At 66.5% G+C, this 57,307-nt stretch carries 49 protein-coding genes, 1 pseudogene and 1 CRISPR repeat array (1 of these 51 cut by a window edge); of the genes and pseudogenes, 24 read left to right on the top strand and 26 right to left on the bottom strand.

Annotation, left to right across the window (positions count from 1 at the left end):
* Positions 1-5,400: direct repeats of the CRISPR family, unit length 28 nt; unit sequence GTTCGCTGCCGCACAGGCAGCTCAGAAA; it reaches 4,476 nt to the left of the window's first position.
* A 118-nt stretch (positions 5,401-5,518) separates the two neighbouring features.
* The 5 genes from QZH66_RS07615 (at position 5,519) to QZH66_RS07595 (ending at position 8,693) form a co-directional block, all read left to right on the top strand.
* Entirely contained in the window at positions 5,519-6,058 is a 540-nt protein-coding gene (locus QZH66_RS07615; RefSeq protein ID WP_305805351.1) for a gamma carbonic anhydrase family protein, read from the top strand.
* Positions 6,059-6,068: 10 nt separating this feature from the next.
* Positions 6,069-6,914: a MoxR family ATPase gene (locus QZH66_RS07610; RefSeq protein WP_305805350.1), complete on the top strand. Its 846-nt coding sequence runs from the start codon at positions 6,069-6,071 to the stop codon at positions 6,912-6,914.
* Position 6,915: 1 nt separating this feature from the next.
* On the top strand, positions 6,916-7,185 hold the full coding sequence (locus QZH66_RS07605; protein WP_305805349.1) for a DUF2164 domain-containing protein: 270 nt from the start codon (positions 6,916-6,918) through the stop codon (positions 7,183-7,185).
* Between the two features lie 55 nt (positions 7,186-7,240).
* Complete coding sequence (locus QZH66_RS07600; protein WP_305805348.1) at positions 7,241-8,419, top strand: VWA domain-containing protein; 1,179 nt, start codon at positions 7,241-7,243, stop codon at positions 8,417-8,419.
* A 160-nt stretch (positions 8,420-8,579) separates the two neighbouring features.
* Complete coding sequence (locus tag QZH66_RS07595) at positions 8,580-8,693, top strand: DUF58 domain-containing protein (RefSeq protein ID WP_305805347.1); 114 nt, start codon at positions 8,580-8,582, stop codon at positions 8,691-8,693.
* Positions 8,694-8,825: 132 nt separating this feature from the next.
* On the opposite strand, the gene QZH66_RS07590 is transcribed toward QZH66_RS07595, so the two are convergent.
* Together QZH66_RS07590 and QZH66_RS07585 are read right to left on the bottom strand one after the other, a co-directional pair.
* Positions 8,826-10,013, bottom strand: a complete 1,188-nt coding sequence (locus QZH66_RS07590; protein WP_305805346.1) for a glutathionylspermidine synthase family protein — start codon at positions 10,011-10,013, stop codon at positions 8,826-8,828.
* A 4-nt stretch (positions 10,014-10,017) separates the two neighbouring features.
* Positions 10,018-10,587 carry a DUF1190 domain-containing protein gene (locus QZH66_RS07585; protein ID WP_305805345.1) on the bottom strand — a complete coding sequence of 190 codons (570 nt, stop codon included), beginning with the start codon at positions 10,585-10,587 and terminating at the stop codon, positions 10,018-10,020.
* Between the two features lie 211 nt (positions 10,588-10,798).
* On the opposite strand from QZH66_RS07585, the gene ilvD reads away from it, so the two are divergent.
* Positions 10,799-12,637, top strand: coding sequence for a dihydroxy-acid dehydratase (gene ilvD, locus QZH66_RS07580; protein WP_305805344.1), 1,839 nt, complete (start codon positions 10,799-10,801; stop codon positions 12,635-12,637).
* Here ilvD and QZH66_RS07575 read toward each other — a convergent pair whose 3' ends face one another.
* Positions 12,638-13,651, bottom strand: a complete 1,014-nt coding sequence (locus tag QZH66_RS07575) for an integron integrase (RefSeq protein ID WP_305805343.1) — start codon at positions 13,649-13,651, stop codon at positions 12,638-12,640. It abuts the gene before it with no gap.
* A gap of 185 nt (positions 13,652-13,836) precedes the next feature.
* Between QZH66_RS07575 and QZH66_RS07570 the strand changes: the two genes are divergently transcribed.
* Together QZH66_RS07570 and QZH66_RS07565 are read left to right on the top strand one after the other, a co-directional pair.
* The gene (locus QZH66_RS07570; protein WP_305805342.1) at positions 13,837-14,277 is read left to right on the top strand and encodes a hypothetical protein; all 441 of its coding nucleotides are present in this window, start codon (positions 13,837-13,839) and stop codon (positions 14,275-14,277) included.
* A 491-nt stretch (positions 14,278-14,768) separates the two neighbouring features.
* Positions 14,769-15,332 carry a DUF4339 domain-containing protein gene (locus QZH66_RS07565; RefSeq protein WP_305805341.1) on the top strand — a complete coding sequence of 188 codons (564 nt, stop codon included), beginning with the start codon at positions 14,769-14,771 and terminating at the stop codon, positions 15,330-15,332.
* 65 nt (positions 15,333-15,397) lie between these two features.
* Here QZH66_RS07565 and QZH66_RS07560 read toward each other — a convergent pair whose 3' ends face one another.
* Positions 15,398-16,381 (bottom strand): IS30 family transposase, encoded by a 984-nt coding sequence (locus QZH66_RS07560; protein WP_305805340.1) that lies wholly within the window; start codon positions 16,379-16,381, stop codon positions 15,398-15,400.
* Between the two features lie 392 nt (positions 16,382-16,773).
* Between QZH66_RS07560 and QZH66_RS07555 the strand changes: the two genes are divergently transcribed.
* The 5 genes from QZH66_RS07555 (at position 16,774) to QZH66_RS07535 (ending at position 20,130) form a co-directional block, all read left to right on the top strand.
* A complete protein-coding gene (locus QZH66_RS07555) occupies positions 16,774-17,187 on the top strand; it encodes an MAPEG family protein (protein WP_305805339.1) in 414 nt (137 codons plus the stop codon).
* 70 nt (positions 17,188-17,257) lie between these two features.
* Entirely contained in the window at positions 17,258-17,611 is a 354-nt protein-coding gene (locus QZH66_RS07550) for a DUF3147 family protein (RefSeq protein ID WP_305805338.1), read from the top strand.
* A 232-nt stretch (positions 17,612-17,843) separates the two neighbouring features.
* Positions 17,844-19,151, top strand: a complete 1,308-nt coding sequence (locus tag QZH66_RS07545; protein ID WP_345783837.1) for an amino acid permease — start codon at positions 17,844-17,846, stop codon at positions 19,149-19,151.
* A gap of 70 nt (positions 19,152-19,221) precedes the next feature.
* Entirely contained in the window at positions 19,222-19,815 is a 594-nt protein-coding gene (locus QZH66_RS07540) for a YdeI/OmpD-associated family protein (protein ID WP_305805336.1), read from the top strand.
* A 51-nt stretch (positions 19,816-19,866) separates the two neighbouring features.
* Positions 19,867-20,130, top strand: a complete 264-nt coding sequence (locus tag QZH66_RS07535) for a hypothetical protein (protein ID WP_305805335.1) — start codon at positions 19,867-19,869, stop codon at positions 20,128-20,130.
* Between the two features lie 15 nt (positions 20,131-20,145).
* Here the strand turns inward: QZH66_RS07535 and norR are convergent, their stop codons facing one another.
* Complete coding sequence (norR, locus tag QZH66_RS07530; RefSeq protein ID WP_305805334.1) at positions 20,146-21,699, bottom strand: nitric oxide reductase transcriptional regulator NorR; 1,554 nt, start codon at positions 21,697-21,699, stop codon at positions 20,146-20,148.
* A 148-nt stretch (positions 21,700-21,847) separates the two neighbouring features.
* Between norR and hmpA the strand changes: the two genes are divergently transcribed.
* Together hmpA and QZH66_RS07520 are read left to right on the top strand one after the other, a co-directional pair.
* Positions 21,848-23,029 (top strand): NO-inducible flavohemoprotein, encoded by a 1,182-nt coding sequence (gene hmpA / locus QZH66_RS07525; protein ID WP_305805333.1) that lies wholly within the window; start codon positions 21,848-21,850, stop codon positions 23,027-23,029.
* Between the two features lie 134 nt (positions 23,030-23,163).
* The gene (locus QZH66_RS07520; RefSeq protein WP_305805332.1) at positions 23,164-23,544 is read left to right on the top strand and encodes a DUF1761 domain-containing protein; all 381 of its coding nucleotides are present in this window, start codon (positions 23,164-23,166) and stop codon (positions 23,542-23,544) included.
* 50 nt (positions 23,545-23,594) lie between these two features.
* Here QZH66_RS07520 and QZH66_RS07515 read toward each other — a convergent pair whose 3' ends face one another.
* The 4 genes from QZH66_RS07515 to aroE form a co-directional block, all read right to left on the bottom strand.
* Positions 23,595-24,011, bottom strand: coding sequence for a hypothetical protein (locus QZH66_RS07515; protein WP_305805331.1), 417 nt, complete (start codon positions 24,009-24,011; stop codon positions 23,595-23,597).
* Between the two features lie 75 nt (positions 24,012-24,086).
* Entirely contained in the window at positions 24,087-26,186 is a 2,100-nt protein-coding gene (dinG, locus tag QZH66_RS07510) for an ATP-dependent DNA helicase DinG (protein WP_305805330.1), read from the bottom strand.
* A gap of 77 nt (positions 26,187-26,263) precedes the next feature.
* The gene (locus QZH66_RS07505) at positions 26,264-26,623 is read right to left on the bottom strand and encodes a hypothetical protein (RefSeq protein ID WP_305805329.1); all 360 of its coding nucleotides are present in this window, start codon (positions 26,621-26,623) and stop codon (positions 26,264-26,266) included.
* A gap of 25 nt (positions 26,624-26,648) precedes the next feature.
* Entirely contained in the window at positions 26,649-27,497 is an 849-nt protein-coding gene (gene aroE, locus QZH66_RS07500; RefSeq protein ID WP_305805328.1) for a shikimate dehydrogenase, read from the bottom strand.
* Positions 27,498-27,557: 60 nt separating this feature from the next.
* Here aroE and QZH66_RS07495 point away from each other — a divergent pair.
* Positions 27,558-28,437 (top strand): annotated as a pseudogene (locus tag QZH66_RS07495) (TolB-like protein).
* A gap of 15 nt (positions 28,438-28,452) precedes the next feature.
* On the opposite strand, the gene QZH66_RS07490 reads toward QZH66_RS07495, so the two are convergent.
* From QZH66_RS07490 to QZH66_RS07480, 3 genes are all read right to left on the bottom strand, one after another.
* Entirely contained in the window at positions 28,453-28,722 is a 270-nt protein-coding gene (locus QZH66_RS07490; RefSeq protein WP_305805327.1) for an SHOCT domain-containing protein, read from the bottom strand.
* 4 nt (positions 28,723-28,726) lie between these two features.
* Positions 28,727-29,716 carry a porphobilinogen synthase gene (gene hemB / locus QZH66_RS07485; RefSeq protein WP_305805326.1) on the bottom strand — a complete coding sequence of 330 codons (990 nt, stop codon included), beginning with the start codon at positions 29,714-29,716 and terminating at the stop codon, positions 28,727-28,729.
* 397 nt (positions 29,717-30,113) lie between these two features.
* On the bottom strand, positions 30,114-30,362 hold the full coding sequence (locus QZH66_RS07480; protein ID WP_305805325.1) for a hypothetical protein: 249 nt from the start codon (positions 30,360-30,362) through the stop codon (positions 30,114-30,116).
* A 165-nt stretch (positions 30,363-30,527) separates the two neighbouring features.
* Here QZH66_RS07480 and QZH66_RS07475 point away from each other — a divergent pair, with 165 nt between their 5' ends.
* Positions 30,528-30,950 (top strand): hypothetical protein, encoded by a 423-nt coding sequence (locus QZH66_RS07475; RefSeq protein ID WP_305805324.1) that lies wholly within the window; start codon positions 30,528-30,530, stop codon positions 30,948-30,950.
* Between the two features lie 147 nt (positions 30,951-31,097).
* Here the strand turns inward: QZH66_RS07475 and QZH66_RS07470 are convergent, their stop codons facing one another.
* The 3 genes from QZH66_RS07470 to QZH66_RS07460 form a co-directional block, all read right to left on the bottom strand.
* The gene (locus QZH66_RS07470) at positions 31,098-32,894 is read right to left on the bottom strand and encodes a DUF885 domain-containing protein (RefSeq protein WP_305805323.1); all 1,797 of its coding nucleotides are present in this window, start codon (positions 32,892-32,894) and stop codon (positions 31,098-31,100) included.
* Positions 32,895-33,616: 722 nt separating this feature from the next.
* Positions 33,617-35,845, bottom strand: coding sequence for a S9 family peptidase (locus QZH66_RS07465; RefSeq protein ID WP_305805322.1), 2,229 nt, complete (start codon positions 35,843-35,845; stop codon positions 33,617-33,619).
* Positions 35,846-35,913: 68 nt separating this feature from the next.
* Positions 35,914-36,606, bottom strand: coding sequence for a glutathione binding-like protein (locus QZH66_RS07460; RefSeq protein ID WP_305805321.1), 693 nt, complete (start codon positions 36,604-36,606; stop codon positions 35,914-35,916).
* Positions 36,607-36,991: 385 nt separating this feature from the next.
* On the opposite strand from QZH66_RS07460, the gene QZH66_RS07455 reads away from it, so the two are divergent.
* The gene (locus tag QZH66_RS07455) at positions 36,992-38,005 is read left to right on the top strand and encodes an energy transducer TonB (protein ID WP_305805320.1); all 1,014 of its coding nucleotides are present in this window, start codon (positions 36,992-36,994) and stop codon (positions 38,003-38,005) included.
* Positions 38,006-38,077: 72 nt separating this feature from the next.
* Here the strand turns inward: QZH66_RS07455 and QZH66_RS07450 are convergent, their stop codons facing one another.
* The 6 genes from QZH66_RS07450 to QZH66_RS07425 form a co-directional block, all read right to left on the bottom strand.
* Positions 38,078-39,271, bottom strand: a complete 1,194-nt coding sequence (locus QZH66_RS07450) for an ABC transporter permease (protein ID WP_305805319.1) — start codon at positions 39,269-39,271, stop codon at positions 38,078-38,080.
* Positions 39,268-40,023: an ATP-binding cassette domain-containing protein gene (locus QZH66_RS07445; RefSeq protein ID WP_305805318.1), complete on the bottom strand. Its 756-nt coding sequence runs from the start codon at positions 40,021-40,023 to the stop codon at positions 39,268-39,270. The genes QZH66_RS07450 and QZH66_RS07445 overlap by 4 nt, the downstream gene beginning before the upstream one ends.
* Before the next feature lie 30 nt (positions 40,024-40,053).
* Positions 40,054-41,559, bottom strand: coding sequence for an alpha/beta hydrolase (locus QZH66_RS07440; protein WP_305805317.1), 1,506 nt, complete (start codon positions 41,557-41,559; stop codon positions 40,054-40,056).
* A gap of 99 nt (positions 41,560-41,658) precedes the next feature.
* On the bottom strand, positions 41,659-41,856 hold the full coding sequence (locus tag QZH66_RS07435) for a helix-turn-helix transcriptional regulator (protein ID WP_305805316.1): 198 nt from the start codon (positions 41,854-41,856) through the stop codon (positions 41,659-41,661).
* A gap of 10 nt (positions 41,857-41,866) precedes the next feature.
* Entirely contained in the window at positions 41,867-42,451 is a 585-nt protein-coding gene (locus QZH66_RS07430; RefSeq protein WP_305805315.1) for a hypothetical protein, read from the bottom strand.
* A gap of 409 nt (positions 42,452-42,860) precedes the next feature.
* Positions 42,861-43,610, bottom strand: coding sequence for a ferredoxin--NADP reductase (locus tag QZH66_RS07425; protein WP_305805314.1), 750 nt, complete (start codon positions 43,608-43,610; stop codon positions 42,861-42,863).
* Between the two features lie 98 nt (positions 43,611-43,708).
* On the opposite strand from QZH66_RS07425, the gene QZH66_RS07420 reads away from it, so the two are divergent.
* From QZH66_RS07420 to panE, 3 genes are all read left to right on the top strand, one after another.
* On the top strand, positions 43,709-44,659 hold the full coding sequence (locus QZH66_RS07420; protein WP_305805313.1) for an ABC transporter ATP-binding protein: 951 nt from the start codon (positions 43,709-43,711) through the stop codon (positions 44,657-44,659).
* Complete coding sequence (locus tag QZH66_RS07415; RefSeq protein ID WP_305805312.1) at positions 44,656-45,450, top strand: ABC transporter permease; 795 nt, start codon at positions 44,656-44,658, stop codon at positions 45,448-45,450. The genes QZH66_RS07420 and QZH66_RS07415 overlap by 4 nt, the downstream gene beginning before the upstream one ends.
* 164 nt (positions 45,451-45,614) lie before the next feature.
* Positions 45,615-46,553, top strand: a complete 939-nt coding sequence (gene panE, locus QZH66_RS07410) for a 2-dehydropantoate 2-reductase (protein ID WP_305805311.1) — start codon at positions 45,615-45,617, stop codon at positions 46,551-46,553.
* Positions 46,554-46,704: 151 nt separating this feature from the next.
* Here panE and QZH66_RS07405 read toward each other — a convergent pair whose 3' ends face one another.
* From QZH66_RS07405 to QZH66_RS07390, 4 genes are all read right to left on the bottom strand, one after another.
* Positions 46,705-46,854: a hypothetical protein gene (locus tag QZH66_RS07405; RefSeq protein ID WP_305805310.1), complete on the bottom strand. Its 150-nt coding sequence runs from the start codon at positions 46,852-46,854 to the stop codon at positions 46,705-46,707.
* Between the two features lie 697 nt (positions 46,855-47,551).
* Positions 47,552-50,641 (bottom strand): CusA/CzcA family heavy metal efflux RND transporter, encoded by a 3,090-nt coding sequence (locus QZH66_RS07400; RefSeq protein WP_305805309.1) that lies wholly within the window; start codon positions 50,639-50,641, stop codon positions 47,552-47,554.
* Complete coding sequence (locus tag QZH66_RS07395; protein ID WP_305805308.1) at positions 50,638-51,804, bottom strand: efflux RND transporter periplasmic adaptor subunit; 1,167 nt, start codon at positions 51,802-51,804, stop codon at positions 50,638-50,640. The genes QZH66_RS07400 and QZH66_RS07395 overlap by 4 nt, the downstream gene beginning before the upstream one ends.
* 5 nt (positions 51,805-51,809) lie before the next feature.
* Entirely contained in the window at positions 51,810-53,078 is a 1,269-nt protein-coding gene (locus tag QZH66_RS07390) for a TolC family protein (RefSeq protein WP_305805307.1), read from the bottom strand.
* Between the two features lie 62 nt (positions 53,079-53,140).
* Here QZH66_RS07390 and QZH66_RS07385 point away from each other — a divergent pair, with 62 nt between their 5' ends.
* Positions 53,141-53,815 carry a response regulator gene (locus QZH66_RS07385; protein WP_305805306.1) on the top strand — a complete coding sequence of 225 codons (675 nt, stop codon included), beginning with the start codon at positions 53,141-53,143 and terminating at the stop codon, positions 53,813-53,815.
* On the top strand, positions 53,812-55,179 hold the full coding sequence (locus tag QZH66_RS07380; protein WP_305805305.1) for a sensor histidine kinase: 1,368 nt from the start codon (positions 53,812-53,814) through the stop codon (positions 55,177-55,179). Before QZH66_RS07385 ends, QZH66_RS07380 begins: the two co-directional genes overlap by 4 nt.
* On the opposite strand, the gene QZH66_RS07375 is transcribed toward QZH66_RS07380, so the two are convergent.
* Positions 55,171-55,986: a TatD family hydrolase gene (locus QZH66_RS07375; protein ID WP_305805304.1), complete on the bottom strand. Its 816-nt coding sequence runs from the start codon at positions 55,984-55,986 to the stop codon at positions 55,171-55,173. The genes QZH66_RS07380 and QZH66_RS07375 overlap by 9 nt on opposite strands.
* 95 nt (positions 55,987-56,081) lie before the next feature.
* Here QZH66_RS07375 and hrpB point away from each other — a divergent pair.
* Positions 56,082-57,307 (top strand): ATP-dependent helicase HrpB (gene hrpB, locus QZH66_RS07370; protein WP_305805303.1); only part of this gene is annotated, 1,226 nt, incomplete at its 3' end.

Here is a 57,307-nt window from a genome sequence, read left to right as displayed (position 1 = left end):
ACCGTCTCGGCGGCATGGGCGTTTCATGTTCGCTGCCGCACAGGCAGCTCAGAAAAAGGCCAACGCCGACCACGCCGATTACCGGGCGTTCGCTGCCGCACAGGCAGCTCAGAAAGCAAGCAGGAAGAGCAGGAGCAGCGAGACCGCGTTCGCTGCCGCACAGGCAGCTCAGAAAAGTTGATGGTCCCGTCCAGCACGTAGCCGCCAGTTCGCTGCCGCACAGGCAGCTCAGAAAATTAGCGCTGTAGAGGTCACCCACGCCAGCACGTTCGCTGCCGCACAGGCAGCTCAGAAAAACTGCGGCCGATGCGGTACTGAACGTGGTAAGTTCGCTGCCGCACAGGCAGCTCAGAAAGCATTGCAGCGCTCGTTAAGCGTGGCTTCGCAGTTCGCTGCCGCACAGGCAGCTCAGAAATGCGCGCAAACCGTCGCAAGCGCCGCCTTCAGGTTCGCTGCCGCACAGGCAGCTCAGAAAGGTGCCACTGGCGCCCATGTTGATCTGACGGCGTTCGCTGCCGCACAGGCAGCTCAGAAATCGCAAGGCGTGCGCACGGTGGGCATCGCCGCGTTCGCTGCCGCACAGGCAGCTCAGAAAAAATCCAAGTAAGGGCCACCACCATGACCGAGGTTCGCTGCCGCACAGGCAGCTCAGAAACGAGCCACCCGAGGCAGGCGTTGACCTGCGCTGTTCGCTGCCGCACAGGCAGCTCAGAAATGCCTACGCGCATGCACGCGCGCGCCCGCATAGTTCGCTGCCGCACAGGCAGCTCAGAAAATGCCGGAAAAGACCCGCGAGCGCTTCGCCAGGTTCGCTGCCGCACAGGCAGCTCAGAAACTGTCCAGTGCGTATGACAACGCGGTGCACGAGGTCGCTGCCGCACAGGCAGCTCAGAAACGGGCCAGTGCGTATGACAACGCGGTGCACGAGGTCGCTGCCGCACAGGCAGCTCAGAAACTGTCCAGTGCGTAGGACAACGCGGTGCACGAGTTCGCTGCCGCACAGGCAGCTCAGAAATGGTACACCGCCGACCTGGACGTGGGCACGCTGTTCGCTGCCGCACAGGCAGCTCAGAAATGATGGCTATGACGGGCGGTACACGCTGCATAGTTCGCTGCCGCACAGGCAGCTCAGAAATTGCTGGCGGCAATGGCCACAATCTTGGTGTTGTTCGCTGCCGCACAGGCAGCTCAGAAATATTACGTGGGGCATCTGGCGCTGCTGGCCGCGTTCGCTGCCGCACAGGCAGCTCAGAAAGTCACGGATCACCGGTTCCATTGAGTCGCCCTGTTCGCTGCCGCACAGGCAGCTCAGAAAACTATGAAAGGCCGCTTGAAGTTCAAGCTACCGTTCGCTGCCGCACAGGCAGCTCAGAAATCAAGTTCGACGTGCTGGATCTGATCCGCGAGGTTCGCTGCCGCACAGGCAGCTCAGAAACGGCCCGGTTCCCGAGAGCCGGGCAGCTGGTCGTTCGCTGCCGCACAGGCAGCTCAGAAATGATCGTGTTGATTTTTCTGATGCACATGTCCGTTCGCTGCCGCACAGGCAGCTCAGAAACTTTGGGTAACGCGTTACCTTATTTGCCGCCGGTTCGCTGCCGCACAGGCAGCTCAGAAACCGTTGGAGCCGCCGGCCGCCCACTGCGTGATGTTCGCTGCCGCACAGGCAGCTCAGAAATGTCGCATGACTTCCCCGCGGGCGAGACGATGGTTCGCTGCCGCACAGGCAGCTCAGAAAAGCTCGCCATCCAGCGTGGTCGCCCGCAGGGTGTTCGCTGCCGCACAGGCAGCTCAGAAACTGGAACCGCAGCAGCTCTTCACCGCTCAGCTGGTTCGCTGCCGCACAGGCAGCTCAGAAACAGCCGGTGCACGCGCTCGCATTCGCGCATCTGTTCGCTGCCGCACAGGCAGCTCAGAAATTGGCAACGTGATCGCCGGTCATCAATGCCAGGTTCGCTGCCGCACAGGCAGCTCAGAAATACTACGTGGGGCATCTGGCGCTGCTTGCCGCGTTCGCTGCCGCACAGGCAGCTCAGAAAGCCAGCGCCAAAACATGCGACGGCGTGGATTGGTTCGCTGCCGCACAGGCAGCTCAGAAAGGTGACTTCGTGCAGGGCGGTTGCCCGCCGCGGTTCGCTGCCGCACAGGCAGCTCAGAAAACCGGCACGTAGCCACCGGCCAGCACCTTGGCGTTCGCTGCCGCACAGGCAGCTCAGAAAACCGATGACAGCGGGATGGACCGGTACACGACGTTCGCTGCCGCACAGGCAGCTCAGAAATACTTGCAGGCGTCGTGCACCGCGTTGTCATAGTTCGCTGCCGCACAGGCAGCTCAGAAAAGATGCCCCACGTAGTAGGCGTAAAACGCCCAGTTCGCTGCCGCACAGGCAGCTCAGAAATCCCCGTGGGTGCGCGCTGAGGTGCGCCTGTACGTTCGCTGCCGCACAGGCAGCTCAGAAAAGCACGGCCGCAGTGGCCGCGGCGCCCTCGGGGTTCGCTGCCGCACAGGCAGCTCAGAAAGAAATTCAAGGACGCCACAGACTACGCACGCCGTTCGCTGCCGCACAGGCAGCTCAGAAAGTGACGCTAGGCACTCCAAGCACCATTACCGGGTTCGCTGCCGCACAGGCAGCTCAGAAACAGCAGGCTTACCGCGGTGCTGCCCGTGCCGGAGTTCGCTGCCGCACAGGCAGCTCAGAAAAATGGCGCGACCAGGGCGGCCAAGCGCTCCGCGTTCGCTGCCGCACAGGCAGCTCAGAAAGAAGCCCTGCGCCAGCACTTCGGCCTCGATCGGTTCGCTGCCGCACAGGCAGCTCAGAAACATATCCAGTGACGTTAGGTCTTTATTATTTTGTTCGCTGCCGCACAGGCAGCTCAGAAATTCACGAAGCTACCACCGCTGGCCACATAGATGTTCGCTGCCGCACAGGCAGCTCAGAAAATGGCCGAGAAGAAGCACTGCACCTGCTGCGCGTTCGCTGCCGCACAGGCAGCTCAGAAAGCGCAGGTCGGCACCGCGCAGGTCGGCATCGCGTTCGCTGCCGCACAGGCAGCTCAGAAACGCATCGACTCGGCATATCGCGCCGCGCGTTTGTTCGCTGCCGCACAGGCAGCTCAGAAAAAATGCCCAGGCATGCGCCGGTTGAGCGATGAGTTCGCTGCCGCACAGGCAGCTCAGAAATCCGATGGATCTGGCTTTGGATCCTGTCTCACGTTCGCTGCCGCACAGGCAGCTCAGAAAGTCTGCATTGTTCAACCCTGTTGACATCCCTGGTTCGCTGCCGCACAGGCAGCTCAGAAAGCAGGCCGAACCCCTGCACGCCCTTGGCGGTCGTTCGCTGCCGCACAGGCAGCTCAGAAATGAATTAAGCGGCGGCGAAGCCGTCCGCTTGGGTTCGCTGCCGCACAGGCAGCTCAGAAATGCCAACGGCGTGAGCTGCACCGCGCCTGGGTGTTCGCTGCCGCACAGGCAGCTCAGAAAACGCTGCTGGGAGCCTTCGCATGAAGCCCATCGTTCGCTGCCGCACAGGCAGCTCAGAAAATCACCGATGCGCAGATCGAACCGCTTGAGCGGTTCGCTGCCGCACAGGCAGCTCAGAAAGAAATCACCAACAAGGCGGGCTATGACGAATGGTTCGCTGCCGCACAGGCAGCTCAGAAATGTCCGGGCCGCTGTACCGGGCGACCACCAGCGTTCGCTGCCGCACAGGCAGCTCAGAAAGATGAGATAGGCATCCTCGACCGCCAGTTCCGGTTCGCTGCCGCACAGGCAGCTCAGAAAATCCACAGCTGGCCTCAGCCACAGGCTGCCACGTTCGCTGCCGCACAGGCAGCTCAGAAATGCGGTGGTGCCGGCGATGTGACCATCAACGCGTTCGCTGCCGCACAGGCAGCTCAGAAATTGGTGATCACGCGATCGCGGTTCGTATCCAGGTTCGCTGCCGCACAGGCAGCTCAGAAAGTGATCTGTGCGCCAGCCGGTGGGTGCTTCTCGTTCGCTGCCGCACAGGCAGCTCAGAAAAGCCAGGGCAGCGCACGCGGATCATCGCCAGCGTTCGCTGCCGCACAGGCAGCTCAGAAATCAAGCCGTGCCTCGCATTGCTCATACGCAAGGTTCGCTGCCGCACAGGCAGCTCAGAAAACATCGTCCAAGTCATCGGCGCTGCCGTTGTTGTTCGCTGCCGCACAGGCAGCTCAGAAAACTACCCCAGTCCACTCCATGTTGAGTCCCAGGTTCGCTGCCGCACAGGCAGCTCAGAAAGCGACATGCCGCGTGAAGCGCCGCGGGGAGGAGTTCGCTGCCGCACAGGCAGCTCAGAAAAATGATGTCTGCTGCTTGCGCAACGCCGACAAGTTCGCTGCCGCACAGGCAGCTCAGAAAAAGCCGAACCGCTGACATGCGCCAGAAAATCCGTTCGCTGCCGCACAGGCAGCTCAGAAAGCCACGTTGACCATGCAATGTGCGTCTGGATCGTTCGCTGCCGCACAGGCAGCTCAGAAACGCAGCTCGTCCAGCTCGCTCATAGCCTCATCGTTCGCTGCCGCACAGGCAGCTCAGAAAATTTCGAGTGGAACAAGCCCGAGAACCCGAATGTTCGCTGCCGCACAGGCAGCTCAGAAAACTGATCGGCGCGGCGGCCAGCGATACGCGGAGTTCGCTGCCGCACAGGCAGCTCAGAAAACATCACCCGTGGCGGGATTGCGCTCGACACTGTTCGCTGCCGCACAGGCAGCTCAGAAAATCATCCTCAGCGCTTACGGCATCAAGGGTGCGTTCGCTGCCGCACAGGCAGCTCAGAAAATCGCGGCCTGTTCGATGGTCGGCAGAGGGGTGTTCGCTGCCGCACAGGCAGCTCAGAAAAAACTCGACTGTGACTTGCAGCGATTCATCAGGTTCGCTGCCGCACAGGCAGCTCAGAAAACGGAACCCTGACGCTTTGGCTTCTTCATCGTGTTCGCTGCCGCACAGGCAGCTCAGAAAAAGCAATTCGCCCGTGATCTGGCGCCGCTGAAGTTCGCTGCCGCACAGGCAGCTCAGAAAATGAACGAAGGCGCCCGCAAAGAGTGGTGGAAGTTCGCTGCCGCACAGGCAGCTCAGAAATCATCGCCGATAACGATGCGGTTGAGGTTGCCGTTCGCTGCCGCACAGGCAACTCAGAAAAGAACATTTTTACGGATCGGATTAAGCGAGGCGTTCGCTGCCGCACAGGCAACTCAGAAAACCGGTGGTGCGGCTCGCGTCGCGGCAGACATGTTCGCTGCCGCACAGGCAGCTCAGAAACTGCCCATCGGCAATCTCTCCAGCCAGTTCTTCGTTCGCTGCCGCACAGGCAGCTCAGAAAAGGCTGCTGACCCGCCGGCCGCTCTCCTTCCTTGTTCGCTGCCGCACAGGCAGCTCAGAAATCGCGGCGGTATGGTCCCGATCTCTGCGGCCTGAGCAGTGAGCATTACGCGTCCGTTATCATCATGCCCTGGCGGTGTGCGCCGCCCCTCCTCCCCCTCAAAAAAATCCGGATCACCTGTGACTGCTTTGCGCCCCTTCCTGGACAAGATGCCCGTGCTGGGCGAACGCGTGTATGTGGACCCGGCCTGTACAGTGATCGGTGATGTGGTGATCGGTGACGATGCCTCGATCTGGCCGGGCACGGTGATCCGCGGTGATGTGAATTACATCCGCATCGGTGCGCGCACCAACGTGCAGGACGGCACCATCATCCATGTCAGCCATGCCAGCCCGTACAACAAGGGCGATTACCCCACGCTCATCGGCGAAGGCGTCACCGTCGGCCACGGCTGCATCATCCACGCCTGCACCATCGGGAATTACTGCCTGATCGGCATGGGCGCGTGCATCCTCGATGGCGCGGTGATCGAGGACAACGCCTTCATCGGCGCTGGCGCGGTGCTCGGCCCGGGCAAGCGGGTCAAGACCGGCGAGCTGTGGGTCGGCAATCCTGCACGCCCGGTGCGCACGCTCAGCGAACAGGACATCGAGGGCCTGCGCTACTCGGCCGATCACTATGTGCGGCTGAAGGACCAGTACCTGGGCATGCAGGGCTGAACCGGTGCCGATGAAATTTTCCGGCACCGAGCGCTACGTTGCCACTGCCGAGCTGATGCAGGCGGTCAACGCCGCCATTGCGCTGCAGCGGCCGCTGCTGATCAAGGGCGAGCCCGGCACCGGCAAGACCCTGCTGGCCGAAGAAGTGGCCGCCGCACTTGGCGCGCCGCTGCTGACCTGGCACATCAAGTCGACCACCAGGGCGCAGCAGGGACTGTACGAATACGACGCGGTCAGCCGCCTGCGCGACTCGCAACTGGGCGATGCACGGGTGCACGATATCGGCCACTACATCCGCCGCGGCAAATTGTGGGAGGCGTTCGACAGCGACCAGCGGGCGGTGCTGCTGATCGACGAGATCGACAAGGCCGATATCGAATTCCCCAACGACCTGCTGCATGAACTGGACCGGATGGCGTTCGACGTCTACGAGACCGGGCAGACGGTAAGTGCACGGCAGCGACCGGTGATCCTGATCACCTCCAACAACGAGAAGGAGCTGCCCGATGCGTTCCTGCGCCGCTGTTTCTTCCACTACATCCGCTTCCCCGATGCCGGCACGCTGAAGCGGATTGTCGATATGCACTTTCCCGATATCGACCAGCATCTGGTCGGACGGGCGCTGCGTGCGTTCTTCGAATTGCGCGAAGTGCCGGGGCTGAAGAAGAAGCCGTCCACCTCCGAGCTGATCGACTGGCTGCGGCTGCTGATGGCCGATGAGCTGGCCGCGCGCCAGCTGGCCGATGCCGACCCTGCCAAGGCGCTGCCGCCGCTGGCCGGGGCGTTGATCAAAAGCGAACAGGACATCCAGCTGCTGGAACGGCTGATGTTCCTGCATCGCCGCCAGGGCCGCTGACATGGGCAAACCGGGCAGCAAACCGGTCAGCTTCGACAAGCACGAGAAGGCGATGCTGGTCGACACGCTGCAACGCTATTTTTCCCGCGAGCTGCAGCAGGAAATCGGCCGGTTCGATGCCGAATTCCTGCTCGACTTCATCTCCGGGAATATCGGCGTGCACTACTACAACCGCGGCATCCGCGATGCGCAGGCCGCGCTGGCGGGCACCTTCGACGACCTGCACGATGCGCTGTACCAGCTGGAGCAGCCGACGGAAGTGCTGCGATGAGCGCGCAGCCGCGCCGCAGCTGCCCGCCCGTTGCGGCCTGATCGCAGGTCGCGCCGTGTTCCTGAATCTGTTCCATGCGCTTCGCGCCGAACGCGTGCCGGTCACTCCGCGCGAGTGGCTGGATCTGCTGGGCGCGCTGCAGGCCGGCGTCGCCGCGCCCGAACCGCAGGCGCTGTACACGCTGGCGCGCACCACGCTGGTCAAGGACGAGCGCCATTACGACCGCTTCGACCGGGCCTTCGGCCGCTACCTGGGCGAGGTGGCCGCCGCTCCACCACAGGCGCTGGCCAAGGTGATTCCCGAAGACTGGCTGCGCGCTGCGCTGCAACGCGAATTGAGCGAGGAAGACAAAGCCAAGGTGCAACAGTTGGGCAGCCTGGAGGAGCTGATGCAACAGTTTGCACAGCGCCTCAACGAGCAGCACGGGCGCCATGAAGGCGGCAGCCGCTGGATCGGCACCGGCGGCACCAGCCCGTTCGGACACTCCGGCCATCACCCCGGCGGTATGCGCGTTGGCGGTGAAAGCCGCAATCGCAGCGCGGCCAAGGTGTGGGAGCAACGCCAGTTCCGCGAACTCGATGGCGATGCCGCACTGTCGCCACGCAACCTGAAACTGGCGTTGCGGCGGCTGCGCAAGTTCGCCCGCAGCGGCGCGGCCGACGAGTTCGATCTGGAAGCCACGATTGCCGCCACCGCGCGTGATGGTGGCCTGCTCAATGTGGCGATGCGACCGGAACGGCGCAACGCGGTGAGCGTGCTGTTGCTGCTGGATATCGGCGGTTCGATGGATGATCACGTGCATGCCGCCGAGGCGTTGTTTGGCGCGGCCCGTGCCGAGTTCAAGCACCTCGAGCATTACTACTTCCACAACTTCACCTACGACTACCTGTGGAAGCACGACCGCCGCAACGAGGCCGACCGGCTCTCGACCTGGGACCTGCTGCATCGCTACGGCAGCCACTACCGGGTGATCTTCGTCGGCGATGCGGCCATGCATCCCTACGAGGTCGGCGCCGCCGGGGGCAGCAGCGAATACTGGAACGAAGAGGCCGGTGCCGTGTGGTTCCAGCGCATCCTTGCCCACTTCCCCCACGTGGCCTGGATCAACCCCACCCCGCGCCAACACTGGGACTACACGCAGTCCAACCGCATGATCCGCCAGCTGCTGGAAGAGCGCATGTTCCCGCTTACCCCCGATGGCCTGGGTGAGGCGATGGCGTTGTTGGCGAAGTAGTCCGGCCCACTGTCCCTGCAGCAGCGAGGTCAGTCGCGGCCGCAAGATAGCGACAAAGCATCGCGACTGACGGTGCTGCTATGGAGCATGCCGAACAGGTCTCGCGACTGGTCGTGCCCACCTCAACCGCCGCCATGGCGAAGGCACCTATTTCCAGCCGATGCGCGGATACCGCATTGGCGACCGCCTGCGCCAGATCGACCGGAAGACCACGGCGCGGGCGCGCAAGCCGATCTTGCGCGACTACCCGCAAGAAGAAACCCGCAGCCGCTGATGCGGGTCGGTACCGGGCGCCGGATGAGCGCCGGTTTGCCGTAACTGCGGGAGCGACGCAAGTCGCGATGCGGTTCCACCGGCCAAACCCGGCCGCGATCCACGTCGCCCCTACCGGAACACCAGCTGCGGATCAGACGTAGATGCGGGTCGGCGCCAGCGGTGCATCGTCGATGATCGCGTGCGGCACGAAGCGCGCACTGTCGCGGGTGATGCGGCTGTCGTCCTCGCGGATGCCGATGCCGCAGGCATGGTCGCCCACGATCCAGCTGCCGACCAGCGGATAGTTGCCGGCAAACGCGGGCAGCGGGTGGAACGCCTGGCGGATACACGGCCCGGCATAGGGGCCTTCGCTTTCCTGCCAGCTGCCATCGGCCAGATGCATCGCCACGTTGGCGCCTTCGCGCGAGTGCAGCGGCTTGCGCACCCAGCCCGCGGGCAGCGCGCTGCCATCATCGAAGTACGCTTCCAGCAAATTGGGATGGCCGCGGTGGCGCTGCCACAGCAGCGGCAGGATGCCCTTGTTGCTGAGCACCGCCTTCCATGCCGGTTCCAGCAGCTGCACGCCGGACTTCGGCAAGGCCGCACCGAACTCCTCGCGCATCAGGTCTTCCAGCGGATACAGCTTGAACAGGCTGCCGATCACCCCGTCCTCCAGATCGGTGAAGCGGCCATCGGCCGACAGCCCGATGTCCTCGATCGCAATCGAGGTGCCATGCAGCCCTGCCTGGGCCGCGCAGTCGCGCAGGTATTCCACGGTGCCGTGGTCTTCGGTGGAATCGCGCACCGCACTGAAGTACAGCGGCGGCGGCAGCCGCGAGGCCAGTTCGCCGAAACGCTCGACCAGGGCTTCGTGGATCGCGTTGAACTGGTCCGCATGCACCGGCAGGTTGCCGCGGTTGCGCTGGTCTTCCAGCCATTGCCACTGGAAGAACGCGGCCTCGTACAGGGAGGTGGGCGTGTCGTAGTTCAGCTCGTACAGCTTGGCCGGGCCGTTGCCGTCATAGGCGAAATCCAGCCGCCCGTACAGATGCGGATCGCGCCGGCGCCAGCTTTCGGCGATCCAGTCGTGGAAGTCTTGCGGAATGGCCAGCTGCGTCATCAGCGCCTCGCTGGCCACCACCTCGCCCACCAGGTCCAGCGCCATCGCATGCAGCTGCGCGCTGGGGTCTTCGATGTCGTCTTCAATCTGGCGCAGGGTGAAGGCGTAATACGCGGTTTCGTCCCAGTACGGCGCGCCGTCGATGGTATGGAACTGGAAGCCGGCCTCGGCCGCCCGGGCGCGCCAGTTGCCGCGCTCGGCAATCGCAATACGTTTCACTGCATCAACCGCCGACGCTGGTACGGCCGCGGCTGTTGCCACCGAAGCCCCCGCGGCTGGCCGTGACCGCACGGTTGGGCTGCAGGTTGACCGGCGCCAGCCCGGCCTTGCCGGCACCGATGCGGCTGGCGGTATTCATGCCACCGGTGCCGCCCGGCGCCGCGGCCGGTTTGGCCCAGCCGTTGGCCTTGTCCTTGAACGCCGGCGCGGCGGCCGGAGCAGCGGCCGCGGCCCCGCGGCCGCTGTTGAGCATCTGCGACATGAAAAAGCCCATCATCATCGGCCCCACGAACGAGGTGCCGGCGGTGGTCTTCTGCTCCACGCACTGTTCGGCCGGGTATTCCTGGGCGCACTGCTCGCGGCTGGTGTATTTGGGCGCGGCATCGGCGGACTGCTGCTGCGCGGTGGCAAATGCCTGGCGGCAGCTGGACGGATCACCGGTGGCCTCGCTGCAGGCTTCCACGGACGTGTAAAGGCCTTCCTTCACCTGCACGTCGGCTTGCTGCTGGCAGGCGGTGAACAGCAGCGGTGCGGCGCTCATCAACAACAGCGCGGTAGTCCTGGATCGCTTCAAGGCAGAGCCCCCGTTTCGGTGATTACGCCAATGATGCCCGATCACGGGCGGCAACCGGAAACAGCGGGGCGCTGGAACATGAATCCGGTTTCAGCTGCGGGCGTAGTTGCAGCGCGGCGACGGTTGCAGCTGCAACCGTGATTTCTATGCAGAATCGAGCCGCAGGCCCTTCCGCACCGGCCTTTTCCCGCCCGCTCCGCAAGAAGTTCCCATGCCCGATTACCGTTCGAAAACCTCCACTGCCGGCCGCAACATGGCCGGCGCCCGCGCCCTGTGGCGCGCCACCGGCATGACCGATGGCGATTTCCACAAGCCGATCATCGCCATCGCCAACTCCTTCACCCAGTTCGTGCCCGGCCACGTGCACCTGAAGGATCTTGGCCAGCTGGTGGCCCGCGAGATCGAACGGGTCGGCGGCGTGGCCAAGGAGTTCAACACCATCGCGGTCGATGACGGCATCGCGATGGGCCACGACGGCATGCTGTATTCGCTGCCCAGCCGCGAGATCATCGCCGACTCGGTCGAATACATGGTCAACGGGCATTGCGCCGACGCGCTGGTGTGCATTTCCAACTGCGACAAGATCACTCCCGGCATGCTGATGGCGGCGCTGCGGCTGAACATTCCGGTGGTGTTCGTCTCCGGTGGGCCGATGGAAGCGGGCAAGACCAAGCTCGGCGGGCAGAAGCTCGACCTGATCGATGCGATGGTGGCCGCCGGCGATGAGAACATTTCCGACGAGGAAGTCGCGGCGATCGAACGCAGCGCCTGCCCCACCTGCGGCTCATGCTCGGGCATGTTCACCGCCAACTCGATGAACTGCCTGACCGAAGCGCTGGGGCTCGCCTTGCCGGGCAACGGCACCGTGCTGGCCACCCATGCCGATCGCGAGGCGCTGTTCCTCAAGGCCGGCCGCACCGCGGTGGAACTGTGCCACCGCTGGTATGGCGGTGAAGACGCCAGCGCGCTGCCGCGCAACATCGCCACCTTCGAAGCGTTCGAAAACGCGATGATGCTGGACATCGCCATGGGCGGCTCGACCAACACCATCCTGCACCTGCTGGCCGCCGCGCAGGAGGCGGAGGTGGCCTTCGACCAGCACGATATCGACCGCCTGTCGCGACGGGTGCCACAGCTGTGCAAAGTGGCGCCGAACACACCCAGATACCACATGGAAGATGTGCACCGCGCCGGCGGCATCCTCGCCATCCTCGGCGAACTGGCCCGGGGCGGCCTGCTGCATACCCACGTGCCGACCGTGCACAGCAGGACGCTCGGCGATGCCATCGCGCAATGGGACATCACCCAGACCTCGGATGCAGCCGTGCACCGCTTCTACCGGGCCGGCCCGGCCGGCATCCCCACGCAGGTGGCTTTCAGCCAGGCCACGCGCTGGCCGACGCTGGATACCGACCGCGCCGAGGGCTGCATCCGCGACGTGGCCCATGCGTTCTCGCTCGAAGGGGGCCTGGCGGTGCTGTACGGCAATCTCGCCGCCGATGGTTGTGTGGTGAAGACCGCGGGCGTGGACGAATCGATCCACGTGTTCGAAGGCAGCGCCCGCGTCTTTGAGAGCCAGGACGCCGCGGTAAAGGGAATCCTTGGCAACGAAGTGCAGGCCGGCGATGTGGTCGTGATCCGCTACGAAGGGCCGAAGGGCGGTCCCGGCATGCAGGAAATGCTGTATCCGACCAGCTATCTGAAATCCAGAGGACTGGGCAAGGCCTGCGCATTGCTGACCGATGGCCGCTTCTCCGGTGGCACCTCGGGGCTGAGCATCGGCCACTGCTCGCCGGAAGCGGCCGCCGGCGGCAGCATCGGCCTGGTCCGCGACGGCGACCGGATCCTGATCGACATTCCACAACGTGGCATCAACCTGCTGGTTGCGGAGGACGAACTGGCAGCGCGTCGCGCCGAACAGGACGCCAAGGGCTGGAAGCCTGCCGCCGCACGCCCGCGCAAGGTGAGCACCGCACTGAAGGCCTATGCGCTGCTGGCTACCAGCGCCAACAAGGGCGCGGTGCGCGACAAGGCGCTGCTGGACGGCTGATCAGATCCCTCCCGGCAGCCGGTCCAGTGGACTGAGCAGGCCGCCGGCGCCCCGTCCCAGCACATGCGTATAGATCTGCGTGGTGGCCACATCCTTGTGCCCGAGCAATTCCTGCACGGTGCGGATGTCGTGCCCGGCTTCGAGCAGATGGGTGGCAAAAGAGTGTCGCAGCGAATGGCAGGTGGCCGGCTTGGCGATGCCGGCGTTGCAACGCGCCACCTTGACCGCCCGTTGCAGCGCCTCCTCGCTGGCATGATGGCGGCCGGCCCTGCCGCTGCGCGGATCGGTGGAAACCTTCGCCGAGGGAAACAGGTATTGCCAGCCCGGCTCGCGGTCGGCCTGCGGATACTTGCGCGCCAGCGCGTTCGGCAGATACGCGCGGCCACCGCCCGCCTCCAGATCCGCAGCGTGCAGCAACAACGCCCGCTCGCGTTGCCGCAACAGGCGCTCGCGCAGGGACTCGGGCAACGGCACGCGCCGGTCCTTGTCGCCCTTGCCGCTGCGCACGCAGATTTCGCGCCGGGCGAAATCGACATCCTTTACCCGCAAGCGCAGGCATTCCATCAAGCGCATCCCGGTGCCGTACAGCAACCGCGCCATCAGATCCAGATTCCCCTCCGGCATCGCCGTCAGCAGCCCCAGCACCTCCTCCGGCGACAGCACCACCGGCAACCGCCGCGGCCGCTTGGCACGGACCAGCTCCTCCATCCACGGCAGATCAATGTCCAGCACCTGGCGATACAGGAACAGCAGTGCCGACAGCGCCTGGTTCTGCGTAGCTGCCGATACATTGCCCTCGGTCGCCAACCCGGAGAGAAAGGCTTCCACTTCCAGCGCGCCCATCTCCGAGGGATGGCGCTTGCCGTTGGCCAGGATGAACCGCCGGATCCAGCCGAGGTAGGCCTGCTCGGTGCGGATGCTGTAGTGCCGCACCCGTATCTGCTGGCGGACCTGATCCAGCAAGCGGGGCCGGTTCTGTGCTGTTACACCGGTTCTCAGGGGGGTGTAATCCATATGGCGTCATCCTTACGGCCTAATACCGCAAGCCTGACCCAGCATCCGCCCCACCGCAGCCAGCCAAATCATTGGTTCTGCGTAGGATTTTTCCGATTCCAACCCCGCTCCAGAGACGGCATACTCCGGACATCACCGCAATCAGGCGGTCCAATAAGTCTTAGGCGCCAAAAGAGACATCGTCGATGGATGACCGAGTCAAAAAGCTTAAAACCCCAGAAGAGTGCGATACTTTCGCTCGTAACGCGCTAGCGCAAGGCCGCCCGGATCTTGCAGCTGAGGCTAGGCAGCGAGCAATCGAGTTGCGCGCAGCTTCGTATGGCGCAGCCTCTGAGGCAGAGCGTGAGTGCCTGGAAGCAATTTATGCCTATGAGGAGATACTCTTCGACAAACACGGCAAACGCGTTAAAGCATCGCGCACTTGGCAAATGATCAAACGTCGCGGAATCATTGCTGCTATTGAACAGGCGGTAGATCGCCCAGACGGTACCGCTGGCTTTACTGCACTCAAGAACGTTGGGCTGGAGAACTTTGCATTCGAGGCGGTAATTCTTCGCCACGCAGTGCTTTTCTCAGAGAGTGCGGTAGAGCGTTCTCGTCAGCGTATGGCGCACTTACTTTGTTAACCTGCGGCGCCTAACAACGGCGATGCCGTCGGAGGGGAAGTCTCCTTTTTACTCATTCAAGCCGACGTTGCTATCGCAACGCGGCTTAATTCAAGTGTTAGGCCGTGTGCAAAAGCATTTCGGGTGGTTGTTACTTCGGTAGGTGTGCGGTCGTTTTCCGGTCAGCTCCGGCTCGCAATATCAACCGGATTCGCAATCGGGTCGGTCACGGCTTCGGCTTATCGCTTCATTGGTCCGCTGCGCTTGGCTTTGTTGGCTTCGGGCGGCAATTCGCATCACGCATTTCCGGGCAGGCCCCATCCCGCAACTTGTGGCAAGCTCGGCTAGCGGCAATGATCTCGGTGCGCACAGCAATAATCCGTGCGCACCGGGCATCACTGCCTAACCAATCATTCAAGCCGACGCCGTTCCACGGCGCGGCTTAATTCAAGCGTTAGGCATCGCGCGGCCGCCTTGAAGTGCCGGGCATAAGAAAAAGCAGGGGGAAAAGCATGAGTGAAGAGCAAGTAGCTACCGAAAATCAGTGGTTCTATGAGGAGAACGGGCAGCGAAAAGGGCCAATTCTAGAGAATGAGTTCGTCAAATTCATCAAGGCGTCGACTGTTTCGCAAGGAACGCCCGTCTGGAAACAGGGCTTCCCGGATTGGATGAAGCTTGAAAACACGGAGTTGCGCGGTCACCTGAACACTCATTTGCCACCCCCTCTCTCGGGAGAACACATCAGCAATTCTGTTGTTTGGGTGCTCGCTTTCGCTCCATTCATCGGTTACTTCATGGAGTGGATCGTTGCTGGAGCGCTGAGTGGCGGCAACGAAGTTGTGGCGCAAATCGCAATGGATGGAAGTAAATACTGGTTCGTCACCCTGGCATTGAATATTGCGCTATCCATCTTTGATGAGAAACGCCTGAGAAAGGCCGGACATAACACCGATAAATTTAAAGGCATGGTCTGGCTCGTGCCGGTTTATCTTTATCAGCGTGCTAAAGCGACCAAGCAGTCACTTGCGTACTTCATTGTATGGATTGTGTGCTTCGTGCTTGTGCTCCTCGCCTAACTGGATAGGTGGGCGGCAACCAATGTAGCGTTTCCCGCCCGCCATCCTCGAAAGCGATGGGTGAATTAACACGCGAAGTGCAACACCCCGAGTAGTTCTTCGAGTCGCTCGATCGGGGTCTTGTAGTCATAGCGTTTCCTGGGCCTGTTGTTGAGCTTGTGGACGACGGCGTCGCAGTGGCCTTGCCGCACTTTGGCAAGGCTTCTTCGTTTGGGAAAGTACTGCCACAGCAAACCGTTGAAGTTCTCGTTGCTGCCACGCTGCCACGGATGATGCGGATAGGCGAAGTAGCAACGGATGTCTGCAGCTTGCTCAAGTTCCTTGTAGCCGTGGAACTCGGTGCCGTTGTCCCAGGTGATTGTCTTGAAGGGCAGGCCGCTTTCGCGGATCAGCTTCAGCGCGGCCCGGTTCACCGCAGTCGTAGTGCGATGCGGCAACTTCGCGACCAGGGCCAGGCCGGTGCTGCGCTCCACCAGGGTCAGCAGGCAGTCGCGTTCGCTGGCCGCGCCCATGACCGTATCGCCCTCCCAGTGACCGACTTCGTCGCGGCTCTCGACGGCCTCAGGCCGGGTGTCGATCATCGGCTTGCCCTGCAGTCGGCCGCGTTTCTCTGGGCCAAACGTGCGTTTTCGGCGGCGCTTGCGGCCCTGGCGTAGGCAGTTGCGCAGCGTGCCACCGCGCCTGGCATCGCTGCGCACGTGGCGATAGATGGTCATGTGGCTGATCGTGGCCAGGCTGTTGTCGGCCAGCCAGTTCGCGATCTGCTCGGGACTCCATTGCTCACTGCGTAGCAGCTCCTCGATGGCCGCGAAAATACCGGGGTCATGCTGCTTCATGCGCCGGGAGCGTCGCCGCCGACCGTTGGTTCGCTCCTGGGCTTTGCTGGGTCGGTAGGCGCCGTCGGTGGCGTGGCAAGCGTTGCGCCGTAGCTCACGACTGATCGTGCTCGGGTCGCGGCCCATTATTCGGGCGATGGCGCGGCCGGTGAGGCCGTGGCGATTGAGGACGCCCAGCGTGTATCTTTCACCTTGGGTGAGCTGGCTGTACATGAAGGATCGTCTCTTGCCGGAGAAGTCCTCCCCAGTCTGCCAGCTCACCTTCTCCTTTCGGCGCGGCGCGGGTGGTGCACTTACTTTGTTAACTCGCGAGGCGTCCACTTTTTCGAAGGAAGTCCCACCATGAAAAATGACGACTATGGGTTCCCGGCAAAGCGCTATGGCTCATAGCAGCGTTCTTCGTCCTTCCACCCGCCAAGAACACTGCCGCTTTCACGGGTGCAACCTGGGCGGTAATTCTTGTGCTCGTTTTTGTCTGCTGGCTCAAGGGTGAGCGGCCAATCTGGCGCTGGGGCAAGTAGATACCGACTTGCCATTCGTTCAAGGCGTCGCCGCCTTGCGGCTCGCCTCAACTCAAGCGTCAGACCACACCAGAGAGTGTCGCCATGACTTCTCCAAGCTCGATCGCGTTGACCGGCTTCATCACTTGGGCACTGCTTCTCCTCGTGCTGATGGAAGTCATTCGCGCACAGCTTGTGCTGCGGGGCAAAGTCGCGGCAAACGGCTTCACTCCAGACAATGCGGCCTTGTCACCTTTTATGCAGCGCCTAGCCAGGGCGCATGCCAACTGCGTCGAGAGCCTGCCTGTTTTTGGCGGTCTCCTGCTTGTTGCCATCGCCACGGGTCGGTCCTCCATCACCGATCTCCTCGCCTATCTTTTCCTTGGCAGTCGGGTATTCCAGTCACTCGTGCATCTGGCCTCGCCAAGCCCTGCCGCAGTTACGATTCGCTTCACGGCCTTTACCGTACAGATGGCAATAGGGTTGTACTGGGCCTTCATGCTATTGGCATCGGTGTGAGGCCTGACAATTCAGGCCGAAGCCGCTTCGCCGGTCGGACTGAGCGGCAGGCCCGCTTGGAGAACAGAATATGGGCTGGCTGATCACAAAGTACCTGCTCACTGCCGTTGTGGTGGTCCTGGTGTCGGAGGCAGCCAAGCGAAGTGACAGGCTCGGCGGGTTCATCGCTGCGCTGCCGCTGGTGACATTCCTTGCGCTGATCTGGCTCTACGTTGAGAAGCAGCCGCAAGCCAGGATTTCCAACCACGCGTGGTACACGTTCTGGTACGTGGTGCCGACCCTGCCCATGTTCCTGGCGTTCCCGTTCCTGCTGCCCCGCCTCGGCTTCTGGCTTACCATGCTGGCCAGCGCTGGAATCACCGCAGTTTGTTTCGGGCTGTTCGCGTTGCTGGTCCGCCAGTTCGGCGTGCAACTGCTGCCATGAGCGGGCCCACCAGGTCATTCAAACCGGGCCGCCACCGGCGCAACGGATAGGGAAGCCGCGTTGCCACCGGCCCCTGCCCTTGGGCACGGTCTAACAGCCAATGGGACGCGGTATCGTGTGAGCCCGCTTGAATCGAGTTGATCCGATGCTTCCAGACCGCGTCCACGCCGTACCCGTTTCCGACGATTCGCAGCCGCGGCTGGAGCGCGCGCTCAAGCCGCGCCAGCTGATCATGATGGGGCTGGGCAGCGCGATCGGCGCCGGCCTGTTTCTCGGCTCGGGGGTGGGCATCCATGCGGCCGGCCCGGCGGTGCTGCTGTCCTACCTGGTGGCCGGCGCGCTGGTGATCATCGTGATGCATGCGATGGGGGAAATGGCCGCAGCCAAGCCGGCCAGTGGCGCGTTCTCGGTATATGCCGCCGATGCGATGGGGGCGACCGCCGGTGCCACGGTCGGCTGGTTGTGGTGGGCGCAGCTGGTGATCGTGATCGCCGCCGAGTCGGTGGGTGCCGCCGGATTGCTGGCAACACTATGGCCGCAGCTCTCGGTGCCGCTGACCTCGCTGACCTTCATGCTGCTGTTCACCGCCATCAACCTGATGGGGGTGAAAAATTACGGCGAGTTCGAGTTCTGGTTCGCGATCCTCAAGGTTGCGGCGATCATCGGCTTCATCCTGATCGGCGCGGCGCTGCTGCTGGGCTGGCTGCCCGATGCACCGTCGCCCGGCCTGTCGAACCTGCTGGGCCACGGCGGACTGATGCCCAACGGCTGGGGCGGTATCGGCGCGGCGCTGCTGGTGGTGGTGTTCGCCTTCGGCGGCACCGAGATCGTGGCGGTGGCGGCGGCCGAAACCCAGGATCCCGAGCGCAGTCTGGCGCGGGCGATCCGCACCGTGGCCTGGCGCATCCTGGTGTTCTATATCGGTTCGATCAGCGTGATCGTCGCCGTGGTGCCGTGGGACAGCAAGGCGCTGAAGTCACCGTTCGCCGCGGTGCTGGAGGTGGCCAACATCCCCGGCGCGGCAACCGCGATCACGCTGATCGCGGTGATCGCGTTGCTGTCGGCGCTCAATGCCAACCTGTATGGCGCCTCGCGCATGATCTATTCGTTGGCCAACCGCGCCGAAGCGCCGCGGCTGCTGGCACGCACCAGCCGCCAGCAGGTGCCGGTGATGGCGGTGGGGGCCAGCGTGGTGTTCGGTTTTGCCGCCACCGTGCTGGAACTGCTGTTCCCCGAGCGGGTGCTGCCGGTGCTGCTCAATGTGGTGGGCTCGACCTGCCTGCTGGTGTGGACGATCACCCTGGTGTCGCAATTGATCCTGCGCCGCCGCGCTGACCGCGCGGGTACGGCGCTGCCGTTCCGCATGGCCGGCTTCCCGTACCTGACGGTGCTGGCGCTGGCGATCCTGGCGCTGATCTTCGGGCTGCTGCTGAGCACGCCGGATACCCGCATGCAGTTCCTGTCGATGGCGGCGCTGACCCTGGCCATTGCGGCGGCCTGTGGCATTGCGCGACGGCTGCGGGGCGTGCAGCCGGCCTGAGTGACGGGTGGGCTTGTTTTGGAGCGTAACTGGCGGCAGGCTGCCGCCTTTGCGAACGGTATTCCAGCCCATGTGCCGCCATGACCCGCGCATCGACGCCTATATCGCCCACGCGGCGACCTTCGCCCAGCCACTGTTGCGCGCCATCCGCCAACGCGTCCACCAGGGCTGCGGCGAGGCCACTGAAGCGATCAAGTGGGGGATGCCGGCATTCCTGTATCGCGGCAAGCTGCTGTGCACCATGGCCGCGTTCAAGCAGCATGCGGCGCTCGGCCTGTGGCAACGCGACAACGTCGGCGGTACGGCGCGCAGCGACGACGGCATGGGCCAGTACGGTCGCCTGACCGGCCTGCAGGACCTGCCAGACGAGGCTGAATTCACCCGGCAACTGGCGCAAGGCATGCAGCGCATCGACGCCGGCACAGCGGTGCGCAAATCCACCCCGCGGCCGGCGCTGGCCATGCCGGCGGACTTTGCCGCCGCGTTGCGGGCCGCGCCTGCCGCACAGGCCACCTTCGACGGCTTCGCACCCGGCTACCGGCGCGACTATCTGGAATGGATCCTGGAGGCCAAGCGCGACGCCACCCGCCAGCAGCGCATCGCCCAGGCCGTGCAGTGGCTGGGCGAAGGCAAGCGCCGGCACTGGAAACATGAAACGCGGTGAATCCATGCCACGCTGACCATCCCCTCTTTCCCCCACGATCGATACGCCGCCATGAACGCGCTTGAAGACCTGATCCAGCAAGCCATCGACCCCTCCCTGGTCAAGCCGGAAGGCACCCTGACCCAGCCGCCCTCGTTCGGGGTCTACCTGATCGAAGACACCACCGATGGCAGCCGCCACTACCGCTTTGGCAGCCACCCGGTACGGATGCAGGAGCTGGAGGCCCGGTTCGGCAACTGCGAGCTGGAGTACCTGTTCCTGTCCGGCGCCACTGCCGCCGCGATGAGCAGCGCACTCAACCTGCTGGAACGATGAGCGGCGTGGCCACGCTCATTTCAGTCCCAGGCGCTTGGCCAGCCGGCTGAGGTTGGCCCGGTCCATACCGAGTTCGCGCGCGCTCTCGCTCCAGCTGCCGTTATGCCGCTCCAGGCTGCGGGCAATCTGCCGGCGCTGGAAATCCTCCACCGACCTGCGCAGATCGCCCGCGGCCGGCACGTCCGCGGCGTCGCTCGCTGGGGAGGTCGGCGCGAGGGTGGCGGGCAGCAGTTCCAGCACGTGTGCATCGACACTGAGAATGCGCGGCCGTGCTTCACCGCTGGCAGCCAGCGCGCGCAGTACCGCGCGGCCCACCAGATGCTCCAGCTCGCGCACGTTGCCCGGCCAGTCGTAGGCCAGCAGCGCGGCCTGTGCATCGGCGGTCAGGCGAAGACTGCGCAGGCCCATGCGGGTGCGCGTTTCTTCCAGGAAGTAGCCGGCCAGCAACAGCACGTCATGGTCGCGTTCGCGCAGTGGCGGCACCCGCAGCGGATAGGCGCCGAGCCGGTGATACAGATCGGCGCGGAAACGCCCTTCGCGGACCGCCGCTGCAAGATCCAGATTGGTCGCGGCAATCACCCGCACGTCCACGTGCTGCTCGCGGTCCGAGCCCACCCGCTGCAGCTGGCCGCTCTGCAATACGCGCAGCAGCTTGGCCTGGCTGGCCAGCGGCAGCTCACCCACTTCGTCCAGGAACAGGCTGCCGCCATCGGCCAGTTCGAACTTGCCGCGGCGATCGCCCACCGCGCCGGTAAAAGCGCCACGCACATGGCCGAACAGTTCGCTTTCCACCAGCGAATCGGGCAACGCCGCGCAATTGATCACCACCATCGGCTTGTTGCCACGCGCGGACTGGTGATGGATGCCGCGGGCCACCAGTTCCTTGCCAACCCCGGTTTCGCCGGTGATCAGCACGCTCAGATCGGTGGGCGCGACCAGCGCCACTTCCTTGCGCAGCGCCTTGAACGCGCGGCTTTGCCCGACCACTTCCGGTGGCAGGTGCTGGCCGGCCGCCTGGCGCCAGGTTTCAGCCACGCGCTGCTGCTCGCCGAGCTGGGCCGACAGCGCGCCGATGCGCTCGCCGGCCTTGACCGTGGCGGCGGCCAGGCTGGCAAACGCCTCCAGGCGGTCGCACTCGGTCTGCCCGAACTGCGAGGGGTTGAGCGCATCCATGGTCAACAGCCCCCACGGGCGGTCGTCGATGTACAGCGCGCAGCCCATGCAGTCATGCACCTGGAGGTGGCCGGCGACGGATTCGACCAGACCGTCGTAGGGATCGGGCAAACCGCAATCGGCGGCGAAGCGCACCGTGCCCTGGCCCTGCATCACCGCAGCCAGCCGTGGGTGCTGGTCCAGACGGAAGCGCCGGCCCAGCGTGTCCGGGCTCAGGCCTTCCACCGCCAGCGGCACCAGCTGCTCCCCGTCCAACCGCAACAGCGCCACCGCATCGCACGCCAGCAAGCGCCGCAGCACCCGCAGCAAGCGCCGGTAGCGCTCGCCTTCGGGCAAGTCCCGTGACAGGTCATCGACCAGCGGAATGATCGCGGCCATGAAGGGATTGCGCGTCATTTCGACACCACAGAGTCACAACGACCCATGGGAATCGGGGTCATTACGACACGTGCAGGAGGTAACACATTGATTTTCATGAGACGCAACAGTGGCACGGAACGTGGAATAGAAAAGGGTACTCCTGAAGCCTGAAGAGAAACACGCAATGCTCAGCCCCACCCAACGCGACCTGATCAAAGCCACCATCCCGCTGCTGGAAACCGGCGGCGAAGCCCTCACCACCCATTTCTACGGGCTGATGCTGACCGAGAACGAGCAGGTGCAGCCGTTGTTCAACCAGGCCCACCAGGCCAGCGGCAACCAGGCCCGGGCCTTGGCCAACGCGGTGCTGATGTACGCCAGGCACATCGACCGGCTGGAGGCGCTGGGGCCGCTGGTCGGGCAGATCGTCAACAAGCACGTCGCCCTGCAGGTGCTGCCCGAGCACTACCCGATCGTCGGCCATTACCTGCTGCGCGCGATCCGCGAGGTGCTGGGGCCGGAGGTGGCGACCGACGAGATCCTCGATGCGTGGGGCGCGGCCTACCAGATGCTGGCCGATATCCTGATCGGCGCCGAGGAATCGGTCTACGCGGCCAATGAAAGCGCACCGGGCGGCTGGCGCGGCGCGCGTGCCTTCCGCGTCGCCGACAAGGTGCGCGAGAGCGCCGAGATCGTCTCCTTCCACCTGGTGCCGGCCGACGGCAGCGCGGTGGTGGACTTCACCCCGGGCCAGTACATCGGCATGAAGCTGGTGCTCGAGGGCCGCGAAGAGCGGCGCAACTACTCGCTGTCGCGCGCGGCCGATGGCGTGGGCTACCGCATCAGCGTCAAGCAGCAGTACCAGGGCAAGGTCTCTAACCATCTGCACAACCAGGTGCAGGTCGGCGACACACTGGAACTGTTCGCGCCGGCCGGCGACTTCACCCTGCAGGTCAGCGACAAGCCGCTGGCGCTGATCAGCGCCGGCGTCGGCATCACCCCGACCCTGCCGATGCTGGAACAGGCGCTGGCCAGCGGCCGCCAGGTGCATTTCATCCATTGCGCGCGCAACGGCCAGGTACACGCATTCCGCGAGCTGATCGCCGAGAAGCAGAAGCAGCACCCGCAGCTGCGCAGCTACACCTGCTACAGCGAGGCGCTGCCGGGCGATGCGGCCGACGCCGAAGGCTTCCTCTCGCGCGAACTGCTGGAACAGTGGCTGCCGGCCGAGCGTGACCTGGACGCCTATTTCCTCGGCCCCAAGCCGTTCATGGCGCAGGTCAAGCAGCTGCTGCGCGATGTGGGCGTGCCGGAAGCGCAGAGCCACTACGAGTTCTTCGGCCCGGCCGCGGCGCTGGAAGCCTGACCGGCGCGCGGCAATAGCAAAGCGGGGACAGAACCGGCCGGTGGCTATCCACCGGCCTTTTTTGTGCGCGGTGGCGCCAGCGGCCACGCACCCGGCTACGATGCGCGAAACATCCGCTCCGGGGGGAGAACACTATGAACATCTATGCCGTACTGGTCGCCGCTGTTTCCAGCTTCCTGCTGGGCGGGCTGTGGTATTCGCCCGCGCTGTTCGGCCGCGCCTGGAACCGCGAGAACGGCGGGCAGGTACCACCCGGGCATCCGGGCAAGGTGTTCGGCGTGGCCTTCGTGTTCTCGCTGCTGGCGGCATTCACCTTCGCCTGGCTGCTCGGCCCGCAACCGGAACTGCGCAAGGCGCTGCTGGTGGGCGCGGTGGCCGGCTTCGGGCTGGTCGCGGCCAGCTTCGGCATCAACTACCAGTTCGCCCAGCGCAGCTTCACCTTGTGGCTGATCGATGGCGGCTACCACACCGCGCAGTTCGGGCTGTTCGGGCTGATCCTGGGGTTGTGGCACTGACAGGCGCTGTTGCGGTCGTTGCGCGAGCGTTCCAGCACCCCGGCGGGTGATCAGCCCAGATTGGCCCGCAGCCAGCGCTCGACCGTCACCCGCGTGCCCAGCTTGGCCGGAACCTCCAGCGGCATCACCCGCGCGAAGCTGTCGGCCTGGCGAATGAAGGCCTGCTTGGCCACGCGCTGCGCCTGCTGCACGCCGGACTGCTGCCGGCGCAGCTGCACGATCTGCAGCGACGGCCGGCCCGGCGGGGCGAACTTCTGGTAACGGCGCAGCTCATCGGCCACCAGCGCGACATCGGCCTCGCGTTGCAGCAGTGCCTGCCCGGCCTGCAGCAGCTGTTCCAGCGCCAGCCCGCGCGCGTCCAGATCGCCGTCCGCGTCGAACAGCGCCAGCGGCGCCAGCGCCGGATCGTGCTGCTGCAGACGCTGCAACTGCAGCGCCCAGGGAAAGGTGGCGATGAAATCGGACATGCGGGCCGGATGCGAGGGAGGGCGGCGCACTGTACGGGCTGGCGCCGGCCCGCACCAGTCACAGCGCCGGCAGGCTCAGCCGATCACGCGCTTGAACGGCGGCAGCGCGTCGAGGATGCGCTTGCCGTAGCGGCGGGTCAGCAGCCGCGAGTCGAGGATGATCACCCGCCCGGTATCGGTCGAGGTACGGATCAGGCGGCCGGCGAACTGGGTCAAGGTGCGCAGCGCGTGCGGGATCGCGATCAGGTTGAACGAGTTCAGCCCGCGGCTTTCGAACCATTCGCTCAGGGTCGAGGTCTGCGGATCGGTCGGCACCGCGAACGGCACCTGGGTGATCACCACCGTGGTGCAGGCCTCGCCCGGCAGGTCCAGGCCCTCGCCGAACGAGTTCAGACCGAACAGCACCGAGCCTTCGCCTGCCGCGGTACGCCGCAGGTGCTCGTCGATCATCTTCTGCTTGGCGGTTTCGCCCTGCACCAGCACCTTTTTGCGCAGCGCGGCCGGCATCAGCTCGGCCACCTTTTCCATCTTCCAGCGCGAGGTGAACAGCACCATGCTGCCCTTGTCCCAGTCCAGCCCGCTGACCAGGTATTTGGCCACTTCCTTGGGATGACCGTCGCGGTCATCCGGGGTCACCGGAAACGGCGGCACGATCAGCTCGGCCTGGTTGGGCAGGTCGAACGGCGAGGCCAGCGACACCATTTCAGCCTCGTCGGGAATGCCGTTGTCGATCGCCAGCGACTGGAAATCACCGCCGCCGGTCAACGTGGCCGAGGTCATCACCACCGAGTCCACTTCGTCCCACAGCAGCTTGCGCAGCACATGCGCGGCGGAAATCGGCGAGCAGTGCAGGACCAGGTCGCCCTCGCGCGACAGCGTGATCCAGCGCGCCATCGGCGGCAACCCCGGCTTGTCCTCGCGGCGCCAGCCGGCCCACAGGCTGTCCTGCTGTTCGATCATCTCCAGCGCCATACCCAGATTGCGTTGCAGCCGCTCGCGCCCGGCATCGTCGGGCTTGCCCTTGGCCACCAGCGCCACCGCCGCGGTGGCCCAGTTGAACAGCGTGCGGGTTTCGTCGGCCAGCTCCTCCACTGCCGGCATCCAGTCCTCCGGCAGGCGGCCGTTGGCGGCGCGCCATAGCGGCTGGTGCTCGGACGGCTCCGGCTTCCAGGCCTGGTCGATGGCGGCGTGGAACGCCTTGAGCAGCTTGCCGACCCGCGCCGCCGATTCGATCGCCTCGTTCGGCAGCAGGTTGCCGATCCTGTCCTTGTCCACCGCGCGGTAGGCGCCGGCAATCAGGATCTGCAGGCGGCCGTTGCGCTTGGCCATCTCGTCCAGCGCCAGGCTCGCCGCACCCTGGTCGATGGCGACGTTGCCGATGTGATGGCCTTCGTCGAGCACCAGCAGCATGTCGCCGGGCGGGGCGATCAGCGGCTGGCCGTTGTCGCTCTCGCCGATGGACAGCGCCGACAGCAGCAATGCGTGGTTGGTGACGATGATCTGCGCATCGCGCACGTCGCTGCGCGCGCGCAGCACCGCGCATTGCGCCGAATACGCACAGCGGCGCCCGGCACAGGCCGAAGCCGGCGTGGTGATGCGCATGCGCAAGGTGGCCGAAACAGTCTCCGGCGCATTGTCCAGATCGCCGTTCCACTTGCCGTCGATGAAAGCCTTGGTGAGCTTCTCGGCGGTATCCATCTCGATCGGCGCCAGCGGCCGGTCGTACAGCGGCGCCTCGTCGCCGAACATGCCTTCCTGCGCGCCCTCGCCCTGGGCCTCGGCGGCGTTGCGGGTGCACAGGTAACGGGTGCGGCCCTTGGCCAGCGCCACGGTGGCCTGCATACCGGTGTTCTTCAGGAAATTGGGGATGTCGCGCTCGACCAGCTGCGACTGCAACGCCACCGTGCCGGTGCTGATCACCAGCTTCTTCCTGCTGGCCAGCGCAATCGGCACGCCGGCGGTCAGATACCCCAGGCTCTTGCCGACCCCGGTCGGTGCTTCGACCACACCGACGCCGCCGGTGGCCAGCGCGCGCGCGACCACACCGATCATCTGGCTCTGCGAACGGCGCGTGCTGAAACCGGGCGTGTTGGCCTGCAGCTTGGCGTAGGCGTCGCGGATGCCGGCCTTCAGTTCCTCGGTCAACGTCCGCGGTGCTTCCACTTTTTCGGTCACGCCAATGTGCTGCCTGCTGCGATCAAGGCCGGCATTTTCTCATGCCCGGCCCGTATTCACCGAACCGCGCCCGTTCCTCAGCGCGGCGCAGCCCCGGCGGCCGCGCCACGCAGCGCCCGGACCAGCGCCCAGGCCAGCAGCACGATGCCCAGGGCTTCGCACAGCGACAGGATCACATGGCCCAGGCCCAGCAGATGATTCCAGCCGCTGAGCGCGGAAAACGCGCCATTGGCGACCAGCAGCAGCGGCGTCACCGTCAGCAGCCCGCCCAGCATGGTGGTGGCCAGCAACAACGACAGTGCCGCCAGCGCCGCCGTGCGCACCTTGCCGCGCGGCGTGTCCAGCAGCATCACCAGTGCCACCCCGAGCGCGATCAGCATCGGCAGGCGATAGCCGATCGAGGTCAGCAGGGCGGCCAGCAGGTCGGTTTCGCTCATGAACCGTACGTTCCCCGTGCCGGGCTCAGTCGCCCGTGACCAGCGTGGCCGCACGCTCGCGCAGTTCGGCATACACCGGGTCGGTTTCCGGGCGCATGCCATGCCATTGCTGGAAGCTCTCGGCCGCCTGTTCCACCAGCATGCCCAGCCCGTCGAAACTGTTGCGGCAGCCGGCCGCGCGGGCCCACGCCAGGAACGGGATCGCCGCCTCGCCGTAGTTCAGGTCCACCGCGGTGGTCATGCTGTTGACCAGCGACAGCGGCAGGTTGAAGGAGGCGCCGGGGTCGCGCCCGAGCGAGGTCGCATTGACGATCAGCTCGAAGTCGCCCTCATTGCGCAGGTCATCCCAGTAACGCGACACCGCGCGGCCCGGTTCGCCCATCGCATCGGCCAGCGCGTCGGCGCGGTCGGGCGAACGGTTGACCACCACCAGCTCGAGGATGCCGGCATCCAGCAGCGCCGGAGCCACGCCGCGGGCGGCGCCGCCAGCGCCGAGCAGCAGCACCCGGCGGCCGCGCAGGTCCAGGCTGTTGCGGCCGGTCAGGTCGCGCACCAGGCCGATGCCGTCGGTGTTGTCGCCATGCCAGGCCGCGCCCTTGCGCAGCAGCGTGTTCACCGCACCGGCACGCTGCGCGCGCGAGGTGGTGGTGGTGCACAGCGAAAACGCCGCTTCCTTCAGCGGCAGGGTCACATTGGCGCCTACCCCGCCGTCGGCGGCAAAGGCCTCCAGCGCCGCGGCAAACTGTTCCGGCGCCGCTTCGATGGCGCGGTAATCCACGTCGATTCCCTGCGCCTTGCCGAACGCGGTCTGGATCCACGGGGACTGCGAATGGATGACTGGCTGGCCGAAAACAGCGTAGCGTGGGGCGCTCATGAGGAACCTCTGCGTGACCTAGACTGGGGATGCGATTTCGCTGCAGAAACGGAACTATCCATGCGGACCCGGTCCCTGCTGCTCGCGCTGAGTGCGAGTCTACTCTGTACACCGTCGGCATCGGCACTGTCCGAATTCGGCATTGAAGGCATGGGCGTGGTATCCACCCCGGCCAACGAACGCGGCGCCAGTATCGCCGCAGATGGCAGCTGCATCGTCTGGGCCAGCGACCGTGCCGGCGGCAAGGGCGGCTGGGATCTGTGGCAGGCGCAACTGATCGACGGCCGCTGGCAACAGCCGCAACCGCTGGCGGTAAACAGCAGCGCCGACGAGAGCGATCCGTTTTTCAGCGCCGACGGCCGCTGGCTGTACTTCGCGTCCAACCGCGCGGGCGGTGCCGGCGGCTTCGACCTGTACCGCGCCGCGGTGACCGCCGATGGCGGCATCGGCCCGGCGCAATCGCTGGGCGGAAACGTCAACGGCCGCGGGGACGAGCGCGCGCCGGTGCTGGACAGCGGCAGCCTGCGGTTGCTGTTCGCCAGCAACCGGGCGCGGCGAAGGCGGCATGGACCTGTGGCAGGCACGCTGGGATGGCCACGGTTTCAGCCAGGTGAGCGCGCTGCCCGGGGCCAATAGCGCGGCCGACGAATACAGCGCAGCGTGGCTGGTGGATGGCCGCGGGATCGTCATCGCGCGCGGCCAGGCGTCCGGTGCCACCCAGCTGTGGCTGGGCCAGTGCCATGGCGGCGGCTACCGCGACCTGCAGCCGCTGCGGCTGTCGTTCAACCACGCCGACGGCCAGACCCTGGCCCCGGCCGTGGACCAGAGCACGCCGGCGGAACTGCTGGTGAGCGGCAGCGCACCGGCACCGAGGGCCGGCAAGCTGGACATCTACCGGATGCGGGCGCAGGCGGCGAGCGGCGACAACAGCTGCCGCTGACCGGCCGCGCCGTGGTCAGGGCGTGTGGATCAGCGCCGCACGCCGCGTTTCATACTCGGCTTCGCCGATCACCCCGCGCTGCTTCAGGTCATTGAGTTCACGCAGCTGCGCATCGATCGCCGGCGGCAACGGCGCTTCCCGTTGCAGCCGCTCGGCGGCCGAGTGCAGCGGGGCCGGACGCCGCGCGGCGCGCACCACCGCCCGCACCAGCAGGCCGATCATCAGCGCGAACAGGCTGGCGCCACACACCCACACCACCCACTGGAACAGCATCACGCCACCCATCGCCTCAGCCCTCCCGCAGCCAGCGCGCGATCTGCGGCGCGTAATAGGTCAGCACGCCATCGGCGCCCGCCCGCTTGAACCCGATCATCGTTTCCATCACGCAGGCGCGCTCGTCCAGCCAGCCGTTGAGCGCGGCCGCCTTGAGCATCGCGTACTCGCCGCTGACCTGGTAGGCGAACGTCGGCACGCCGAACTCCTGCTTCACCCGGCGCACGATATCCAGGTACGGCATGCCGGGCTTGACCATCACCATGTCGGCCCCTTCCTGCAGGTCCAGCGCGATCTCACGCAGGGCCTCGTCGCCATTGGCCGGATCCATCTGGTAGGTCTTCTTGTCGGCCTTGCCGAGGCTGGCCGAGCTGCCAACCGCATCGCGGAACGGGCCGTAGAACGCCGAAGCGTACTTGGCCGAGTAGGCCATGATGCGCACGTTTACGTGCTGGTCGGCATCCAGTGCGCGGCGGATGGCGCCGATGCGGCCATCCATCATGTCCGAGGGCGAAACGATATCGACCCCGGCATCGGCATGCGACAGCGACTGCTTGACCAGCGCCTGCACGGTGATGTCGTTGAGCACGTAGCCCTTGTCATCGATGATGCCGTCCTGGCCGTGGGTGGTATACGGATCCAGCGCCACATCGGTCATCACCCCGAGCTCGGGGAAACGCGACTTCAGCGCACGCACCGCCCGCTGCGCCAGCCCGTTTTCCTCCCACGCCGCGGCCGCATCCAGCGACTTGCCGGCCGGGTCGATCACCGGGAACAGGTCGATCACCGGGATCCCCAGCTCCAGCGCCTGTTCGGCCTCGCGCAGCAGTTCGTCGATCGACAGCCGCTCCACGCCCGGCATCGAGGCGATCGGCGCGCGGCCGCCCAGCTCGTGCACGAACACCGGCCAGATCAGGTCATCGGTGGTCAGCGTGTTTTCGCGCATCAGCCGGCGCGAGAACTCGTCGTGGCGCATGCGGCGCGGGCGGTAATGGGGATGGCTCATGGTCGGACTCCAGCAGACGGACAACAGGGGTTGGTGCAGCCGGCAGCCTTGCGGCGGCGGCGGCTCGGACAGCGGGCAGTGGCCCAGGCTGTCGAGCAGATCGGTTCCCACGATGCGCATCCGCACCGGGCCGCAGATGATCGGACTCCAGCCCGGGCGGCAGCAACCCGCGGGCCCGCCAGGCGCAGATCGACCCCACCCGCCCCGGCAGCGTGGACGCCACCGCCGGCACGATCGAACCGCGGGGGGGAGCCGCTGTCGCCCGCCGGGGAACGTGGTCGAGTGATCATCGGGACAAATACGGCCTTTGACAGGTCAACCGGGCGCCGGGAAACGCCCCGGTAGTCACCCCCATTCTACCGCCTTGCGCCCGGTGGCCATGGCTGGCGCGCGGACGTCAGAGGATGCCGCCGCCCAGACTCAGGCGGATCACCCCGACCACGATCACAAGACCGTTGAGCAGCAGCCCGGTCTTGGCGCGGCCACGCTTGCTGGCATGGGTGAACAGCACGCCGATGGCGGCGATGATCGCGCCCACCGCGGCAAACGGGATCAGGAACCAGTTGCCCCAGCCCAGCAGCGGGATGAAGGCCAACACCATCCACAGCAACGCCACGATGCCCCACACCAGACTGATCAACCCCATGCCGCTCTCCCACCGTTGGTCCAGCCCGCACGATAGCCTGCAAACGCCACCTTGCAAGCCGGCTGCCGCCGTCACGTGGACAGGGCTACCATGCCGCCAGCAGTTCGCGGCCGATTCAGTGAATGCCGCGGATCATCCGCATTCAACCAGAACAGGGGTGTTGCCATGAAGTTCCGCCTCGTCATCGCATTGGGACTGGCCCTGCTGGCCGGTGGCTGTGCCAGCACGTCCAAGGTCATGCTCGGCCAGGCACGCGCGCCGGTCGATCCGGCCGTGGTGCAGATCTACTCCACGCCCCCGGTCGGTTCGGTGGAAATCGCCCAGCTTGAATCGGCCAGCGCGGTCGGCTTCGGCACCCAGGGCCAGACCGATGCCGCCATCGCCCGGCTCAAGCGCGAAGCGGCGGCATTGGGCGCCAACGGCGTGATACTGATGGGCGTCGGCTCGGGCGGCTCGCCGGTCGGCATGTCGGTCGGCGCCGGCAGCTTCGGCCGCCACAGCGCCGGCGGCTTGAGCGTGGGCATCCCCACCCAGCAGAAGCGCGCGGCCGGGGTGGCGATCTGGGTACCGCCGGGCGCTGGCAAGTAAGCGTCCCTGCAATGCCCACATAAAAGGGCGCCGCAAGGCGCCCTTTTCCACTTTCTCCTTGTCCCGGCGCCGGCACCCGTTCGACCTGTATCGATCTGACGGCAGCTGCCGCGAAGATGCGGAGTCCGGATGCCGGTGTCTTCGCACCTACTTGCGACGCTGCGCCGGCACGAACACCTCGTTGACCGCGGTGGCCAGCTGGTCCGGCGGCAGCAGACCCTGGTCGAGCAGGAAGTTGTTGAACGCCAGCCGGTCGAATCTGTCGCCCAAGGCCAGCTCGGTCTGCATGCGCAACTCCATGATCCGGGTGTAGCCGTAGAAGTAGCTGCAGGCCTGGCCCGGCGCACGCACGGTGTAGCGGTCCAGCTCCTGGGTGGCCATGGCCTCGGACAGGCCCACGCCCTCCACCAGCAGCTTGCGTGCCCGCTCACGGTCGGTCTGGCCGAGATTGAGCGCCGGGTCGAGCATCGCCCGGGCTGCGCGCAGCAACCGGAACTGCAGGGCGATCATCTGCCCGTCCAGCGGTTCGAACGGCACCATCTCGGCTTCGGCATACAGCGCCCAGCCTTCCACGTTGACCGAGTTGAAGGCGAACAGCGTGCGCGCCAGCGAGATGCCGCGTTCAACCATCGCCGCGAACTGCAGGTCATGGCCGGGGCGGCCTTCATGCGCGCTGAGCGTCCACGCCGCCGAGCCGAAGTTGAAGTCGTCGTACTGCGCCTCGGCGCCGGCCGCGGGGTTGCCCAGCGGCAGCACGAAAGTGCCCTGCTGGCCGGTGTTGCCCACCAGCGGCGGTGGCAGGTAATGCGGCGCAGGCGAGGCGGCGCTTTCGGCGGCACTGCCCAGACGCATCTGCAACGGTCGCTGCGGCACATCGACGATGCGCTGCTGGCGGATGACCGGGTCGATCGCATCGATCACGCCGCGGTAATGCGCTTCCAGCTGGTCGTTGCCGATGGTGGCGTGCTTCAGCGCGCGGATCACCGCGGCGTAGTCGGTGTTGTCGGCCACCTTCAGGCCTTTGGCCTGCACCACCAGCGGTGCCAGCTGGCGCATCATCGCGCGGGTCTCCATGTATTCGAGCTGGGCGCGCTGCATCAGCAGCGCCGGGTCGATGTCCACGCCCACCTGCTTGAGCTGGAAGGCGTAGAGCTCGGCCGGCAGGCGGGTGTCGCTGCGCGCCTGCGGCAGCACCTCCTGCCGGGTCCAGGCGATGTAGTCCTTCATCTGCGTGGACAAGCTGGCCAGTGCCGCCTCGGCGCCCTGGATACCGTATTTGGCGAACAGTTTGCCAATGCCATCGATGTAGGTATCGACATTGGCCAGCGCCTGCTCGACCTCGATCCGGGTCGGCTGCAACAGTCCCGGAGTGCCGCTTTTTTCCTCGTAGCGCTGGCGTGCCAGTGTGGCCATCGGCTGGCTGCCCGGCGCCTGGCCGAGATAGGCCTTGAGCCGGTCCAGCGCCTTGGCCCGGCGCGCCGCCGACACCTGGTCGGAGAGCAGGCCGTTGAGCCCGCTGAACACCGTCTGCGGCACGTCCACCCACGGCATCAGGTGCTGTTCGTCGAGCGTGCTGCCCTCGATGTCGCGGCCGGCGGCGGCGATCATTATTTCCAGATCCTGGCGCACGTTGGGATCGCGTTCGAGCTGCAGCTTTTCCTGCAGCTGCGCACGCGCCTTCGTCATCGCCGCACGATAGCGTCCGGTGTGGTCCGGACCGAGGTCGGCCACCTTGTCGTCGTAGCCGGGCACTCCGAAAAAGCTGGCCATCTCCGGCTGGAACGGCGCCTGTGCCCTGAGCAGGATCTGCGCCAGTTCGTTGCTGTGCGCGACCCACGCCGGCGCTGCCGGGTGGGCCTTGGTGGTGGCCACCGGCGCGGCGTGGACAAGCGAGGGCGAGGGCAGCGCGAGGGCCAGGGCGACAGCAAGGACAAGCGGCTTCATGGGTCACGATTCCTGCGGAAGATGCCGTGACCCTACGCAGTCAACGGCACCGCAACAAGCGTGCGCCGCGGCGGCCTGCGGCTTTCCCGAGGCAGCGGCGCCAAGCTGCCGTAGCGGTGTCAGATGCCATAAGTCGGAGGTCGGAGGTCGGAGGTCGGAGGTCGGAGGTCGGAGGTCTGCCGTCCGCCGTGCAGCCAGCAGCCAGCAGCCAGCGACCTTCCCAGCTGCACGCCCCGAACGGGCGCCGGGACACCGCTTCCCCCGCCTGCGGGGAAGCTGCCCGCAGGGCAGATGGGGGAGCTGTTTGCACACAAGCCGGAGCGCGCCCTCATCCGGTGCTCCGCACCACCTTCTCCCACGTGTGGGAGAAGGGCGGGATACCTCATCGATGGTGAGGCCTGGCGGGCCTTGCCGGCACTGAGCCCTGATCTGCGGTTGCGGTCAAATGATCATGGCCATCGTCAAGCCGTTAAAGCTGGGAGTCAGGAGTCAGCGGCCAACGGCCTGCGACAGTCACAACTGTCCGCGTCGAACGGGCGCCGGGACACCGCTTCCCCCGCCTGCGGGGGAAGCGGCCCGCAGGGCAGATGGGGGGAACTGTTTGCACACAAGCCGGAGCGCGCCCTCATCCGCTGCTCCACACCCCCTTCTCCCACGTGTGGGAGAAGGGCGGGATACCTGATCGCCCGCGTGCAAGAAGGGACGCGGGCGCCGGGCTTACTTCATTCCGGCTGCAGACAACGGCCCAGGAACGCTTCGGCCATGCGGTAGCGGTGCAAGGCGTTGGCGCCGGACAGGCCGTGCTTGGCGCCGGGATAGGTCATCAGTTCGAACGGCTGGCCGCGCTGCTGCAGCCCGCTCATCAGCGCGGTGGAATTGCTGAACAGCACGTTGTCATCGGCCATGCCATGGATCAGCAGCAGTTTGCTGGTCAGGCCATCGAGATGGGTGGCGATGCGCGCTTCGCGGTAGCCGGCCGGGTTGGCGGCGGGCAGGTCCATGTAGCGCTCGGTGTAGTGGGTGTCATACAGGCCCCAATCGGTGACCGGGGCGCCGGCCACGCCACAGGCGTACTGGTCCGACGCCTTGGCCAGCAGCATCAGGGTCATGTAGCCGCCGTTGGACCAGCCCTGCACGCCGATGCGACGGCCATCCACCCATGGCTGGCCCTTCAGCCATGCCACGCCCTTGAGCTGGTCGGCCACTTCCACCGTGCCCTGCTTGCCGTACAGCGCACCGCCGAAGTCGCGGCCACGGCGCGGGGTGCCGCGGTTGTCCAGCGAGAACACCACGTACCCGTGCTGGGCCAGATACTGGTTGAACAGGTGGTCGCCACGGCCGGGCCAGCTGTCGGTGACGGTCTGCGAGGCCGGTCCGCCGTACACGTACACCACCACCGGATACCGCTTGGCCGGGTCGAAACCTTCCGGTTTGATCAGGCTGTAGTGCAGCGCGGTCTTGCCGTCGGCGGCGGTCAGCGTGCCGTATTCGACCGGGCGCTGCGCGTCGCGGTATTTGGCGTACGGATGCCTGGGATCGGCCAGGTTGTTGTCCAGCAGCGTGGCGATCTTTTCGCCATTGGCACGGTACAGCTCGATCTGCGGCGGGGTGGTGCTGTTGGACCAGGTGTCCACATAGACGCTGGCGTTGATGGCGAACGCGGCGCTGTGCATGCCGGGGCTGCGCGAGAGCTTGACCGGCGCACCGCCGGCCAGCGGCACGGCATAGAGCTCGCTGCGCAGCGGCGATTCGACGCCGGCGCGGAAGTAGGCGGTGCCGGCGTCCTCGTCCACCGCCAGCAGTTCGTCCACCGGCCAGTTGCCCGAGGTCAGCGCGGTGAGCTGCTTGCCGTCGGCGCTGGCCAGGTACAGGTGCTGGAAACCGCTGCGTTCGGAGGACCACACAAAGCGGCCGTCCTTGAGGAAGCGCAGGCTGTTGTGCAGCGGCACCCAGGTGCTGCCGGTTTCGGTGATCAGGGTGCGCTGCCGGCCGTCGGCAAGGCTGGCCTCGATCAGCTCCAGTTTCTTCTGGTCGCGGCTCTGGCGCTGGAAGGTCAGATGCTGCGGATCACGCCAGTTGACGCGGGTCAGGTAGATGTCGGTCTGCTTGCCCAGGTCCACCCAGTTGACCGCCGCACCGGCGTGCGGCGCCACCACGCCCAGCGTGACCAGCACGTTGGCATCGCCGGCGGCCGGGTACCGCTGCTCGATCATCTCCACCCGGTCGGCGTACATCTCATAGCGCTTCTGCACCGGCACTGGCGATTCATCGATGCGGGCGAAGGCGATCGCCGAATCGTCCGGCGCCCACCAGTAGCCGGTGTGGCGGTCCATTTCCTCGTCGGCGACGAACTCGGCCACACCGTTGCCGATGGTGGCGCTGCCGTCGCGGGTCAGCTGCAGCTGTTTGCCGCTGGCCAGGTCGATCACCCACAGGTTGCGCGCGCGCACGAAGCTGACGAAGCCGCCCTTGGGCGAGAGCTTGGCGTCGGTGCTGAAGCCTTCGCCGTGGGTGAGCTGGCGCACCGCCTCGCGGCCCTGCTTGCCCAGGTCGTACAGGTACAGCTCGCCGCCGAGCGGGAACAGCAGGGTCCTGGCATCCGGCGACCACTGGTAGTCGACGATGCCGGTCATCGCGGCGATGCGCTGGCGCTCGCGGCGGGCTTTCTCCTCGTCGCTGAGGGTCTCGGTGCCGGGCAGCACCACTTTGGAGTCCACCAGCAGCCGGGTCTGGCCGCTGGCGATGTCGTATTCCCACAGGTCCAGCTGGTTGCGGTCGCTGTCCTTGCCGCGCAGGAAGGTCACCCGCGAACCGTCGGGCGCCACCTTGGGCTTCATCAGCGTCGGGCCGGACAGCGGCGCGTTGCCGGTGATGGCCTCCAGGGTGAGTTTTTCGGCGTGGACGGCGGGAGTGGCGAGGATCATGGCAAAGGCAAGCAACAAGGGACGCATGGAATTCCTGTCATGGACAGCACGGATCGGGCCATCCTAGCCGAGCGCCCGTGTCCTTGCCCCTGCCGTCAGTCGCGCTTGCCGAACAGCTGCTGGCGTTCCTCGTCGCTGAGCGGCTTGCCGGCATCGGGATTGATGGTGGGCCCCAGCGCATAGGCCCGCTGCGTGGCCGGGCGCGCGGCAATGGCCTGGTGCCAGCGCTGCAGGTAGGGAAAAGCGTCGAAATCGACCGGCAGTTTGGCGTAGGCGCCGACCCACGGGTAACTGGCCATGTCGGCGATGCTGTACTCCTCGCCGGCCAGGTACTGGCTCTGCGCCAGGCGCCTGTCCATCACCCGGTGCAGCCGCCGCACCTCGCTGTCGTAGCGCTCGATGGCATACGGGATGCGCTCGGGGGCATAGACGTTGAAGTGGCCCATCTGACCGCTCATCGGCCCCAGCCCGGCCACCTGCCAGAACAGCCACTCCAGCGTGGCGGCGCGACCACGCAGGTCGCCGGAGATGAAACGGCCGGTCTTCTCGGCCAGGTACAGCAGGATCGCCCCGGACTCGAACAGGCTGACCGGTGCGCCGCCGCCAGCCGGGGCGTGATCGACAATGGCCGGCATCTTGTTGTTGGGCGAGATCGCCAGGAACTCGGGCAGGAACTGGTCGCCCTTGCCGATGTTGACCGGATGGATGCGGTATTCCAGCCCGCTCTCTTCCAGGAACAACGTGATCTTGTGGCCGTTGGGGGTGGGCCAGTAATAAAGCTCGATCATGGCGGAAGCTCCAGGGAACAGGCCTGGCAGTGTAGCGACGCGCCCTGTCTGGCAGGATCAACAGTGCCGGCCACCCGCGCCGTGGTCCGCCGCGCGGCGTGCCGGATCGACGGATGAGGATCCCCCCGCCTGCGGGCGAGCGGATAGGCAGCGGCGGCGAAACCTTCGGGCCGCGACTGCACCGCCACCGCCGTGCACCGATCCTGCAATAATGTGACGCAACGCACCTTTCCGGGCCATCATCCGGGTGCCCTCGTCCAGTGCGCTGTGGCAATGCTAGATTGCCGTTTCGCTCCTGGGGCGCCGACGTCGGGAAACGTCGTGCGCGGCAGCATCCACCGGGCAGCTCCAGTTCTTACGCTCCATCGATTCAAGGGGAAATCCGATGTCGTACGTCACGATCCATGGCAAGGCGCGCCTGCTCGCACCGGCACTGCTGCTGGCCACGTTGGCCGCCTGTTCGGGCAAGGACCAGCCGGCGGCGGCCACGTCACCGGCGGCGCCCGCCGCCAGCACCGCCACCCCGGCCGCCGCGGTCGAGCCGGCGGTGTCGGCCAAAGTGCAGTCGATGGGCACCGAACAGCTGCGCGACTCGGCCAGCGCCGCGCTGCGCGACAACCGCATGTACGCCCCGGCCGGCGACAACGCGATGGAGTACTACCTGGCCCTGCGCGACAAACTGCCTGACGATGCCGCGGTGAAGAGCGCGCTGACCGACCTGCAGCCCTACACCCTGATCGCCGCCGAGCAGAGCCTGGCGCGCGAGGACTTCGCCGAGACCCAGCGGCTGGTGGCCCTGATCGAGAAGGTCGACGACAGCGCCCCGGCACTGCCGCGGCTGAAGCAGGGCATCACCAGTGGCATGCAGGTGGCGGTGAAGCGCACCCAGGACGAGACCGACAAGATCAAGAAGGAAACCGAGAACCGCGCCAAACAGCTGGTCGAGCAGCAGCGCCTGGCCCAGCAGCAGGCCACCGAAGCGGCGGCCGCCAAGCAGATTGCCACCCAGCAGGAAGCCGCGCGCCAGGAAAGCGAGCGCCAGGAGGCCGAACGCCAGGCCGTGGCCCGCCGTGAAGCCGAACAGCGCGCCCAGCAACAGGCCGCACAGCAGGCCAGCGCCCGCCAGGCGGCGGCCGCCGCCGCGCCGACCCTGCGTGCGGTCAGCACCCCGGCACCGCGTTATCCGGCGGAAGCCCTGCGCTCGGGCACCGCCGGTGAAGTGCTGGTGGAAATCACCGTCGGCACCGATGGTTCGGTCACCAACGCCCGCGTGCTGCGCGCCAACCCGGCCCGCGTGTTCGACCGGGAGGCGCTCAACGCGGTCAAACGCTGGAAGTTCGAGCCGGTCAGCAGCGAGGTCACCACCCGCCGCACCTTGGCGTTCGCCCCCAACAGCTGACGCGGGCCACCGCTACAGACGGAAAAAGGCCCGGATCGCTCCGGGCCTTTTTTGTTTACCGCACCCTCCGGCTCAGCCCGAGATCGCCAGCCGCTCCTGCCGGTAGCGCCACACCGCCACCGCCCACAGCAGCACCGCCAGCAGCACCGAGGCCGCCAGGTACACGCCCCACTGCGATGCGGTCGGCATCTCGCCACGCGTCACCTTCACCAGCATCTGGTTCTGCGACAGGAACGGCACCGCGTACTGCCACAGCTGGGTGTCCTTCAGCGGATAGGCCATCAACGCGTAGCCCGGCAGCATCGGCAGCAGCATCAGCCACACCATGTGGCTCTGCGCTTCCTTCATGCTCTTGGCGCTGGCCGCCAGGCAGGTCAGCAACGCGGTGCCGATCAGCACCAGCGGCAGCAGGATCACCAGCAGCTTGCCCATCGCCGCGAAGCTCACATCCAGCGCGCGCGCCGCGCCCGTACCGATGCTGGCACTGAGCTTGAACGAGAGCAGGATCAGCAGCATCGACGCCAGCCCCAGCACCACCGCCGCCAGCATCTTGCCGCTGACCAGCGCACCGCGGGCGATCGGGGTGGCCAGCAACGGCTCCAGCGACTGCCGCTCACGCTCCCCGGCGGTGGTGTCCATCGCCAGATGCGAGCCGCCGATGAAGGCGAACAGCATCAGCACCAGCGGCAGGATGAAGGACAGGAAGATGCCGCGCTTGGCTTCGGCGGTGGCCAGGTCGCGGGTGCCGACATTCACCGGCGCGGCCACCATCGGGTTCACGCCCCGCGCCAGCAGACGCAGCGCGCCCACCGACTGGCCGTACTCGGCCAGCGCGCCGCGCACCCGCGCCACCTGCACATCGCTGGTCCGGCGGGTGGTGTCGGCCACGATCTCGACCTTGGCCGGTCTGCCGGCGTGCCAGTCGGCGGCGAAGTCCGGATCGATCACCAGCGCCACGTCCTCGCGCTGCGCGCGGATGCGGTCTTCGATATCGGCCGGTGCCTCGCTCGCGCTGATGCCGCGACTGGCCAGAAACGCCACCAGGTTCGGCGCCCGGGCGATGCCCGCCACCGGCATGGTCATGTCCTTGTCCAGCTGCGTTTCGGTGCGCAGGTTGGTGAGCTTGTTCATGCCCAGAAACAGCAGCGGGTACAGCAGCGGCGCGGTCAGCAAGGTCAGCAGGAAGGTGCGACGGTCGCGGGCGAAGTCGCGCAGTTCCTTGCGCATCACCGCCAGCATGCTGCGGAAATATCCGGTCCGGTTCATGCGTGCAGGCCCTCCTCGCTGCCGATCAGTTTGACGAACGCGTCTTCCAGATTGACCTCGCTGGCCTGCTCGCGCAGTTCTTCCGGCGTGCCCTGCGCCACCACCCGCCCCTGCGCGATGATGACAATGCGGTCACACAACGCAGCCACCTCCTGCATGATGTGGCTGGAGAAGATCACGCAGCGGCCTTCGGCGCGCAGCTCCTTGAGAAATCCGCGCAGGCCGCGCGTGGTCATCACGTCCAGACCGTTGGTCGGCTCATCGAGAATCACGTTGCGCGGATCGTGGATCAGCGCCCGCGCGATCGCGGTCTTGGTGCGCTGGCCCTGGCTGAAGCCTTCGGTGGCGCGGTCCAGGAAGTCTTCCATCTGCAGCGCCTCGGCCAGCCGCGCGGTGCGCGCGGCAATGGCGGCCGGGCTCATGCCGTGCAGCTCGCCGAAGTAGGCGACGTTCTCGCGCGCGGTCAGCCGTTTGTAGACGCCCCGCGCATCGGGCAGCACCCCCAGGCTGCGGCGTACCGCGTTGGGATCAACCGCGGCGTCGACACCATCGACCAGCACGCGGCCGGCCTCCGGTGTCATCAGCGTATAGAGCATGCGCAGCGTGGTGGTCTTGCCGGCGCCATTGGGGCCGAGCAGGCCGGTGATCTGGCCGTCTTGGGCGGTGAAGCCCACCTCGTCCACGGCGATCACCGGGGCTTTGTCCTTGCCCTTGCCGGGGAAGGTCTTGCGAAGTCGTTCTGCAACGATCATGGAAGTGGATTCCTCAGGGATGCGGTCATGTCACGGTTCCCAGCCATTGAAGCTGGTGAATGGCGGCACGTAGTTGAGCTTTTCCAGGCACGTCCCATCGAGCGCCTTGGCATCGGCCTTTTCAATGAACTGGGCGAACAGCTTGGGCATGCAGCCGGCACCGATGACGTTGTGGCCCTGCCCGCGCAGCACCAGCAGGCGGCCATTGGGCAGGGTCTTGACCACTTCCTCGCCGTAGCGCGGCGGCGTGACCGGGTCGAACTCGCCCTCCAGCACCAGTGCCGGCACCGTGCCGGTCAACGGCTGGTGGAAGTCCGCCGGGACGTGGCCCTTGGGCCAGGCCGCGCACATCGCCGCCATGCCCTGCGCCATCTGGTTGCCCAGCACCGTGCCTGCATCGGCCTGGTTGGCGAGCAGGCTCCCGTTGTCCTCGCTGCACACCACCGACAGCTGCATGCCCATCGCCATGCTGTCCTTCATGTCGCCCTGCAGCATCTGCGCCAGCGCCATCAGGTTTTCATAGCGTCCGTTGCTGGCCTCGTGGATCAACTTGGGCAACAGCGCCGCGGCCACCGGCATGTAGGCATACATGCGTACCAGCCCGGCCACCGTTTCGGCGCGCAGTTCGTCCTCACGTTCCTCGCCACTGCTGGCATCGCGATAGCGCACCGTCAGCGGCTGCGCGCGCAGCCGGGCCAGCAGCGCATCCAGTTCGACCCGCGGGTCGCCGAGTGTGTCCTTGCACGAGGGCGTCTGCGTGCACTGGGCGAACTGCAGCGCCAGCGCGTCATCCAGGTTGCGGGCGAAGATGTTGCCCAGCTGCAGGGTGTTGGGCACCACCGAATCGAGCACGATGCTGCGCGTGGCCTGCGGATGGCGCATGGCGTACTGCTGGGCCACGCGGGTGCCGTAGCTGACCCCGACCAGATTGATTTTTTCCGCGCCGATGGCCGCACGCACCGCGTCCAGATCGGCCACCGCATCGGTGGTGGTGTAGAAGCGCAGATCGGCCTTGGGTGCCAGCTGGGCCGCACATTTTTCCGCTTCGCCCCGCATCGCCGCCGGCGACATGTCATCACCTTCGGGGGTAGCACACGCGAGCAGATTGGAGTGGCCGGTACCGCGCTGGTCCACCAGGATCACGTTGCGGTGCTTGCGCACTTCGTTGAACGCCGCATCCACCTGCGGATAGCTCGCCACCGCCGCCTGGCCCGGGCCGCCGGCCAGGAAGAACACCGGGTCCGGTTGCAGGTCGGTCTGTTTCTCAGGAGCCAGCCAGGCGATGTTCAGGGCGATCCTGCGCCCCTGCGGATTGGCCCGGTCCTCGGGCACCTCGAAGGTGGTGCAGTGCGCTTCCAGACTGTCCCGACTGAGCGGCGAACTCAGGCTGCAGGGAGTGAAGACGAGGGTACCGAGCTTGAGCGGCTTGGCGGCACTGGTCGCCGTTGCCACGGCCTGGTCGCCGGTAGCCGGCGCGTGTGGCTCCGGCGCCGGCCGCATCAGGCGGTATCCGACAATGCCGGCGACGACAGCCACGGCGAGAATGGTTCGGGTCTTGCGGGACATCATCGGAACAGCCCCCTCTGTGTTGAAGAAAAAAACGGATCTGCCTGCATCCAGACGCGATTGCGGCAGCTATGTGACATCGGGGAAGAAGATTTCCTCGATCCGCGCACTGAACAGCTGCGCGATGCGGAATGCCAACGGCAGGCTGGGATCGTACTTGCCGGTTTCCAGCGCATTGACCGTCTGCCGGGAAACGGCCAGCCGTTCGGCCAGCTCGCCTTGCGACCAGCCCCGGGCATCGCGCAGTTCACGCAGGCGGTTGTTCATCGCCGGCGTTTCACTGGTAGCGCCGCGCGACCACGGCCTTGGCCAGCCCATAGGCCAGACAGACCAGCGGAAATACCCAGATCATCGCCACATGGGACGGCACATCGATCACCTTGGCCGACTGCAGAAACCCGCCGGTCAGGTAGATCAACGATATCAAAGCGGTGGCGAAGCTCACCGCCTCCAGTTCGATGCGCTGCTGCAGTTCATCGGCGTCACGGATGTAGCGGATCATCGCGCGCAGCATCAGCACGATCGGCGGCACCGGCAGCAAGGCGATCAAGGCCCGCAACACCGTGCCATCCACCCGCTTGAGCAGCCAGATCGACAGCACCAGCAGCACGCCATAGCCGGCCATGGCCAGCGTCACTTCCCGGGTATAACGTTTGCGCAGCGCGGGCGGGGCCGCAGCGCAACCATCGGGCATCAAGCGCCGCAGCAGCGCCGCAAACAGCAGCCCCGCAGCCATGCCGAACAGGATGCCGGAAAAGGTTTCGTGGCCATCAAGGGCCGTGAGCGTGCGGACCGCGGCACCGCCCAGCGCCAGTACGCCGGCACCGGACAACAGCCACACCGTGAGCGGTTTGCGCGTCATCGGCGTGCCCCACGCGAGCGCAGCAAAGCGCCGATTCCCAGACCGGCGACGGCCAGGCCCACCCCCAGAAACGGGGCCATTGCCTGCTGCGTGGATACTGCGACGAAGATAAGGCCGGCAGCAGCAAAGCAGGCGCCGGAAGCGCGGGAACTGCGGACGATGGGCATGGCCATTCCTGTCAAGGTCGCTTGACACATCCTGCAACCAGTACCCGAAGCATGTCAAGCACGCTTTACAGGCTGCTGGTTTTCGACGGGCCACCCTCGACAGGCCACCGATGCATCGTCAGGCCGGCCGCAAACGCCACCGCCACAATCGCGGCGACACACCGATCACCCGCGCCCGCCCCGGCCCACGCCACCGGAACGCTGGGCACGCGCGGCGTTTCAGGCCAAATGCAGTCGCCACATCATTTGCTGCTGACGTACTTCTCGCGGCGGATCTGCACCGTCGGCAGGCCATCGGCCTTGAGCGCTTCGAAGCAGCTGTCGACCATGTCCGGATTGCCACACAGGTAGGCGATGTCCCGCGCCGGGTCCGGCATGAATTCGGCCAGGTGCTGCTGCACATAACCGTGGCGCACATCGGCATGGGCGTTGGCGGGCAACTCGCGGGACAGGCACGGCACGTAGCGGAATCCCGGGTTGGCCTCGGCAAACGCACGGAAATCGTCGCTGTACAGCAACTCGGCCGGATTGCGCGCGCCCTGCAGCAGCACCACTTCGATCCCGCGCCCGGCCATGGCCGCCTGCAACTGCGGCAGCATCGAACGGTATGGGGTGACACCGGTGCCGGTGGCAATCAGCAGGTAACGGCCGTTGTGGTCGCCCGGCTGCAGGCAGAACCGGCCAAACGGGCCGCTGGCGGTGATATGGCCGCCGACTTCCAGCCCTTCGAACAGCGCGGTGGCGGCGCCGCCGGGGACGAAGCTGACCGCGATCTCCACCGCCTCGCCCGGACCGCGGGCATGGTCATGGATGGTCGCCAGCGAATAGCTGCGCCTGGTCGCGGTGCCATCGGCGTAGTGGAAATGGACCTGGATGAACTGGCCAGGCAGGAAGTCCAGCGGCTGGCCGTCATCGCGGACAAACTGGTAGTGGCCGACGGTGGGCGCCAGCATGTGGCGGTCGACCAGCTTGAGGGGGAATTGGGCAGGCACGAAGAAGAAACAGTGTGTAGCCGGGGCAAGCCCGCGAGGGCTTCTATAATAGCCGCTGCACTTATCCGGCGCCGTATCCAAGGCGCGAAGGCCCGAGCTTGGTTTCCGTATCCCGCCCCGACGCGCCCGCATTGCGCGTTCATGATCTCCGCAAAACCTATGAAAACGGCGTGCAGGCGCTCAAAGGCGTTTCGCTGGAAGTGGCGCCGGGCGATTTCTTCGCCCTGCTCGGCCCCAATGGCGCCGGCAAGTCGACCCTGATCGGCGTCATTTCCTCGCTGGTGAACCTGTCCGAAGGCAGCGTGGAGGTGTTCGGCACCGATCTGGTGGCTGACCGCAGCGCCACCATGCGCCTGATCGGCCTGGTACCGCAGGAAGTCAACTTCAACCTGTTCGAAAAGCCGTTCGACATCCTGGTCAACTACGCCGGTTTCTATGGCCTGCCGCGCGCCGAGGCCGAACAGCTGGCCGAAGTGGAACTCAAGCGCGCCCACCTGTGGGGCAAGGCGCAGATGATGAGCCGTACCCTGTCCGGCGGCATGAAGCGACGGCTGATGATCGCCCGGGCGATGATGACCCGGCCGCGGCTGCTGATCCTCGACGAGCCGACCGCCGGGGTGGACATCGAGATCCGCCGCGACATGTGGAAGACGCTGCAGGAGATCAACGCCGCCGGCACCACCATCATCCTGACCACGCACTACCTGGAAGAGGCCGAGCAGCTGTGCCGCAACCTGGCCATCATCGACCACGGCCGCATCGTCGAGCAGGGGCCGATGCGCACCCTGCTGGCCAAGCTGGATGTGGAGGGATTCCTGTTCGATATCGACGGTGAACTGCCGGCGCAGCTGCCGCTGATCGAAGGCACCACGCTGGTCGCCACCGATGCGCACACGCTGGACCTGGACATGCCGCGTGCGATGGACCTGAACCGCGTATTCGACACCCTCGGGGCCGCCGGCATCCGCGTGCGTTCGATGCGTACCAAGAGCAACCGTCTGGAGGAGCTGTTCGTGCGCCTCACCGGCAACCCGGAGAACGCCGCATGACCACCCCCGTCCCGATGACCGACCGCCAGCGCAACCGGGTGGCCCTGGGCACCATCGTCCGCCGCGAGATCAACCGCATCCTGCGCATCTGGGGCCAGACCCTGGTGCCGCCGGCCATCACCATGACCCTGTATTTCCTGATCTTCGGCGGCCTGATCGGCTCGCGGATCGGCGACATGGGCGGCTACAGCTACATGCAGTTCATCGTCCCGGGCCTGGTGATGATGAGCGTGATCCAGAACAGCTACGGCAACATCAGCTCCTCGTTCTTCGGTGCCAAGTTCGGCCGCCACATCGAAGAATTGCTGGTGAGCCCGATGCCGAACTGGGTGATCCTTGGCGGCTATGTCGCCGGTGCGGTGCTGCGCGGCGTGATGGTCGGCGTGATCGTGCTGCTCATCGCCATGTTCTTCACCCCGGTGCACATCCCGCATCCGCTGGTGACGCTGAGCACGGTGCTGCTGGGCGCGACGATCTTCTCGCTGGCCGGTTTCATCAACGCCATCTACGCCAAGAAGTTCGACGACGTGGCGATCGTACCGACCTTCATCCTGACCCCGCTGACCTATCTGGGCGGCGTGTTCTACTCGGTCACGCTGCTGCCGGAGTGGGCCCAGGCGATGACCAAGGCCAATCCGATCTTCTACATGGTCAACGCCTTCCGCTACGGCCTGCTCGGCACCAGCGACGTGCCGTTGTGGGTGTCCTATGCGCTGATGCTGGGCTTTGTCGCGGCCCTTGGCGCACTGGCGTTGTGGCTGCTTAAGCGCGGTGTCGGCCTGCGCAGCTGAGTCCGGCAGCACCCGCCCCGCAGGGCGGGTACCTTGCCGCGCTGCGAGGATTTATCCGGCGCAGGCAAGGGCAACGCCACAGCGGCGGCGCACGCGCGGAAACCGCGTTTGCGGTCGCGACGGCGATCACCCGCCAGTAATGCCCGACATGGAAACCTGAGCCGATGCACATCCTGATTCTCGGCGCCGGCGGAACCGGCGGTTACTTTGGCGGACGCCTGGCCCAGGCCGGTGCGGACGTGACGTTCCTGGTGCGCCCGGCCCGCGCGGCGCAGCTGCAGCGCGACGGGCTGGTGATCCGCAGCCCGCTGGGCGATGCCACACTGCCGGTCGCCCATGTCACCGCCGACGCGTTGCCGGCGTTGGCACAGGCGCAGCCGTTCGACCTGGTGATCCTCAGCTGCAAGGCCTACGACCTGGACAGCGCGATCGATGCGGCTGTCCCGGCAGTGGGCGCGCGCACCAGCGTGCTGCCGATCCTCAACGGGCTGGCCCATTACCCGCGGCTGGATGCGCGTTTCGGTCGCGAGCGCGTGCTCGGTGGGCTGTGCTTCATCAGCGCGACCAAGGCCGCCGATGGCGCGGTGCTGCATCTGGGCACTCCCGCCAAGCTGACCTTCGGCGAACGCGATGGCAGCGCCTCCAGCCCGCGCGTGCAGGCACTGGTGGCCCTCTGTACGCAGGCCGGGATCGACCATGTCGCCACCGCCACGATCACCCGCGAGCAATGGATCAAGTTCACCTTCCTTACCACCCTGGCGGCGGTCACCTGTCTGATGCGCGCCGATATCGGCACCATTGCCGCCACCGATGACGGCATCACCATCGTCCATGCGCTCTATGACGAGTGCCTGGCGGTCGCGGTGGCTGCGGGCGAGCCGATTCCGCCGGCAGCGCGCAAGGCGGCGCTGGAGGCGACCACCCAGGCCGGCTCAACGCTGAAGGCCTCGATGCTGCGCGACCTGGAAGCCGGGTTGCCGGTGGAAGCGGCGCACATCGTCGGCGACATGCTGGCGCGCGCCCGGGCCGCGGGGGTGTCCGCCCCGTTGCTGCAGGTGGCCTATGCGCACCTGCAGGCGTACCAAGCGCAACGGCGCAGATAAAGCCGGGCATCGACGTATCGCAGACCGCGCCGTCACGTCCCTGATGCTCAGGGCGACCCGCGAGGCGCGGGTCTTTTCAAGACCGAGCGCCTCGCTGGCTTCCGTTCGCGGCAACCCGGTGCTCTTGCAGTAGGCGGCAAGCCGCGGGCCGTCACGGAAAGCGCAACAGCAGCGGCTCGAACAGCACCTGGTCGCCGCGCGCCCAGTCGCGCTGCAACCACTCAAAGGCGCGGCAGGGATCACCGCGCAACGCGTGGATGCGGGCGGGCGCATAGGGGCCGTCCCCGGCCTCTGCGTCCACAACAAGCTCTGCAATGCCGCGTCGGCCGCGGCGCGGTCATTGCCGATCTGCAGGGCCAGCGCCACATCCCGGTCCCGCTCGCGACCCGGCGACACGCGCCGCGCTTCGGCCAGCGCCGTGGCCGCATCGCCACGCAGGATGGCCAGGGTAGGAGCGCTTCCTGGCATATAGGTCCACGTTTTCCGGCTGCAGCGGATCGCCGGCGATGTATCTGCGGCGTTCCCGGTATCCGGCACCAGCGGCAAGGCGATGTGGAACTCCGCCAATGCCCCGTTCCAGTCGTGATAACCGGTACTCAGCAGGTTGGCGTGGATCGCATGTGCCTGCCTGTTGTCCGGTTGCAACCGCAGCGCGGCGTCGATCTCCTCACGGGCCTGCGCATAGGCGGTGGCCGCCGCTTCACCAGACAGCACGAACCGCGCATGCTGGGTGCGCACAAGCCCCAGCCACGCCCACGCCTGCGCATAACCGGGATCAATCCGAGTCGCCTCGGCGAGTTACGCGGGGGCCCCACGCATGTCGCCGGCGTCGCCCATGTTGTAGGTCCCACGCGGGACGCGTTGTAGGCCTGCAGGTTGCCGCTACCTCGGCCAGACCGCTCCCGCGTCACAGGTCGCGCTGGTCGAGCCGCAACCGCGTTGATATCACGCCCCGGAGGGAACGCCGGCCCAGCGGGGCCGGCGCACGGTGCGCGCAGTCAGGCCAGTGTTTGCTGCCTGCGTTCGCGGCGCTGGTGTACCCAGTAGTACAACGCCGGCAATACCAGCAGCGTCAACAGCATGGCCGAGATCAGGCCGCCGATGACCACCACCGCCAGCGGCTTCTGGGTTTCGGCACCGATCGCATGCGAGGTCGCCATCGGCAGCAGCCCGAACATCGCCAGCAGCGCGGTCATCAACACCGTCCGCAACCGTTGCAGCGAGCCCTGCACCACCGACTCGTACAGGCCCATGCCGGCCTCACGCAGCTGCCCGAAGCGGCTGAGCATCACCACGCCGTTGAGCACCGCCTGGCCGAACAGGGCGATGAAACCGATCGCCGCCGAGACCGACAACGGTATCCCGGTCAGCAGCAACGCCAGGATGCCACCGATCATCGCGAACGGGACATTGGCCAGAATCAGCCCGGCGCTGGTGACGTCCTTGAACGCATCGAACAGCAGCACGAAGATGATCAGCACCGACAGCGGCACCACCCACGCCAGCCGCTTCATCGCCCGTTCCTGGTTCTCGAACTCGCCCGACCAGCTGATCTGGTAACCCGGCGACAGCTGGAGGTGGGCATCCAGCTGCTGGCGCATATCGGCCACCACGCTGCCCATGTCGCGGCCGGCGATGAAGATGCTGACCGCCTTCACCCGCTGGCTGTTGTCGCGCGAAATGTTGATCGCGCCACTGGCCATGCGGAACTCGGCGACATCGCCCAGCGTCACCGTATGCCCATCGCCGATATCGACCGGCACCGTCTTCAGCCGTTGCAGTTCGCGATCCTGTTCGGCCAGCCGCAGTGTGATCGGGAAACGGCGCTCGCCGTCCCACAGCTCGCCCACCTCGCGGCCGCCGATGGCGGTCTCGATGACCGCATCGATCGCCTTGACGCTCAGGCCGTAGCGGGCGGCACGTTCGCGGTCGATATGGACCTGCAGCTGCGGCAGGCTGCCGTCACGGTCGATGAAGGCACTTTCCACACCCTCCACATCGCGCACCTGCGCCAGGATCTGCTTGGCGTAGCCGTCCAGCTGCTTGAGGTCGTCACCGCTGACCTTGATGACGATCTGCCCCTTGATCTGCGAGATGCTCTCCAGGATGTTGTCGCGCACCGGCTGCGAAATCGAGAATTCCGGACCGGGAATACGCTGCTCCAGCAACCGCTGCATCTCATCGACCAGCTGCGCCTTGCTGCGGCCCGTCGGCCATTCCTTCTCCGGCTTGAGTGCCACCAGCGCTTCGATCTGGTTGGCGCCCTTGGCATCGGACCCGTCTTCCGGGCGGCCAAGCTTGGCCACGATGGTGGACACCTCGGGCAGGCTGCCGACCAGCGCGCGGATATGTTTGGACTGTGTCTGCGCTTCGCCGAGGCTGGTACTGGGATCGAGCGTGGCGGTCAGCCAGATCGAGCCTTCGTCCAGCTCCGGCAGGAACTCGCTGCCCAGCCGCGTGCCCAGTGTCAAGGTCACCGCCAGTATCGCCAGCGCCGCCAGTGCCACCGCACGCGGCCGCGCCAGCGCCCGTTCCAGCAGCGGCTGGTAGGCACTGCTCAAGCGCTGCATCAACGGATTGGCGCGCGCCGGTTTCTTCTCGCGCCCCAGCCACCAGTAGCACAGCAGCGGCACCAGGGTCAGCGCCAGTAGCAACGCGCCGATCAGCGCCGATGTCACCGAATAGGCCATCGGCGCGAACATGCGGCCTTCATGGCGCTGCAGGGTGAAGATCGGGATGTGCGCGGCGATGATGATCAGCATCGAGAAGAACGTCGGCCGCCCCACTTCACTGGTGGCCGACAACACCGTGGAATAGCGCGTTTTCCGGTCCGATCCGGGCGGCAACAGCGCCAGCCGCGCGACGATGTGCTCGGTGACGATCACCGCGCCATCGATGATGATGCCGAAGTCCATCGCCCCCAGTGACAGCAGGTTCGCCGGCACCCCCCACAACGTCAGGCCGAGGAAGGTCGACAGCAACGCCAGCGGCATCATCGCCGCGACAATCAGGGCCGCACGGGCGTTGTAGAGAAACAGCCACAACACCAGGAACACCAGCACCGCCCCTTCGACCAGATTGCCGAACACGGTGCGCAAGGTGGTCGATACCAGCCACGAGCGGTCGTAGAACGGCTCGATGCTGACCCCGGCCGGCAGCTGCTTGGCCTCGATCTGGGCGATCCGTTCATGCAGTGCATCGAGCACCAGCGAAGGGTTCTCGCCCTTGCGCATCAGCACCATGCCGAACACGGCATCGTCGTTGCCGTCCTGGCCCACCAGTCCCTGGCGCGGCAGGCCGGTATCGACCACCTTGGCCAGGTCGCCGACCAGCACCGGCACGCCGTGGCGCTGGGCCACGACGATGCGGCCGATATCCTCGGACGACTGCATCAGCCCGATACCACGTATCAGGTACTGCTGCTGGCCCTTTTCGACATAGCCACCACCGGCATTGCCACTGCCCTCCTCCAGCGCCTGCGCGAACTCTTCCAGGCTGACGCCGCGATCACGCAGCCGGTCAAGATCCGGCTGCACCTGGAAGGTACGCAGGTAGCCGCCGAAGCTCACCACATCGGCCACGCCGGGCACGGTGCGCAGCTGCCGCTCCATCACCCATTCCTGCACCGTGCGCAGCTGGGTGGAGCTCATGTGCTCGCCACGCAGCACATAACGGTAGATCTCGCCCACCGCCGAACTCATCGGCTCGATACCCGGTTGCACGCCCTCGGGCAGCTCCACATCGCGCAGGCGTTCCAGCACCTGGGCACGGGCGAAATAGTCGTCGGCGCCGTCATCGAAGGTGAGGATCACCATCGACAGGCCGAACTGGGTGTGCGAGAACACCCGCACCGAATGCGGGATGCCCGACAACGCCACTTCCAGCGGCATCGTGACCTCACGCTCGACCTCTTCGGCCGCGCGCCCCGGGTGCAGGGTCACCACGGTCACCTGGGTGTCGGACACATCCGGAAACGCTTCCACCGGCAGCTGCCGGAACGCGATCAGCGAAGTGCCGATGAACACCAGCAAGGCCAGCATCACCATCACCGGCTGGCGCATGCACCATGAAACCAGACGGTCGATCATCGTGCGGCCTGCGTGTTGCCATGTCCGGCAGCCGCCGGGGACGGTGCCTGTGCCAACAGCTGCTGCAGCAGCAGGCCGCCATCGACCACCACCTTTTCACCCGGCTGCACGCCGTGGCTGATCCAGGCGCGGCCATTGCCGATGTCCTCGGCCTGCACGTCACGCCGCCGGAAGCGCCCGGCCGCCTCTTCCACGAACACCACGCGCTGATCGTCGATCAGCAGCACGCTGTCGGCAGGCACCGATACCCCCTCGCCCATCGACCACTCCAGCTGCGCGTGCAGGTACTGCCCGGCCTTGAACCGGCGTGCGCTGTTGTCGATCTGCGCTCGCGCCTGGATGACCCGGGTTTCCGGATCGACATAATCGGCCACGTGTTCCAGGCGGGTCTGCACGGTGGCGCCCGTCGCATCGGTGACTTGCACCGGTTGGCCGGCATGGATACGCCCGGCCAGATGTTCCGGCACATCGACCAGCAACCACAGATGCGCCGGGTCGCTCACCACCACCAGCGGCTTCTCGCTGTCGGCACCCACGCTCATGCCCGGGCTCAGGTTGCGCTCGACCAGCACGCCGTCGATCGGGGCGCGCAACGGCAGCCGCTGGTCGATGTGCTGGCCATTGCCGAAACCGCGCATCAACGCCTGGCTGCGCGCCTGCTCGGCCCGGCTGGCCGCCAGCGCGGTCTGCGCTTCATCCAGTTCGCGCCCGGAAGCGACGCCGGCCGCATGCAGTTCGCGCACGCGGGCCAGCTCCTGCGTGGCCTGCCGCAACTCGGCCGCGCCGCGCGCGCCTTCCGCCTGGATCTGTCCGTATTCCGGCGAGGCGATCCACGCCAGAACCTGTCCGGCCTTGACCGCCTGCCCCGGCACGGCGGCCAGTTGCGCCACCTGCCCTGACAGCGGCGCGCGCAGATAGCTGGTGCGGGTGTCATCCCACGCCATGCGGGCGGGCAACTGCAGTTGTCCGGCCGCGGCGGCAACGGCGGCCTCGCTGCGCAGCACCTTCAGTTGCCGGCTGTCGGCCGCAAAACGGATCTGCTGGCCTTCCACCGCCGGTACGGCGGCCGGCACCGCGGCCGGAGAAGCACTGCAGGCGGCCAGCACCGTGGCCAGCGCCACCGGCAGCAGCGCCCCAGGCAGCGGAACAGAACGGGAAGTCATCGGTGTCATCGGGAAGGAGTTCCTTGCAAAGAGGGCAACGTGCCAAGCGCCTGCCAGCGCGCCAGCGTCACGGCATGCAGCAGCCGTGCATCGATCAGGTCACTGTCGGCTTCGCGCCAGGTGCGGCGCGCATCGAGCAGGTCGGTAAGGGTGGCGGCACCACGCCGGTATGCCAGCTCCATGCCGTCCAGCGCCTGCCGGGCCGCCGGCAGCAGCTGCTGCTCGTACTGCGCCAGGCGCACATTCGCCGCCTGCAGCTGCTGCTGGACCTGCAACAGCTGCAGGCGCGCCTCGCTGCGCAGCCGGTTGCGCTCCAGCACCGCGGCGTCGTAATCGGCCTCGGCACGTTGCCATTCACCGCGATAGTGATTGGGGCCGTTGAGCGGCACGCTGATCGACATGCCCCAGCTGACACCGCCGATGTCGGTCGGCTCACGTTCGGCTTCCAGCCCCAGTTGCACATCGCGGCGACGCTGGCTGCGTGCCAGCGCACGGGCGGCGTCGGCCGCGTCCACGCGCGCCTGCGCCGCCAGCAGATCGGCCCGCTGTTCCAGCGCACCGGGCGCCGGTTCCAGCATTCCGCCAGACAGCAGCGCAGGCCACGGATCATCCGCGCTCAACTGTTCCAGCGCGGCGCTATGGCCGATCAGTAAGGCCAGTTCACTGCGGGCCTCAAGCAGTTCCTGCTCGGCCACATGGCTCTCGGCTTCGACCTTGAGGTCTTCCACCGCCAGCCGGTTGCGCTCGATCGGCGCAATCGCACCGGACGTGAGCTGCAGCTCGGCAGCGGCCAGCGCGCGCGCGGACGCCGCGCGGTTCTCCTGCGCCACCTGCAGATGCAGCTGCGCGGCTTTCACGCCGAAGTAGGCTTCATGCAGCGCCAGCCGTTGCTGGCGTTGGCTGTCGAGCAGCTCCAGCGCGGCCGCGTCGGCGCCGGCCTGCGCGGTGCCGATACGCAACCGGCGCTTGCCACCCCGCTCCCAGGTCCAGCCCAGCCCCAGCGTGCTGTCCATCCGCTTGTGCTGCCAGCGGCCACTGCCAACACCCTCGAGCGGGCTGATCTTGGAGGTCCCCAGCGCCAGCTCGGCAGGGGGCCGCCGGCGCGCCGCCAGCAGATCGCCCTGCGCGCCGCGCAGCTCGATGCGGGCCGCCTCCAGTTCCGGGTTCTGCACCTGCATGGCCTGTTCGGCTTCGGCCAGCGACAGGGCATGCGCGGTCACGGGCGACAACAGCAGCGCCAGTATGACCGGCGCAACAATAGGGTTCGGTTTCATCCGCGGCACGATAAGGTGGTGCACTTTCGGGAAACTTGCCGCGACCTTGCGCGAAGCTTGCAATGCGTATTCTGCTGATTGAAGACGACCAGAAACTGGCTGAAGGATTGCTGCGCGCATTGGCGCAATCCGGCCATGCCTGCGACCACGTGACCACCGCGCAACAGGTGCCGGGCTCGGTGGCGGTGGTGGATTACGACCTGCTGATCCTCGACCTGGGCCTGCCCGACGCCGATGGCCTGGAGTTGCTGGCGCAGCTGCGGCGCGATGGCCTGCAGGCGCCGGTGCTGATCCTGACCGCACGCGACGGTATCGAAGACCGCATCCGCGGGCTGGATTCGGGTGCCGACGACTATCTGGCCAAACCATTTGCGCTGGGCGAACTGGAAGCACGCCTGCGTGCGCTGGCGCGACGCCGTGGCCAGGCCGCCAGCCACCGCAGCATCGGTCGGCTGGTATTCGACACCGGCAACCGCAGCCTGCAACTGGACGATGGCACCCGGCTGGACCTGACCGCGCGCGAGCTGGCGCTGATCGAAATCCTGCTGCAGCAACCGGGCCGTGTCGTTTCCAAGCAGCGCCTGTTCGATGCGGTCTACAACTGGGACGCCGACGCCAGCCTGTCGGTGATCGAGGTGCATATGAGCCGGCTGCGGCGCAAGCTGGCCGATGCCGACACCCAGGTCGGCATCCGCATGTTGCGTGGGCTCGGCTACCGGCTGGAATCCACGCCATGACACGCACCCCGGACAGCCTGCGCAATGTGCTGCTGCGCCGGCTGTGGCTGCCGCTGCTGTTGCTGCTGCTGGCCAGCGCGGTCGGCTCGTTCGCGCTGGCCCGTCACTATGCCGAACAGGTCTACGACCGCTGGCTGTGGGATTCGGCGATGTCGCTGACCCAACTGTTGCACAGCGAGGACGGCCAGGTGCGGATCGACATGCCGCAGGCCACCGCGCGCATGTTCACCTGGGACACGGTCGACCACGTCTACGGGCAGGTGATCAGCGGCGATACCACGCTGTTCGGTGACCCGGCCATTCCTGCCGCCGCGGCCGGCAGCGGCGATGGCACGCACTACTACGAGACCCGCATCGACGGTCATACCGTGCGTGCGGTGCAGATCCACACGCGCATCGCCACCAGTGCTGAACCGGTAACCATCCGCGCCGCCGAAACCCTGATCAAACGCCACCGGCTGGAGCGACGCCTGCTGCTGTCGAGCATTCCCCTGCAGGCCACGGTGCTGACCCTGGCCGGGCTGATGATCTGGTGGGGCGTGGGCGCGGCGATCCGGACCACCAACCAGGCCGCGCAACAACTGGCCACGTTCGACATCGGCAACCTGCAACCCCTGCCGACTCCGGGCGACAGCCCGCGTGAACTGCAGCCGGCGCTGTATGCGATCAACACCCTGATCGCGCGTCTGGCGGCCGCGCAACAGCAACAGCAGCGTTTTGTCGCCAATGCCGCGCACCAGCTGCGTACACCGCTGGCGGCGATGCAGGTGCAGCTGGAAAGCGCATTGCGCGAGCAGGACCCTTCCGCGCAGCGCAGCGCGCTCAATGCGGTGCGCGAGGGCCTTGGCCGGCTGCATCACCTGACCCACCAGATCCTGATGCTCAACCGCTCCGAAGCCGGCGACAGCGGTGTGCTGGAACTGCGCCGGCTTGATCTTGCCGAGCTGTGCCGCGAGGTGCTGGAACAGCATGCCGACCAGGCCATCGCGCAACAGGCGGACCTGGGCTACGAAGGCCCCGACCAGGGCGTATTCGTCCGTGGTGAGGCGCAACTGCTGCGCGAGCTGGTCGGCAACCTGGTCGACAACGCGCTGCGCTATGGCCGCAAACAAGGCCAGGTGACACTGACCCTGCAAGCCTCACCGCCGACGATCCTGGTCGATGACAATGGCCCCGGTATTGCCGAAGCCGAGCGTGGCCGCGTGGTGGAGCGTTTCTACCGCAACACGCAGCAGGGCGATGGCTGCGGCCTGGGACTGGCAATCGTGGCTGAGATCGCCGAGCGCCACGGCGCGCAGTTCCATATCAGCCAGTCGCCCAGCGGCGGTGCCCGCATCCGGGTGGTGTTTCCCGCCTCAGGCTGAGACCGGCAGGCGGAAGAACGCACGCGTGGCCGCGGTTGCATTGGCCGCGGTGAGCGCGACCTCCTCGCCACGGTCGCGCGCCAGCTCCTCGACAATATGGGCCAGGAAGCGCGGCTCGTTGCGGCGGTCCTTGGGCAGCGGCTTGAGCGTGCGCGGCAGCAGGTACGGCGAGTCGGTCTCGATCATCAGCCGCTCGGCCGGGATGTGCCGGACCAGCTCGCGCAGGTGCGCACCGCGGCGCTCGTCGCACAGCCAGCCGGTGATGCCGATGTACCAGTCCTGGTCCAGGTAATCGAACATCTCCTGGCGCTCGCCGGTGAAGCAGTGCACCACCGCCGCGCCAAGCTGGCCGTCGAACTCCTTCATCATGCCCATGAAATCGCCGTGCGCCTCGCGCTGGTGCAGGAACAGCGGCTTGCGCGCGCCATCGGCGGTGGTGACTTCGCTGGCCAGCTGCAGCTGCCGGGCAAAGGCGCGACGCTGCGCCGGACGCGGCGAGAAATCGCGGAAGTAGTCCAGCCCGCATTCGCCCACCGCCACTACTTCCGGGTGCGCATGCAGCGCGCGCATTTCCGCATCGCACTCGTCGGTGTATTCCAGCGCATGGTGCGGATGCACCCCGGCGGTGGCGTACAGGAAACCCGGGTGCTGCTGCGCCAGCCGCAGCGCCATCGGCGAGTGCGCGCGGCTGGCCCCGGTGATCACCATCTGCACCACCCCGGCCGCGCGCGCCCGCGCCAGCACGTCATCGCGGTCGCGATCAAAGGAATCATGGGTGAGGTTGGCGCCGATATCGATCAGATGCATTGCAAGGTCGGGTGTCGCGGAAAACACGCATTGTAGGCGCTGGGGTGCGGGCCGAGCCGGCGATGGGCGGGTGCCAGGCTTTATCCTTGCACCGCATGGCCTCCTCCGAATTCCCGATTTCCCCGTTGCTGCCGCAGATCCGCGAGCAGCTTCTCGCGCACCCCCGCCTGGTGCTCGAAGCCCCGCCCGGTGCCGGCAAGACCACCCAAGTGCCGCTGGCGCTGCTGGATGCGCCATGGCTGGGCACGCAGAAGATCATCATGCTGGAACCGCGGCGGGTGGCCGCGCGCAGTGCCGCGACCTTCATGGCGCGCCAGCTCGGCGAACCGGTCGGCGACACGGTCGGCTACCGCATCCGCTTCGAGAACAGGATCGGTGCGCGCACCCGGATCGAGGTCGTCACCGAAGGCATCCTGACCCGGATGCTGCAGGACGATCCGCTGCTCGACGGCGTCGGCGCACTGCTGTTCGATGAATTCCACGAACGCCATCTGGCCGGCGATCTCGGCCTGGCGCTGGCGCTGGACGTGCAATCGCAGCTGCGCCCGGACCTGCGCATCGTGGTGATGTCGGCCACACTCGATGGCGAGCGGCTGGCGACCTTTCTGCAGGCGCCGCGGCTGTCCAGTGCCGGGCGCGGTTTCCCGGTGGAGATCCGCCACTTTCCGGCGCGGCGCGAGGAGGCGCTGGAAGCGCAGGCGCGGCGCGCGGTCGAACACGCGCTGGCGCAGCATCCCGGCGACGTGCTGGTGTTCCTGCCCGGCCAGCGCGAAATCGCAAAGGTGCAGGCGGCACTGCAGCAGGGGCTGGACCCGGCCATCGCGCTGTTGCCGTTGCATGGCGAGTTGCCGGTCGAGCAGCAGAGCCGCGTGCTGCAGCCCGATCCGCAGGGCCAGCGCCGGGTGGTGCTGGCGACCAATGTCGCCGAATCCTCGGTGACGCTGCCCGGGGTGCGCGTGGTGATCGATGCCGGGCTGGCCCGCGAGCCGCGCTACGACCCCAACAGCGGGTTTTCGCGACTGGATGTGGTGGCCATCTCGCAGGCTTCGGCCGACCAGCGTGCCGGCCGCGCCGGGCGCGTGGCCGATGGTTGGGCCTACCGGTTGTGGCCGCAGTCGCAGCGGCTGGAAGCGCAGCGCCGGCCGGAAATGGCGCAGGTGGAACTGGCCGGGTTGGCGCTGGAACTGGCCGCGTGGGGCAGTGACGAGCTGCGCTTTGTCGACACGCCGCCGGCCGGGGCGTTGGCCGCCGCGCGCGAACTGCTGCAACGGCTCGGCGCGCTGGGTGATCGCGGCATCCTCAGCGCCAGCGGCCGGCGCAT

Source organism: Stenotrophomonas sp. YIM B06876 (genome assembly GCF_030711595.1).
In the GTDB taxonomy this organism is placed as follows: Bacteria; Pseudomonadota; Gammaproteobacteria; order Xanthomonadales; family Xanthomonadaceae; genus Stenotrophomonas.
The sequence above is the reverse complement of the archived record's forward strand: the minus strand, read 5'-3'. Positions and strand labels throughout refer to the sequence as shown.

Coding starts and splice junctions, on each gene's coding strand:
- QZH66_RS07610 (WP_305805350.1), top strand. CDS start 6,069: ATGAAATTTTCCGGCACCGAGCGCTACGTTGCCACTGCCGAGCTGATG.
- QZH66_RS07605 (WP_305805349.1), top strand. CDS start 6,916: ATGGGCAAACCGGGCAGCAAACCGGTCAGCTTCGACAAGCACGAGAAG.
- QZH66_RS07595 (WP_305805347.1), top strand. CDS start 8,580: ATGCGCGGATACCGCATTGGCGACCGCCTGCGCCAGATCGACCGGAAG.
- ilvD (WP_305805344.1), top strand. CDS start 10,799: ATGCCCGATTACCGTTCGAAAACCTCCACTGCCGGCCGCAACATGGCC.
- QZH66_RS07575 (WP_305805343.1), bottom strand. CDS start 13,651: ATGGATTACACCCCCCTGAGAACCGGTGTAACAGCACAGAACCGGCCC.
- QZH66_RS07570 (WP_305805342.1), top strand. CDS start 13,837: ATGGATGACCGAGTCAAAAAGCTTAAAACCCCAGAAGAGTGCGATACT.
- QZH66_RS07565 (WP_305805341.1), top strand. CDS start 14,769: ATGAGTGAAGAGCAAGTAGCTACCGAAAATCAGTGGTTCTATGAGGAG.
- QZH66_RS07560 (WP_305805340.1), bottom strand. CDS start 16,381: ATGTACAGCCAGCTCACCCAAGGTGAAAGATACACGCTGGGCGTCCTC.
- QZH66_RS07555 (WP_305805339.1), top strand. CDS start 16,774: ATGACTTCTCCAAGCTCGATCGCGTTGACCGGCTTCATCACTTGGGCA.
- QZH66_RS07550 (WP_305805338.1), top strand. CDS start 17,258: ATGGGCTGGCTGATCACAAAGTACCTGCTCACTGCCGTTGTGGTGGTC.
- QZH66_RS07545 (WP_345783837.1), top strand. CDS start 17,844: ATGATGGGGCTGGGCAGCGCGATCGGCGCCGGCCTGTTTCTCGGCTCG.
- QZH66_RS07540 (WP_305805336.1), top strand. CDS start 19,222: ATGTGCCGCCATGACCCGCGCATCGACGCCTATATCGCCCACGCGGCG.
- QZH66_RS07535 (WP_305805335.1), top strand. CDS start 19,867: ATGAACGCGCTTGAAGACCTGATCCAGCAAGCCATCGACCCCTCCCTG.
- norR (WP_305805334.1), bottom strand. CDS start 21,699: ATGACGCGCAATCCCTTCATGGCCGCGATCATTCCGCTGGTCGATGAC.
- hmpA (WP_305805333.1), top strand. CDS start 21,848: ATGCTCAGCCCCACCCAACGCGACCTGATCAAAGCCACCATCCCGCTG.
- QZH66_RS07520 (WP_305805332.1), top strand. CDS start 23,164: ATGAACATCTATGCCGTACTGGTCGCCGCTGTTTCCAGCTTCCTGCTG.
- QZH66_RS07515 (WP_305805331.1), bottom strand. CDS start 24,011: ATGTCCGATTTCATCGCCACCTTTCCCTGGGCGCTGCAGTTGCAGCGT.
- QZH66_RS07505 (WP_305805329.1), bottom strand. CDS start 26,623: ATGAGCGAAACCGACCTGCTGGCCGCCCTGCTGACCTCGATCGGCTAT.
- aroE (WP_305805328.1), bottom strand. CDS start 27,497: ATGAGCGCCCCACGCTACGCTGTTTTCGGCCAGCCAGTCATCCATTCG.
- QZH66_RS07490 (WP_305805327.1), bottom strand. CDS start 28,722: ATGGGTGGCGTGATGCTGTTCCAGTGGGTGGTGTGGGTGTGTGGCGCC.
- hemB (WP_305805326.1), bottom strand. CDS start 29,716: ATGAGCCATCCCCATTACCGCCCGCGCCGCATGCGCCACGACGAGTTC.
- QZH66_RS07480 (WP_305805325.1), bottom strand. CDS start 30,362: ATGGGGTTGATCAGTCTGGTGTGGGGCATCGTGGCGTTGCTGTGGATG.
- QZH66_RS07475 (WP_305805324.1), top strand. CDS start 30,528: ATGAAGTTCCGCCTCGTCATCGCATTGGGACTGGCCCTGCTGGCCGGT.
- QZH66_RS07470 (WP_305805323.1), bottom strand. CDS start 32,894: ATGAAGCCGCTTGTCCTTGCTGTCGCCCTGGCCCTCGCGCTGCCCTCG.
- QZH66_RS07465 (WP_305805322.1), bottom strand. CDS start 35,845: ATGCGTCCCTTGTTGCTTGCCTTTGCCATGATCCTCGCCACTCCCGCC.
- QZH66_RS07460 (WP_305805321.1), bottom strand. CDS start 36,606: ATGATCGAGCTTTATTACTGGCCCACCCCCAACGGCCACAAGATCACG.
- QZH66_RS07455 (WP_305805320.1), top strand. CDS start 36,992: ATGTCGTACGTCACGATCCATGGCAAGGCGCGCCTGCTCGCACCGGCA.
- QZH66_RS07450 (WP_305805319.1), bottom strand. CDS start 39,271: ATGAACCGGACCGGATATTTCCGCAGCATGCTGGCGGTGATGCGCAAG.
- QZH66_RS07445 (WP_305805318.1), bottom strand. CDS start 40,023: ATGATCGTTGCAGAACGACTTCGCAAGACCTTCCCCGGCAAGGGCAAG.
- QZH66_RS07435 (WP_305805316.1), bottom strand. CDS start 41,856: ATGAACAACCGCCTGCGTGAACTGCGCGATGCCCGGGGCTGGTCGCAA.
- QZH66_RS07430 (WP_305805315.1), bottom strand. CDS start 42,451: ATGACGCGCAAACCGCTCACGGTGTGGCTGTTGTCCGGTGCCGGCGTA.
- QZH66_RS07415 (WP_305805312.1), top strand. CDS start 44,656: ATGACCACCCCCGTCCCGATGACCGACCGCCAGCGCAACCGGGTGGCC.
- panE (WP_305805311.1), top strand. CDS start 45,615: ATGCACATCCTGATTCTCGGCGCCGGCGGAACCGGCGGTTACTTTGGC.
- QZH66_RS07400 (WP_305805309.1), bottom strand. CDS start 50,641: ATGATCGACCGTCTGGTTTCATGGTGCATGCGCCAGCCGGTGATGGTG.
- QZH66_RS07395 (WP_305805308.1), bottom strand. CDS start 51,804: ATGACTTCCCGTTCTGTTCCGCTGCCTGGGGCGCTGCTGCCGGTGGCG.
- QZH66_RS07390 (WP_305805307.1), bottom strand. CDS start 53,078: ATGAAACCGAACCCTATTGTTGCGCCGGTCATACTGGCGCTGCTGTTG.
- QZH66_RS07385 (WP_305805306.1), top strand. CDS start 53,141: ATGCGTATTCTGCTGATTGAAGACGACCAGAAACTGGCTGAAGGATTG.
- QZH66_RS07380 (WP_305805305.1), top strand. CDS start 53,812: ATGACACGCACCCCGGACAGCCTGCGCAATGTGCTGCTGCGCCGGCTG.
- QZH66_RS07375 (WP_305805304.1), bottom strand. CDS start 55,986: ATGCATCTGATCGATATCGGCGCCAACCTCACCCATGATTCCTTTGAT.